Genomic DNA, 47,551 nt, shown 5'->3' with positions numbered 1-47,551 from the left:
TTCATCGATGACGGCCGCATCGAACTCGACAACAACACGGTCGAACGATCGATCCGCGGCATCAAGCTCAGCCGCAAAAACGCGCTGTTTGCTGGATCTGACGGTGGCGCGGAACATTGGGCTGTTATCGCGTCCTTGGTCGAGACCTGTAAGATCAACGACGTCGATCCGCTCGCCTATCTCACCGATGTCCTGACCAGGATCGTCAACGGGCATCCAAACCGCGACATCGACCAGCTACTGCCCTGGTCCTACCGCGCTCAAGCCCTCAAAGCCGTGGCTTGAAAACGACGCTTACTCTCCAGCTCTCGATGGGACGAAAAAGCAAAACCAAAGCCTGCCAGCCCGATTTGGCTCGTGGGCTTGATTTCGAACCTTCAGGCTCGTGGCGACATCGAGCGGCAACCGGCCGCTGCTGACGACCGTGTCAATCCGTGCATGCAAAACCGTTGCGTTGGGAAGTGAAAGGCCGGCTGAGCAAATGGAGGCAATTTCCTCATCCGTCAGGCGAGTGCAATGCCAGCCAATCATGGAGTGGGGCTGGAGGGCTTTGTTCACATCCAAAATAGATCGGTCGTAGTCGGCGCCGGAAGGTCGGTTCTGATCACTCTGCCATCTATAAAGAACGCCGTAGTTCGCGCTCAAGCAGTCGAGCAATTCGACAGGCCATTTCTCCACGTGCTCGATGTCGATGACCATAACTCGGTCCTTGAACCAAATACAAAACCCCAATACAAACGGCGTGGTCGGCGCGCAAAATATGCTAGGTTTATCAACGGGTAAACTGCGGAATTACGGTACCCACCCAACTGTACCAGCGGGATTAGACACTTCGCCCTAAATTAGGTTTAGCGAAGTACGCATAGCTACCACCGAGCTACCACGATACGTTGCGCCTTATTTTCTTGGCCGCACATAATTAATTATTGCGATGATGGTTTTGGTGGTCGTTTTGCGTTCGATGTGGAGAGCACAGTGGATGTTGCCAAGTGGAGCGCGGAGATCACGGTCTACGGGTATGCGAGAGTGAGCACTGAGGGCCAGACGCTGGCGGTCCAAGAGGTGCAGTTAGCGGCGGCCGGCGCGGTCAAGGTGTTCTCGGAGAAGATCAGTGGGGCCAGCGCGGCGAATCGAAAGGCGCTGGCGCGGGCATTAGCTGCGCTGAAGGAACGTGACGTATTGCGGGTGACCCGGCTGGACCGGCTGGCGCGCTCGACACGGAACCTTTTGAAGGTGCTGGACGCGATTGGCAAGGCCGGAGCTGGGTTCAAGAGCCCGGCTGATACCTGGGCCGATCCAACTACACCGCACGGGCGGTTGATGCTCACGGTCCTAGGCGGGCTAGCTGAATTCGAGCGTGAGTTGATAAAGGCTCGGACGGGCGAAGGGCGCGAGAGAGTGAAGGCACGCGGTGTGCATATGGGCAGACCTTCGACGCTAACGCCTTATCAGCAGCGCGAGGCCTTGGCACGGCGCTAGGCTCAGTCGGCTTCGCTGATCTCGATTGCTACTTCGAGCCATTGGTTTTCTGGCAGGGGTCCTTCGGCTTCTTGCAGTCGCATTCGCAGCCTCTGCAACAACCCTCGGGCTGTTGAATGAGCGCTTTGATGATTTCGGAATTCTCCTTAGACAAGTTTTCGTATCGTTGTAGCAGGAGAACCTGTTGCTGATCGTAGTAGTCAGATCGTGCTGCGACCCGTTTAACCTCATTTGCCAGGATTGTTTTGATCACCTCAGTGGCTTCTTTCAAAACATTTTCATGGCGCTGCAGCAACAGCCCGTGTTTTTCGTCAAAGCGATCTGAGCGCGTGGCCACCCGCACAATTTCGTCGGCTAATAGCTTCGAACGGTCAGCATCATGGTTATGCGGTTCATCTCTCGATACGCCAAGGCCAACACAGCCAGCGAAACCACAATTGGTAGGATCCACAGCGCATTCAATAACTTCCATACGAACGTCGGGCTGGAGAAGCGCGCGAGAGGTCCTGCCGACTCGGTATTGCTAGAAGGTGTTGGAGTTGGCGATGGGTTGTTGGGAGACGGGCCAGGCTGTGGCGTAGTGCTCGGGATGCTGATAGCGGGGATAGCGACCGACCATTGCATTCCAGGTATGCCCAACACCGCGTTTAAGGCATCCGGTGAAGTGGCCATCAATATTGCTGTTACAAGGTCGACAGTGAGGCCGAACGCACTAATTATCTGATCTAAGTTGTCTATGATCGTCTTTATTTCGATCGAGCCATACGAAATGTCTGCTACGTGCATTTCCATGCTTCGAAGTGCATCTTGCTGTCTACCGCTCAGTCGGCCGGTATATGATCGGTTGTGGTAGCCCTCCAAGAAATTGCGAAATCTGGTACTCAATTCGTAAGGAAACCTTTCTCTTACGTGCTCCTCAAATTCAGCGGGAGAAAGGTCCTGCCCAGCAATTCCGGGCTGGGAATGAGCATGACGCGCGATATCTCTAAACGAACTCCAGAAGCCACTACGTGAGCTCCCGGACTCAAACCCGTAGGGCCGAAGGCTAATCGTAACGGAAGATGCTGCTTTGGAACGGTCTGAATCCGGCCCCCAATCGACCTCAGCCATTCTTCAACTCCAAATCGATCGAGCAAATTAACTCGCCGCGCGAGGCGCAGGCAAAACAGCAGAATACCTAGCCTCTAGGATACGTCGCATTGTTGCTCAATTGCAACCACATTTGACGCGGCGCCTCAGCTCCCGACTTCAGTTGTCTCAATGGCTTGACGGCTCCGGATGGCCGAAACCTTTTCACTTCGCTCACGTGCAGCTTCTAGCCGCGCTGCAAAGCCCTCGGTGTTGACCACGGCTGTCACTGCTAGCTTCGGATGCTCAAAAGGCAGCGCAGCCACGGCAGCCCGCATCCGGCGATGCATCGGCTGGCAAGGATCGCGATAGACGGCTTGGAGGAAATCAAGCGAAGTATTGCCCGCCACCTCCGGTGCAGTGTCGTCCATCGCCTCCACCATTGGAGATAGCAGAACAAGTCGACGTTCGAACATGGTGAGCAGGGCCGTCAGTGCTCTGCCCACTTATATGGCGGCTTGCTGCCCGCACTGAAGGCGAGCCTCATCGTCCTTCAAGAGATCACCGCCTTGATCTGCGCCGTATCCGCAAACTCGATCAGCTCGACGATCTTGCCGTCTTGAAATCTGAACAGGTCCAGGATCTCGGTGCTGAAAGTCTTTCCGCTTGGATTGTATCGAACGAGAACCCGGGAATGGACTGCGACGCGATCCCCGTCGACCAGTTCAGCCAGGATCTCGCGGCTTTCGAAGCCGAAGGTGTCAGTGAACTGAGTGAAAGCCGCGCGCAGGGTCGGGTGCCCCTCCATGCGCCCCGTCAGTTCGAGCGCGCTCTTGTCGCCCATCAACGTGAAGTGGCCCTCGGGATGGAAAGCCGCCACCAAGCCCTCGATGTCGCCCTTGCCGCGCGCGGCGTAGGCGGTCCTGATCAATGCGAGCATCTCTTCGCGCTGTGCCATGTGCCCCTCCCTGCAATAGGTATCGGGGCAGCCTAGCGACCTTTGCGTGTAAAGGCAAAATGATCGGAGCCGTGCTGCGTTACCTCCCGCCACCACCCACACCACCACCGGCAACGTCGCCGCCGCCAGCAGCGTCCCCAGCGCCACCGCGCCCGAGACCGGGTTCACCAGCCGCTGATACTGCACGGCAGAGATGTACGCATTCCGCGCCGGTCGGCATCGCCGCGAACAGCACGATGACGCCGCCGGCGATCGGCGGCAGGTCGAGCAGTCTTGCCGACACGAACGCGGCGGCCGGCAGCGCCGCAAGCTTGAGCGTACGCATCACCAAAATGCTCAGCCTCTCGCTCTTCACCTGGCGCGAAACAAATAGGAGCCGAGCACGATCAGCGCCGTCGGCGAGCCCGAATGCGCAAAGGATGTGATGATTGTTCGGAGGCTGCCGTAATAGCAGGTCGTGCATCAGGTAAGGCATTCGATCTTACTCTTTGGGTCGCGGCCTCAAAGTCTTTTCGGTGAAAGCGAGGGCGGGTGTAAACTGTTTCACAGCAGCCGGCTTGCTGCGACCTTAAGATCGTTCTGCACTTCCACGTTCTTGCGCGGCCCGTCCGTACAAGATGTCGCTCTCTGTTGAAACAACGAGGAGCATGAAGATGAAGACGTTTCTTGCAACGAAATCGCCATTCCTGATCGTCGCTGCTCTTGCAGTTTGCATCGGCACTGCGCGTGCCGATGTCATTATGGATTGGAACGCGAAAGCAGATGCGATTGCCGCTGAAAAGAAGGTTCTGCCTGTGCCACAGGCCCGCACGATGTCGATGCTTCACGTTGCCATGTTCGAGGCCGTCAACGCGATCGACAGGCGATATACTCCATACAAGCTGGATCTCGTGGCAGACCGCTCCACGTCCAAGGAAGCCGCAGCGTCGACTGCAGCTTACAACATTCTTCTCACGATCTATCCGGACCAGAAACCCGCCCTTGATGCGGCATTGATTGCATCGCTTTCCGGCATTCCGGACACGGAGGGAAAGGCGAATGGAATCGAGCTTGGAAAGCTTGCCGCTTCCGGTGTGATAGCGTTGCGAAGGGATGACGGCAGTGACGTTCAGGAGACTTATCGTCCCTATACAGCCCCGGGGGCCTATGTGCCGACTGTGGTGCCGATCGGCACGACGGCTGGAAGAATGTCCCCTTGGGTCATGACATCAGCCTCACAATTCCGTCCAGCGCCACCACCGGCGCTTGATTCCGAGACCTGGACCAGAGACGTCAATGAAATTCGGGAGCTCGGCGCTCGCAACAGCACCACCCGAACGGCAGAGCAGACCGCGATCGGACGAGTCTGGTTTCTGGTCGGGCCGCCCAGCTTCAATCCAATCGTCCGGCAGGTCGCCTTGGCCAAGCACATGGACCTCGTTGACTGCGCGCGCCTTTTCGCCCTCACCGAGATTGCTGCGAACGACGCAATCGTTGCTGTCCTTGATGCGAAGTATCATTACAACTTCTGGCGGCCTGTAACGGCCATACGCAACGCGGACATCACGCACAACCCGATGACGCCACGCGAACCGTCCTGGTTGCCGCTGGGTGAAACGCCGTTGCATCCCGAATACCCCTGCGCCCACTGCATCATATCGGCGGCGGTTTCCACGGTTCTCCGGTCCATCGCCGGCGACGAGGTCGGAGAGCTAACGATGACCAGCCCCACTGCGCCAGGGGTGACTCGCAAATGGACCAAGCTCCAGGATTATAGCAACGAGGTCGCCAATTCGCGCATCTATGCCGGTTTCCATTACCGTTTCTCGACGGAGGTCGGAAAGGACATGGGCCGTAAGATCGGTGACTTGGTTGTCGGGACACAGCTTCGCGGGCTGGAAGCGCGAGCTGAACCGAAGCAGTAAGCCGGCGTGTAGGTAAACTGCGAACCGCACAGAGGTCGAGAAGCGCTCGACATCGAGGCATCAAGGCTTGAGATAGCAGAACAAGTCGACGTTCGAACATGGTGGGCAGGCCGGCCAGTGCTCTGCCCACTTGTATGCCGGCTTGCTGCCCGCCCGGAAGCAAACCGAACCTCATCGTCCTTCAGGAGATCATCGCCTTGACCTGCGCTGTATCCGCAAACTCATTCAGCTCGACGATCTTGCCATCCTGAAATCTGAATAGGTCCAAAAGCTCGGTGCTGAACGTCTTTCCAGTTGGATGGTAGCGGACGTCAACGCGGGAATGGACGGCAACGCGATCACCGTCGACCAGCTCAGCCAGAATTTTGCGGTTTTCGAAGCCGAAGTTCTTGATCAATTGACCGAAAACCCCTCGCAGGGCTGGGTGACCCTGCACGCTTCCTGTCAGTTCGAGCGTGCTCCTGTCGCCCATCAAAGTGAATGCGCCCTCGGGATGAAAGGTCGTCACCAAGCCCTCGACGTCATTGTCGCCGCGCGCGGCGTAGGCGTGCCGGATCGTTGCGAGCATGTCTTCGCGCTGTGCCATGTTACCCTCCCTGCAACGTATCAGGGCAGATTAGTGACCTTTGCGTGTAAAGGCAAAACTATCGAGGGTGGTGCGAAGGGCTCGAGCGCGCCGAAGCAGCATCGTTCGTTTTCGTTCCCCGACACCGCGAGAAAACAGCGGCGAGCACCGGCGAACCTTTTCAGGATCCTGTATCCAAGCCGCGCGAGCGAATTGTGGGCCTGCGTTCGGCTGGACAAATTCGCCATTGGGAGTAGTCTTTTCAGACACAGCAACATGTTAGCGGAGGTTCTCCGTGGAACATCGCGGCGTAAGCTTCTCGATCGTTAAGATGAGCTACCCGGCTGGTTGGAAGTGGACTGTCGGAAAGGGCCGAACAGTGTCGGTCGGTGTCTGTGCGACGAGGCGCGACGCGATCCGCCAGGCTCAGACCTTCATCGACGCGATCATGGACTGGGCTGCCTAGGCTGAGTTCAAATGCTCGGCTTCGATAGGTCATGCCGAGCACGGTAAACCCAGCAGCTGAGTTTCTGTCGGCCGCGCCCGAGACCGGGTTCACCAGCCGCTGATACTGCACGGCAAAAATGTATGCATTCGCGCCGGTCGCCATCGCCGCGATCAGCGCGAACACCGGGGCGACGATCAACTAGGTGGCCATGTGTCGCTACGACCCCAGCTCGATGATCCGGCGCGCCATCCGCACATTGGCATAGTCGATCATCTTGCCGTCCAGCGTCACTGCGCCCTGGCCGTTCGCCTCTGCGCTCTCCATCGCCTCGACCACCCGCCGCGCTTGGGTCAGCTCCTCGGCCGACGGCGTGAACGCGCGCAGCGTCGGCTCGATCTGGTCGGGATGGATCACCTGCTTGCCGTCAAAGCCCATCGCGGCGGCCTTTTGCGCGCTGGCCTCGGTCAGCTTGGCATCGCGGAACGCGCCGCAGGGGCCGTCGATCGCGCGCAGGCCGCGCGCGCGGGCGGCGACCAGAAGGCGCATCATGGGATAGGCGAACAGGTCGAGCGGCGCAGTGGCGTAGCCGCTTTGCGCCGAGCCGACGTGGCGATAGCCATCCGGCGAAATGCCGACGTCGGAGCTGCGGGCGCCGAGCGAGGCCGCGAGGTCGCCGACGCCGAGATGCAGCGCGGCGACGCTCTCGTGCGCGGCGGCAAGGGCATCGACGTTGACGAGGCCGAGCGCGGTCTCGATCAGCAGTTCGAGGGCGACAGGCGTAGCGCGATCCGGCGCGGCCGCGCGCAAGCGATCGGCGAGCGCGACGATGTCGCTCACCCGCTCCGCCTTCGGCACGATCAAGGCATCGAGCCGGGGCAGGGCGGCCAGGTGGCAGATCTCCTCCGCAATGAACGGGCTGTCGACGGCGTTGAGCCTGATGGCGACGTGCTTGTTGCCCCAATCGAGAGAGGACAGCGCGCGGGCGGCTTCCGCCAGCGCAACGCCCTTCTCGGCGGGCGGCACGGCGTCTTCGAGGTCCATGAACACCGCGTCCGCCACTGATGCCGCAGCCTTTGCGACGAGACGGGCGCGATGCGCGGGAACGGCGAAATAGGCGCGCGTCGGGCGCTGCGAGACCATTGTCACGTTCCCTTAACGAGGCCGAGTTCGCCGAGGATGGCTTCGTTATGCTCGCCGACGTCAGGCACCGGATCCATCCGCGGCGTCACGCCGGGAATCGTCAGCGCGGGCAGGAAGCTCATCACCGGCCCGCACGGCGATCCCACGCTTTGCACCCGCGCGCGGGCATGCAGCTGCTCATGCTGCAGGAAGGCCTCGACCGAGTTCAGATGCGCATTGGCGACCCCGGCTCCATCCAGCAGCCGCAGCACCTCTTCGCTGGTCATGGCTGCAAAGCGCTGCTCGATATGCGCCTGCAGCTCGTCGCGGTTCTGCATGCGCAGCGGATTGGTGCGGAAGCGCGGGTCGTCGGCAAAGCCGGCATCGCCGAGCACGATGCGGCAGAGCGACCGCCATTCCCGGTCGTTCTGGATGCCGAAGAAAATGGTGTTGCCGTCGCCGACACGGAACGGGCCGTAAGGCGCGATGGTCGCATGCCTGGCGCCGGTGCGCGGCAGTGGCCGGCCGGTACTCTCGGTGTAGAACGCGGGATAGCTCATCCAGTCCGTGATCGAATCGAACAGCGAGGCCTGGAACGCCGTGCCCTTGCCGGTCCGCTCGCGGGCGTACAGCGCCATCAAGACGCCGTTCAGGATGTACATGCCGGTGGCGATATCGACCACGGAGAGCCCCACTTTGGCGGGCTCCGCCTCGGTGCCGTTGATGGCGAGCACGCCGGCCTCGCACTGCACCAGCAGATCATAGGCCTTCTTGTCGCTGTAAGGGCCGCCGCTGCCATAGCCCGAGACGTCGCAGGCGATCAGGCGCGGATATTTGCGCAGCAGCGAAGCGGCATCGAGGCCGAGCCGCTCCGCCGCGCCGGGCGCGAGGTTCTGGATGAACACGTCGGCGCGCGGCAGCAGGGCGTCGAGCACCTTGCGCCCCTCAGGGCTCTTGATGTCAATCGCAAGGCTTTCCTTGGAACGGTTGGTCCACACGAACTGGCTCGATAGGCCGTTCATCACGTGATCGTAGTCGCGGCAGAAATCCCCCGTGCCGGGCCGCTCGATCTTGATCACCCGCGCGCCCCAATCGGCGAGGTGCCGGCTGGCCAGCGGCGCCGCGATCGCCTGCTCCAGCGAAACCACCGTCACACCCGACAGCGGCAGCTCCGCCTCATTTCCCGTCATGCGACTGTCCTCCTCACGTGCGCTTTTCGACCAGCGCAGGAGACAGGTCGGCCACCTCACGCGCATCTTCTTGAGGGTGACATGATGCCCCTGTTTTGCCCGACAAGTCAAACCGCGTTTCGCAAAATCCTAAGAGATGAAAGCGTAGCGATTGCCGGCACTTGGCTACTGTGCATGGGGTTGTTTTCGCAGTTTTGTGTTTGGGAGCGCAGACAGCGGCGTCTTCGTCGCGTTCCCCCGGAACTGCCGAGGCTCCTGACCCCACCCTGTTGCCGAGAGCGCACACGTGCCGGCTTTCGCAATCCCCCTCGGTTGCCAACGAACCGCCGTTCACCCACTATTCGCACCGACTCGTCATGTGGGGGGATCGATGCCGGCGTTTCGCTTCAAGTCCTTTGCAAAGCCCGTGGCCGTTGCAAGCCTCTCGCTTGCCTTGGCCATCCTGGCGCTGCCGCGCGCTGGTTTCGCCTACACCCAGGAGGAGCAGCAGGCCTGCACGCCGGATGCGATGCGGCTCTGCAGCGAGTTCATCCCGAACGTCGATGCCATCACCGCCTGCATGATCAAGAAGAAGGCGCAGCTCTCGCCGCAATGCGCGGTGTTCTTCCGCCGCGGGCCGGAGCCGCGCGCCGGCAAGCCGACCAGTATCGCTCCGAAGACTGCGAAGAAGAGCAGCAAGCCCGCGGCGAAGAAGAAGAAATCCAGCGAAGGCTGAGCGTCAGGCGAGGCGCGTTCCTGTCTTGAAACCGGGTCATGCCGAGGCGCGCGACCAGTTGCGCCGGTTGCGGCATCAGCTCGGCGACAGCCTTCGGACTCGTTTTGTTCACGCAACGCCGCGCAGGCTGAGTGGGATGGCGGGACCAGGCGGATAGGTCCAAGAGGATTTGCCCGGCGGGGTTGCATTCCGTTTTTTCCCGCGCGCTGCTCAAAAAACGCACGATCGCCGCCGCGGCACGCGTTCTGCTGCGATTTGTGCGTAACGTCACAGTATTCAGTGTGACTCAAAAGCCAACACGCCCTGTTATTTCGTGGCGTCGGCGCAACCTTCGATAAATTTATCTTTCACGAATCAGCGCGCTGATTCATTTTCGCGGCCTGGGGTCAATCTGGAGGCCGAAGGTATGAACGTTATTGTTTTTGCATCACGTAAAGGCGGTTCGGGCAAGAGTACCCTCGCCGCGCATCTTGCCGCTCAGATCAAGGCGAGCAAGCAGGTCATGCTGGTGGACGCGGATCCGCAAGGTTCGCTCACGCTGTGGCACAAGCTGCGCGGCACCAACGAGCCGCCGATCAAGGCTGCCGTCAACTCCGTCAGCGGCATCGTCTCGGCGGCCAAGCGCGACGGTTATGAATGGGTGTTGATCGACACGCCGCCGAACCTGTCGGCCGTCGTCGACGACGCGATCAAGAATGCCACCATGGTGGTCATTCCCGCCCGTCCCGGCGTGTTCGACGTCAACGCGGTGCAGGAAACCATTCAGATGTGCCGCGCGGCGCGCAAGCCCTACGCGGTCGTGCTCAACGGTGCGCCGGCCAAGCGCGACGAAGCCGAAAGCCCGATCGTCACCATCGCCCGCGAAGCACTGGCGAAATTCCGGGCTCCGGTGTGGGGCGGCCAGATCACCAATCGTTCGGATCTGCTGATGGCGCTCAGCCACGGCGAAGGCGCGCGCGAATATCAGGCCGAGAGCCGTGCGGCTCAGGAAATCGCAAGACTCTGGGCGGCGATCGAGCGCTCGGTCAAGGCTATTCGCGGCACCGCGTCGGCCTCCGGGGCAATGCACAAGCAGGCGGCTTAATTTTCATTGGTCATTTCGAGCGGCGAAAAACGCGCGGGAGGTCCGCGCGTTTTGCGTTTCTAAGCTTTCACGCCACCATCAGCATGTAGAACACGATGACCGGCGACAGGGTGAGGATCACCGACCAGATGCCAACGGCCCAAAGAATGTCCTCGGTGCTAAAGCCCTGCTGTTCGGCGTCGAAATGCGACGCCATCTCATTCTGACTATTCACAAACGCCCCCGCGATTTCTTCGCTAATGGGCGTCAGTGATAGCAGCGATGTTTTAAGATCCGGATCGCATCTGCCCGTGCATTTTGAACACAGGTGCTACCACGGATTAACCATCCCGCGCGCGCGTCAGCCGACCAGCCAGACGCGAAACAGCAGCACCGGCATCAGGCCGAGCATCACCGCCCAGAACCCGAACGACGAGACGACGAGAATTCCCTTCAAGAGATCGGCGGGCGCGAACTGGCTCGCGGCCGTAGGCCGGTTGCGATACCCCATGGTCATTCCCCCTTCGGTAACTTTGAACTGGACGATAGGCGCGGTCACGTAAACGAGACGTGGATGCACCTTGCGGCAGCTGCGAAGGCCGTTGAGGCGCGGTTAACCACGGTGGCGCTCTCTCGCTCCCTCTCCCCGTTCTTACGGGGAGAGGGTGGGGTGAGGGGCTGTCTCCGCAAATGCCTTGGAAGCTGGACTCGCGGAGGCTCCCCCTCACCCGGAATTTGCGCAGGCGCAAATTCCGGCCTCTCCGCGCAAGCGGGGAGAGGCGAAAGACGCGCTACGCCGCGACCTTGATCCGTCGCTCGATCTCGCGATCGATCGTCGCCGCGAGCTCGCTGCTCACTTCCACCATCGGCAAGCGCACCTCCGGGCTGTCGATCAGGCCGGATCGCCACAGCCAGTACTTCGCCGGCGCGGGGCTCGGCTCGGCGAACAACAGCCGCGTCAGCTCGGCGACCTCGTGCCAGCGCGCCAGCGCCGCATCGTGGTTGCCGCGCTTGAACTCGGCATGGACGGCTGCAAAGGTCGCGGTCTCGACATGGGCCGAGAGCACGATGCCGCCGTCGGCACCGTCACCGAGCGCCTCGAAATAATTGGCATCCTCGCCGGTGAGCACGCGGAAGTCCTTCGGCCGGTCGCGCAGCAGCGCGATCGATTGCTCGCGGCTCGCGCCGCAATCCTTCAGGCCGACGATGTTCTTGTGCTCGGCCAGCCGCAGCATGGTCTGGTTGGTGATATTGACCGCGCAGCGATAGGGAATGTTGTAGAGCGCGATCGGCCAGGCCGCATGGTCGGCGAGCGCCTCGAAATGCGCCAAGAGGCCGCGCTGCGACGGCCGCACATAATAGGGGCTGGCGATCAGGTAACCGTCGATCGGCCAGTCCGCGGTCTCGTCAAGGCGTTCTTGCAGGCGCGAAGTGTCCGCACCCGACAGTCCGAGGCAGATCGGAAGGTTGCAGCCGGCGGCCGCCATCTCCTCGCGCACCACGGCGACGAGGCGCTCGAGCTCGGCCGCGCGCAGCGTCATGCCTTCACCGGAGGTCGCGCCCAGGATGAATCCGTCGATGCCGTACGCGCCGTAGTGCCGTGTCAGCCGCCGCAGCGACCTCTCGTCCAGCGCGCCGTCCTGGAACGGCGTCACCAGCGGCAGCCAGAGGCCATGCAAGTGATCTCGTAGTCCGGTCATGTTTCCATCTCCTTCTCGGGAAAAGCCTGAGACGGAGGGCACATGAAAAAACCCCGTCCAGGCGGCGGGGTTTTCGAAGATTTGCAGCGATGACGAAGTCGGCTAGCGCGCGCAAAAATCCGAGGCCCCGGGATGGGGGCCTTTTTTCGAGACGATGGTCTCGAACGAGATTGCGCACAACTTCGTGATCATGGGCGAATGATGCGGGGTAGGCGTGGAACTGTCAATACACGTGGAGGGCGAAGCCACATTTTGACGAAAAAAAGCCGGACCCGAGGGCCCGGCTTAGGTATTGGCCACGTGAGGCCGACACAATCACCTTCCAAGAGGGATTACTGAACTCCCGCGCCACTGGAGGAGGGGGACAAATGCGCAACGCGAAGGCTCAGCGTGCAAACATTATGGGCTTGCCGAGTGCCTTGCAGCAACAGCCGAGGCCGCATGTCAGTCATGCGGAAATCAGGACGGCCAGCGTTGCGCCTTGCTCACCACGAAGTCCCGGAACACCTGCACGCGCGCGACCGTCTTCAACTCCTCGGGATAGACGAAGTAGGTGTCGAGCTGGATCGAATCCGACTCGCCGAACAACTGCACGAGCTTGCTCTGCTCCTCGACCAGGTAATCGGGAAGGGCGGCGATGCCGAGACCTTGCTGACAGGCGCGCACGAGACCGAGGATGTTGTTGACCTTGAAATAGGCTTCACGCGGACCCGAGCCGTTGCGGCCGGCTTCGACCAGCCAGTTGCGGTTCTGCAGATGCGGCGCGAAGTTGCCGTCGGCGAGCGTGATGATGCGGTGGGAGTCGAGCTCCTCCAGCGTGCGCGGCGTGCCGAAGCGCTTGATGTATTCCGGCGAGCAATAGGCGTGGAAGCCCATCGCGAACAGCTTGCGCTGGATGAGATCCGGCTGCGTCGGCTTGCGGGTGCGGATCGCGACATCCGCCTCGCGCATCGACAGATCGAGCTCTTCGTCGGTAACGATCAGCGAGATGCGGATCTCGGGATAGAGCGCTGTGAATTCGCCGAGCCGCGGGATCAGCCAGTTGATGCCGACGCCGGGCGTGGTGGTGATCTTGAGATCGCCGCTCGGCCGCTCGCGGCTGTCGGTCAGCTTGGCGCGCGCCGCCTGCAGCTGCATGAACACGTCATGCGCGGTGCGGAACAACAGGTCGCCCTGCTCGGTGAGGATCAGGCCGCGGGCATGGCGGTGGAACAGCGAGACCGAGAGCTCCTGCTCCAGTGCCGAGACCTGACGCGACACCGCCGATTGCGACAGGCCGAGCTGCTCGCCCGCATGCGTGAAGCTGCCCGCTTCCGCCGCGGCGTGAAACACCTTCAGCTTGTCCCAGTCCATATCCGTAAATCCGTCGCGTGTTCGGGGCATGATTCTATTCCGCTGCCGCGCGCTCGCTGGCGCGAAGGGCCAAGAAACGTTCGGCTTCGAGTGCGGCCATGCAGCCGAGGCCGGCGGCCGTCACGGCCTGGCGATAAGTTTCGTCGGCGACGTCGCCGGCGGCGAACAGGCCGGGCACCGAGGTCGCGGTCGAGTTCGGGGCGACCTCGATATAGCCCGAGGGTTTCAGCTTGACCTGATCCTTGACGAGCTCGGTCGCCGGCGCGTGCCCGATGGCGATGAAGACGCCGTCGGCCTTCACGTTCGTGAGCGCGCCGGTCTTGACGTTCTTGAGCCGGACATGGGTGACCTTGTTGGGGTTCTCGGTACCGCAGATCTCGTCGACGGCGGCGTCCCAGATCACCTTGATCTTCGGATGCTTGAACAGGCGCTCCTGCAGGATGCGCTCAGCGCGGAAGTGATCGCGACGATGCACGATCGTGACCTGCGAGGCATGGTTGGTGAGGTACAAGGCTTCCTCGACCGCGGTGTTGCCGCCGCCGACCACGATCACGTCCTTGCCACGGTAGAAGAAGCCGTCGCAGGTGGCGCAGGCCGACACGCCGCCGCCCTGGAACTTGGCTTCCGACGGCAGCCCGAGCCAGCGCGCTTGCGCGCCGGTGGCCAGGATCACGGTCTCGGCGAGATAGACGTCGCCGCTGTCGCAGGTGAGGCGGAACGGCCGCCGCGCCGTCTCCAGCTTGGTGACCAGATCGGAGACGATCTTGGTGCCGACATGGACAGCCTGCTTCTCCATCTGCTCCATCAGCCAGGGGCCCTGGATCACGTCGGCGAAGCCTGGATAGTTCTCCACGTCGGTCGTGATGGTGAGCTGGCCGCCTGGCTGGATGCCCTGGATCAGGATCGGCTCCAGCATCGCACGCGCGGCGTAGATCGCGGCGGTGTAGCCGGCCGGGCCGGAGCCGATGATAACGACCTTTGCATGAACAGGAGCGGACATTTCGATGGACGCCTTTCACGGGGGATTCGCAGCGCGGGCGCGGAATGTGCCGGGAGGCCTCGCGGAGGCGCTGAAATATCAGAGCTAATCTAAGCAATCTGGCGAGCCATGCAAGAATTGCATTCCCTATCGGCGGATTTTTCCAACAGGGAACAAAAGTCGATTGCGCCGCACGCGCAATAAAATTGCGCTAGCGGTGCGGGTTGGGCTATGAGGATTTCGACAAATCACCCAATACCGCCGCAAAGGCCAGGAGTTCCAATCACGTGTCGCGGAACCTAGACGAGATCGACCTGAAGATTCTCACCGAGATCCAGGCCGACGGTCGAATCACAAATGTCGAGCTGGCCAAGCGCGTCGGCATCTCGCCGCCCCCCTGTCTGCGCCGCGTCCGGGCGCTGGAGGAGGAGGGCTACATCCACGGCTATCGCGGCCTCTTGGACGCGCGCAAGCTGGGCTTCGACGTCACCGTTTTCGCCGCCGTGCACCTGTCCAGCCAAGCCGAGGCGGATTTGCGCGCGTTCGAGGAATTCGTCCGCGCCGAGCCCCTGGTGCGGGAATGCTGGATGCTATCCGGCGAGGTCGATTTCATCCTGAAGTGCGTCGCCCCCGACATGGCGACCTTCCAGGATTTCGTCACGCACCTGACGGCGGCGCCGCACGTGCGCAACGTGCGCACCTCATTGGTGCTGCACAATTCGAAATACGAGGCGGCCGTGCCGCTGGAGGTGAAGGGACGGAGGTGAGGGTCTTCTCCCTCTCCCGTTCTTACGGGGACAGGTGAAGACCTGTCCACGGTGCTCTCCGTCATTGCGAGCAGCGAAGCAATCCAGAGTCTTTCCGCAGAGGCAGTCTGGATTGCTTCGCTGCGCTCGCAATGACGTGTGGTGAGAGCGTGTGTCCGCCACAACCCAGCAACCCGCCGAAACAAAAAGGCCGCGGATCGCGCGGTCTTTTCAAACCATCATCAACGCAGCGGCAAATCCTTACCGCCACTCCACCTTGGTGATCTCGTAGGCCTTGGCGCCGCCCGGCGTGTTGACCTCGACCGTGGCACCCTTCTTCTTGCCGATCAAAGCGCGCGCGAGCGGCGAGGTGATCGAGATGCGGCCCTTCTTGGCGTCCGCTTCGACCTCGCCGACGATCTGCCACACCGTCTTCTTCTCGGTGTCCTCATCGACCAGCGTCACGGTGGCGCCGAACTTGATGGTGTCTCCGGAGAGCTTGGAGATGTCGATGATGTCGGCGCGCGCGAGCTTGTCCTCGAGCTCGGCGATGCGGCCCTCATTGTGCGACTGCTCTTCCTTCGCGGCATGATATTCCGCGTTCTCCGACAGGTCTCCGTGCGAGCGCGCCTCGGCGATATGCTCGATGATCCGCGGACGGTCCACGGACTGGCGCTGCTTCAATTCTTCCCCGAGCGCGACAAAGCCGGCCTGGGTCATCGGAACCTTTTCCATCGTCTCTCTCGTCCTTCGATCGTGCGCCCCAGATGCGGATGGGCGCCGCAACCTTGATTCGTCAGTCCTCCAGAGCCCAAAGAGGGGCTGCCGGACCTTGACAGATATGGGCTTTAGCGCCGGAACAGAACTGCCACCTGGCCGGACAGTTCCTCCGGCCATTGTGGCTTCATTGCCAATCACTTAGCGGAAGCTTCGCTGCCGCTAGCGATCAGGTTTCCGAAAAGTAGCTCTGCAGGGTACGAACCTCAAGGTCCCCACCCAGATAGGCGCGGATGCCCTGCGCGGCCGCCACGGCCCCGGAAAGAGTGGTGTAATATGGCACTTTATGCAAGAGGGCCGCGCGCCGCAGCGAGCGGCTGTCGGCCAGCGCCTGCGGGCCTTCGGTGGTGTTGAAGACGAGCTGGACGTCACCATTGGTGATGGCATCGACGATGTGCGGCCGCCCTTCCAGCACCTTGTTCACCTTCTCAGTCGGGATGCCCTGGTCGGTCAGGAAGCGCTGAGTGCCCGAGGTCGCCAGCACCTTGAAGCCGAGCGAATGCAATTCGCGCACGGCATCGGCGATGCGCGTCTTGTCGCTCTCGCGCACCGAGACGAACACAGTGCCCTTGCGGGGCACCCGCGTGCCGCCGCCGAGCTGACTTTTGGCGAAGGCCACCGCAAACGAGCGGTCGATGCCCATGACTTCGCCGGTCGAGCGCATCTCGGGGCCGAGCACGGTGTCGACGCCGGGGAAGCGCGCGAACGGGAAGACCGATTCCTTGACGCCGACGTGCTTGAGCGCTGCCTTCTTCAGCTTGAAATCGGCGAGCTTTTCGCCGGCCATGATGCGCGCGGCGATCTTGGCGACCGGCGTGCCGATCACCTTGGCGACGAACGGCACGGTGCGCGAGGCGCGCGGATTGACCTCGAGCACGTAGATCTCGCCGTCCTTGATCGCGTATTGCACGTTCATCAGGCCAATGACATCGAGGCCGAGCGCGAGCTCGCGGGTCTGCCGCTCCAGCTCCACGATCGTCTCAGGTTCGAGCGAGTGCGGCGGTAGCGAGCAGGCGCTGTCGCCGGAATGGATGCCGGCTTCTTCGATGTGCTCCATGATGCCGACGATGAAGGTGTCCTTGCCGTCGCTCAGGCAGTCGACGTCGATTTCCGTGGCGTCCGACAGATAGCGGTCGAACAGCAGCGGGTTCTTGCCGAGCACGGTGTTGATCTGCCCGGTCTTGTCGTTCGGATAGCGCGCCTTGACGTCGGCCGGCACCAGCTCCGGCAGCGTGCCGAGCAGATAATCGTTGAGCTGGTTCTCTTCGCGGATGATCTGCATCGCGCGGCCGCCGAGCACGTAGGACGGGCGCACCACCAGCGGCAGGCCGAGATCGGCCGAGACGAGCCGTGCCTGCTCGACCGAATAGGCGATGCCGTTCTTCGGCTGCTTGAGGCGCAGCTTGTCGAGCACGCGCTTGAAGCGGTCGCGGTCCTCGGCGAGATCGATCGCGTCGGGCGAGGTGCCGAGGATCGGCACTTCGGCGGCTTCCAGCGCGCGCGCCAGCTTCAGCGGCGTCTGGCCGCCGAACTGCACGATCACGCCGTGCAGCGTGCCCTTGCTGCGTTCCTTGGCGATGATCTCCAGCACGTCCTCGGCGGTGAGCGGCTCGAAATAGAGCCTATCGGCGGTGTCGTAGTCGGTCGACACCGTCTCCGGATTGCAGTTGACCATGATGGATTCGTAGCCGGCGTCATGCAGCGCGAAGCAGGCGTGACAGCAGCAATAGTCGAACTCGATGCCCTGGCCGATGCGATTGGGACCGCCGCCCAGAATGATGACCTTCTTCTTGTCGGACGGCGTGCTCTCGTCCGCGGGTGCGCCCGCGAACGGCGCCTCATAGGTCGAATACATGTAGGCGGTCGGCGAGGCGAACTCGGCCGCGCAGGTGTCGATGCGCTTGTACACCGGGTGAACGCCGAGCGCGTGGCGCTTCGCCTTGACCTCGGCCTCCGTCGTCTCGGCGAGCACGGCGAGCCGCGCGTCGGAGAAGCCCATGGCCTTCAGCGTGCGCATGCCGAAGGCGTTGCCAGGCAGGCCGTTCTTCCTGACCTTCTCCTCCATCTCGACGATGCCGCGCATCTCGGCGAGGAACCAGGGATCGATCTTGCAGGAGTTGAAGATGTCTTCGTTCGACCAGCCGAGCCGCATGGCCTGGGCGACCTGGAGAATGCGGCTCGGCGTCGGGGTGCCGAGCGCGGCGCGGATCGCGTTCTTGTCATCGTCGCGGCCGAGGCCCTCGATCTCGATCTCGTCGAGGCCGGTCAATCCGGTCTCGAGCCCGCGCAGGGCCTTTTGCAGGCTTTCCTGGAAGGTGCGGCCGATTGCCATGACTTCGCCGACCGACTTCATCGAGGTGGTCAGCGTGGTCGAGGCGCCCGGGAATTTCTCGAAGGCAAAACGCGGCACCTTGGTGACCACGTAATCGATGGTCGGCTCGAACGAGGCCGGCGTGGCACCGCCGGTGATGTCATTGGCGATCTCGTCGAGCGTGTAGCCGACCGCAAGCTTGGCGGCGACCTTGGCGATCGGAAAGCCGGTGGCTTTCGAGGCCAGCGCGGAGGAGCGCGACACGCGCGGATTCATCTCGATGACGACCATGCGGCCGTCGTCGGGATTGACGCCGAACTGCACGTTGGAGCCGCCGGTCTCGACCCCGATCTCGCGCAGCACCGCCAGCGAGGCGTCGCGCATGATCTGGTATTCCTTGTCGGTCAGCGTCAGCGCCGGCGCCACCGTGATAGAATCGCCGGTGTGCACGCCCATCGGATCGAGGTTCTCGATCGAGCAGACGATGATGCAATTGTCGTTCTTGTCGCGCACCACCTCCATCTCGTACTCCTTCCAGCCGAGCACGGATTCTTCGATCAGCACTTCGTTGGTGGGAGACGCGTCCAGGCCGCGCTCGATGATGTCGAGGAACTCTTCCTTGTTGTAGGCGATGCCGCCGCCGGTGCCGCCCATGGTGAAGGAGGGACGGATGATCGCAGGCAGGCCGATCTCGGACAGCGCCATCATCGCCTGGCCCAGCGCATATTCCTGGTAGCGCTTGCGGCGGTCGCCTTCGCCGAGGGTCCATTGCCGGTCGTGCTCTTCGAGTGCCGCGCCCGACAGCTTCTCGCGTTCGGCGAGATATTTGTCGCGGAATGACTTCTTCAGCTCGGAGGCGTTGGCAAGCCGCGACTTCGGCGTCTGCAGCCCGATCTTCTGCATGGCGTTGCGGAACAGCTGGCGGTCTTCGGCCTTGTCGATGGCATCGGCGGTGGCGCCGATCATCTCGACGTCGAACTTCTCCAGCGTGCCCTGCCGGCGCAGCGACAGCGCGCAGTTCAGCGCGGTCTGGCCGCCCATGGTCGGCAGCAGCGCGAAGCCGCCGGGAACGACGTGACGTTCCTTCTCGATGATCTTGGCGACGATCTCGGGCGTGATCGGCTCGATATAGGTGGCATCGGCCAATTCCGGGTCGGTCATGATGGTGGCCGGGTTGGAATTGACGAGGACGATGCGATAGCCCTCTTCCTTCAGCGTCTTCACCGCCTGCGTGCCCGAATAGTCGAACTCGCAAGCCTGGCCGATCACGATGGGGCCGGCGCCGATGATCAGGATGGTGGTGATGTCAGTACGTTTGGGCATCAACTCTCGCCGAAGTGGAATTTGGGCACAAAAAAAGGGCGCGCTTGTTGCGCGTCCCTGTGGCCGAGAGCGCGGTGGTCTCCCTCGCGCGCGGGTGGGTCTTAGACCAGTTTTCGGAGCGGCGAAACCCCGAAAAACGCCCATCAACCGGCAATTTTGACGGGTTTTGGCCGCCCCTGCCAGCCGCGGGCGAGGTGCACCAGAAGCGAGGCCGCAACGCTCGTTCCGCCGATCCAGCCGAGGTCGGTCGGCGAGAGGGTGGCCAGCACCGCGCCGCCGAGCGCTCCGCCAATGGCGAAGCCGAGATACATCGACGAGGCGTTGAGCGAGAGCGCGATCATCGAAGCCTGCGGCTCGATCCGGATGATGCTGGCGATCTGGGCCGGATAGAACGCCCAGCCCGACAGGCCCCAGAGGAAGATGGCGCCGAGCACAGCATAATGCGCCTGTGCAGGCATCAGCTTCAGGACCAGCGAATGCAGGATCAGGGCGCCCGCCATGCCGGCGAGCCCGAGGCCTGCGGTCGCAAGCGTGCCGAGCCGATCGGCCAGGACGCCGCCGAGCATGTTCCCGATCGCTGCCGCGCCGCCGAACACCAGCAGAGCAAGGCTGATCTGCGAGGCGTCGAAGCCGAGGCCGCGCAGCGGGACTGCGAAATAGGTGAAGACCGTGAAACCGCCCAGTGCCCACAACATCGTGATCAGCAATGCGACCACAACGTCGCGATGGCGCGCCACCGCCAGCCTCTCGCCGAGCGAGGCCGTATTGCGCGGCAGGCCGCGTGGCAGGCCGAGCAGCAGGCCAGCGAGCGCTACAGCCCCGATCAGGGCGACCATGGCGAAGGTTGCACGCCAGCCGAACAGGCTGCCGACGAGATTGCCGAAGGGAACGCCGATCACGGTCGCAACCGTGAGGCCCGCGGTGACGAGTGCCACCGCGCGGCCGCGCCGTTCGGGCGCGGCGACCGCCACGGACACGGCAAGCGCCGTCGGCATGCACAGCCCCGAGCCCAGCGCCATCAGCATCCGCGAGGCCAGCAGCAGGCCATAGTTGGATGCCACCATCGCGGCGAGGTTGCCGGCGATGAAGGTCGATAGCGCGAGGGCCAGCAGGGTGCGGCGGTCGATGTTGTTCAGCGCCACTGCGAGGATGGGCGAGCCCACCGCATAGGTGAGGGCGTAGGCCGTGACCAATTGGCCCGCGGCCGAGACGGAAATCGCAAGGTCGGTGGCGATCGCCGGTAAAAGCCCTGCGATCACAAAGCCTTCGGTGCCGATCGCAAAGGCCGCCAGGGCCAGCCAGAACACGCTCATTGGAAACGATCCATTTGTTCAAGATTGATTGAACTATCGAACGAAGCGATTTCTCTGTCAATTGGTTCAAGAACTATTGAACATTGCGGTCGCATCGCTATGATTGCCGGACCATGAGCCGCACGCCGCACCATCCCACCCGCGACCAGATCGAGCTGCCGATGGTCCTGGATTGCCTGAGCGATCCGATCCGTCTGGCGATCGTCTATCAGCTCGCCCAGCAGGAACGTGTCAGTAGCGAACTCCGCTGCAGCGATTTCAGCGCGCTGAGCGGAAAGTCGAACCTCGCCTATCATTTCGCCAAGCTGCGCGAATGCGGCTTGATGCAGACGCGCATCGCCGGCACCAACCGCTTCATGCGGCTGCGACGAGAGGATCTGGAGGCGCGCTTTCCGGGCCTGCTCGATGCGGTGATCAAATCAGCGGCCAAGGATGCGGACCGGCTTCCGCTCGTGTCCGGCTGCGACTTGATCGAGGTTGACCGAAAATAAGACGGTTGCGCGAGGTTTGGGCGCCCGCCGAAGCGTGCCCGTCTTGGCCCTTCGCGCTTCGCCGAGGCAGCCTTCGCTACGAAAGGGCTTGCCGAGCCGAAGGTGGCGGAGCCAGCGAAGCGTGGAGACCCGGCCTGGATTTGAACCAGGATGTAGAGCGTTGCACCGCCCTCGCGTAGACGCTTCCGCCACCGGGCCGTGGCGATCATTACCGATTGCAGTGCGACAAGCTACAACGGCTAATTGTTATGCTTAACGGACGAGAGGCGGCCTCGCGATGAAGGTCATGCGCCAGCTGTTGTGGCCGATATTGCTGTGGGCGCGCTGCACGGCGAAGCCCCCCGCCTTCAGCTTGGCCGTGATCTCGTCCTCGCTGTAGCGCTGCAGCCCGATGCGCGAGCGCAACTGGCGGTAATCCGATAGCGCGGTGCTGATCAGCCCGACCAGCGCGTCCTTCAGGAAACCGTGGCGCAGGCCGAAGCCGAGCAGCGCCATCACATCCCTGACCATGCCGACATTGGGCTGTAGAACGTCGCCAAGCACCAGCTTGCCGGAGGGTTTCAGGATTCGGCGGATGTTCAACAGCGCCGCATCGAGCTCGTCCGGCGTCATGTATTGCGCGACCGAGTTCATCACGACGAGATCGATCGACTGGTCCTGCATGTTGCGGACGTCCTCGAGCGAGCGGACGCGGATCTTGGTGTTTGGGGCAAACCGCGCGATCAGCCGGCCGCGTACGCCCGGCGCGGGCTCGGCCAGGATCAGCTTGCCGCAGGCGGCTGCCACCTGGCTCGCCGACAGCGCCTCGCCGCAGGCATAGTCCAGCACCGTCGCGTCGGGCGAGGGGATGTAGCCGATGATGTCCCGCGCAATGATCTGGAAGTGCAAGTCGCGATGCAGCTTGCTGACATAGATCGTATGCGTCGAGTCGTAATAATCGATCCAATCGTCCATGGTATGCGAAGGTCCCGGCCAACGGTTCCGATAGAGGAACCGGCGCTGCCCGCCTTGCGTTAGGGGTGCGACGGCGCGCCGTCAATGTCCGCGTCCTAACAGGAAGGTCTCCCGTGAGCAAAACCAACAACAAGGTCTCGCCCGAACTCGACACCCCCACCGATCTGTCGCCCGACGGGGTCAAGAAAGTATCCGAGGCGCTCAACGTGCTTCTGGCCGACGCGTTCGCGCTTTATCTCAAGACCAAGAATTTCCACTGGCACATCAGCGGGCGCCATTTCCGGGATTACCACCTGCTGCTCGACGAGCAGTCCGACCAGATCTTCGCCACCACCGACCAGCTCGCCGAGCGCGTCCGCAAGATCGGCGGCACCACGCTGAAGTCGATCGGCCAGGTCGCAAAGCTCCAGACCATCAAGGACAACAACGAGGACTATGTCCCGCCGCGCGAGATGCTGCGCGAACTGATGCAGGACAACAAGCATGTCGCAGCCGCGATGCGCAAGGCGCACGATGTCTGCGACGAGGCCGGCGACGTCGCCAGCGCCAGCATTCTGGAGAACTTCATCGACGAGACCGAGCGCCGGACTTGGTTCCTGTTCGAAGCGACCCGGCAGGAAGGCGCCAACGAGGCTTAACGGGATGCGTAGGGTGGGTTAGCCTTGCAGAAGCGCGAAGCGCATCTGCAAGGCGTAACCCACCACTGTCCGCGGAAACAGAAGAGGTGGGTTACGCCTTCGGCTAACCCACCCTAGGGCACCGCCTTTATGGCTGCCGCCACAGCCTCATCATTGCGCCGTCCTTCCCCGTTACGGGATCAGCCGGCGGTAGCGCGACGTGCGGAATCGTCTTCAGCGCTTTCGCATGGTTCTCCGGCGTTGCGCGCGTGATCTCCATCTTGGCGCCTGGCGGATAGGCGCCGATCACGCAGAAATCGTCGCTCGCCTTGATGCATTGATGTCCGGTGCCGGCGGGCAGGATAGCAACGTCGCCGGCCTTGATGTCCAGCTCCTGGCCATGATCGCCGCCAAAACGGACGCGGGCGCTGCCGCGCGCGACGCCGAGCACCTCGTGCACCGTCGCGTGATAATGCAGATAATCGTAGACGCCGTTGCGCCACGTCCCGCCCCAGCCGTTCGCTTCGAACAGATTCTCGATGGTCTCTTCCGGGCGCCTCGGATCGAGCTGCACCACGCCCTGGTAGACCAGGAACGGAAGGATGTTGTTCGGCACGAGCCCGTCATCCTCGAAAACAATGGCGAGCGGCTCGGCCTTGTCGCGGACGACGGACATGGCGGGACACCTGCATCAGGGTAGCAGGAATCAACGAGAGGCGTGAGACGGCGTTCCTCGTTCCACCGTCATTCCGGGGCGACGCGTAGCGTCGAGCCCGGAATCCATCGCGCTGCAGAGTCTGTTGCCAGATGGATTCCGGGCTCGTGCTACGCACGCCCCGGAATGACGAAAAAGCCCGGGCGAGCCCGGGCTTTTGTCGTGAAGTATTCGGGGAGAACGCGTCTTACGCGCTCTTCCTCTGCCGCATCAGGTCGGCAAAGCGCTGGAACAGATAATGCGAGTCGCGCGGGCCGGGTGAGGCCTCGGGATGGTATTGCACCGAGAACACCGGCTTGCCGTCGAGCTGGATGCCGCAGTTGGACCCATCAAACAAGGAAACGTGGGTCTGCGTCGCGCCCTTCGGCAGTGTCGTCTCGTCCACGGCGAAGCCGTGGTTCATCGAGGTGATCTCGACCTTGCCGGTGGTCTCGTCCTTCACCGGGTGATTGGCCCCGTGATGGCCCTGATGCATTTTCTTCGTCTTGGCGCCGACGGCAAGGCCCAGCATCTGGTGGCCGAGGCAGATGCCAAAGGTCGGCGTGCCCGACTTGATCACGTCGCGGATCACGGGCACCGCATATTTGCCGGTCGCAGCCGGATCGCCCGGACCGTTGGACAGGAACACGCCGTCCGGCTTCAACGCCAGGATGTCTTCGGCTGAGGTCGTCGCCGGCACAACCGTCACCTTGCAGCCGACGCCGGCGAGCAGGCGCAGGATGTTGCGTTTGATGCCGTAGTCGATGGCGACGACGTTGAACTCGGGCTTGTCCTGGCGGCCGAAGCCCTTGTCCCAGGCCCACGGCGTCTCGTCCCAGGTGAAGCGCTGGCCGCTGGTGACCATGGGCACGAGGTCCATGCCTTCGAGCCCCGGCCACTCGCGCGCTTCTTCCTTGAGGCCATGCAGGTCGAACTCGCCGGTCCTGGAATGCGCGATCACGGCGTTGGGCATGCCCTTGCTGCGGATCAGCGCGGTCAGCGCGCGGGTGTCGATGCCGGAGAGACCGATGATGCCGCGCGCCTTGAGCCAGGCGTCGAGATGCTTGGTGGCGCGGTAGTTCGAGGGATTGGTGATCGCGGTGCGCAGGATCACGCCGCGCGCGCCGGGCGTCGCGGCCATGTTCACCGTCTCGATGTCGTCCTCGTTGGTGCCGACATTGCCGATATGCGGGAAGGTGAAGGTGATGAGCTGGCCGGCATAGGAGGGATCGGTCAGGATCTCCTCATAGCCCGTCATCGCGGTGTTGAAGCAGACCTCGCCGACGGCGTGGCCCTCGGCGCCGAGACCAAAGCCCTCCAGCACCGTGCCGTCGGCAAGCACGAGGAGCGCGGTCGGTTTGTGGTCCGGCCAGGCGGGATCGTTGTCATGTTGTGTCATGAGCCCGCTTCATAAGCCCCCCGCGTGTGCACGTCAAAGCGAGAGAGGGACGATTCACATGCGTTTTTGCATATTTGACAGGCCTCCTCCCGCCCTTAAGCTTGGCCGCACAATTTCCGGCAATTTCCTGGGCTTGCGAGGCAATAATGGACCAGACCATCCCCATTGTGCTGGTTCCGGGGCTGGCGTCCTCGGCCCGGATCTATGCGCCCATGATCCCCGCGCTCTGGCGTTTCGGGCCGGTGACGGTTGCCAACCACATCCGCGACGACAGCATGGCTGCGATCGCCGGCCGCATCCTCGCCGAGGCGCCGCCGCGCTTCGCGCTCGCTGGTCATTCCATGGGCGGCTACATCGCCTTCGAGATGATGCGCCAGGCCAGCGAGCGCGTGACCCAGCTCGCGCTGATCAACACGCAGGCGCGACCCGACACGCCGGAGGCAACCGCACGCCGTCTTGGCCTGATGGAGCGCGCCAGACGCGGCGAGCTGCGTGCCCTGCGCGAGGAGAGCTTTCCGGAGCTCGTGCATCCGTCGCGGCGCGATGACGCCGAGATTCTCGAGCTCGTGCATGCGCAGGACGAGGACGTCGGCGTCGAAGGCTACCTGCGGCAGCAGACCGCGATCATCGCACGGGTGGATTCGCGGCCGACCCTGGCGACGATCACATGCCCGACGCTGGTGCTGACGGGTGATGCCGACAACACCATCCCTAGCGCCTTCTCGAAGGAAATGGCCGAGGGGATCGCCGGCGCCAGGCTCGTAATCCTCGAACGCTGTGGGCACCTGCCGCAAGCCGAACAGCCGCAGGCGACTGTGCGGGCGCTCACCGAATGGCTGGAGAGCTAGGTTGTGCGACGGCCGCAAAGGGCCTAGATCAGGCGTCTATATCGAAGGGATCACGATCATGCTGCGCGACGACATCAACAATGCGGTCAAGGAGGCCATGAAGGCCAAGGACGAGCGCAAGCTGTCCACGCTGCGCATGGTCAACTCGACCATCAAGAACGCCGACATCGACGCGCGCGGCAGCGGCAAGCCCCCGCTGTCGGACGCCGACATCCTCGCCGTGCTGCAGAAGATGATCAAGCAGCGCCAGGAGGCGGTCGAGCTCTACGACAAGGGCGGCCGCGCCGAGCTTGCCGCGCAGGAGCGCGAGGAGATCGCGGTGATCTCGGCGTATCTGCCGAAGCAAATGTCCGAGGACGACGCGAGGAAGGCGATCGCGGATGCGATCGCCGAGACGGGCGCGAGCGGCATGAAGGACATGGGCAAGGTGATCGCCGTGCTGCGCGCGAAATACGCGGGGCAGATGGATTTCGGCAAGGCGTCTGGTCTCGTGAAGGCTGCGCTGTCGGGCTAGCTCTGTCTTAACCCTCCCCTGGAGGGGTCCGGGACGAGCGTAGCTCGCCCGTGGTCGATCGCGCGCAGCGCGAGCGGGGTGGGGTGATCTCTCCACTCGGGCAGCGCATCCGCGGAAAGACTGTCACCCCACCTCGGTTCGCATGCCGCTTCGCTTTATGCGAACCGATCCTCCCCCTCCAGGGGAGGATGGGCAGCCTTGATGCGGCATCAGTTCGGTCTACTCTCCCAACAAGAAGAAGCGGGGAGGCACGATGACCGCCATCAATCCATTTCGCATCGCCATCAGCGACGACGTCCTCACGGATCTCAAGTCACGCCTTGCCCGCACGCGCTGGCCGGACGCCGAGCTGGTTGAAGACTGGAGCCAGGGCGCGCCGCTGAAATGGATCCAGGAGATTTGCACCTACTGGGCCAACGAGTATGACTGGCGCTCGCGCGAGGCAAAGCTCAACCGCTTCGCGCAGTTCACCACCGAGATCGATGGGCTTGACATCCACTTCATCCATACCCGCTCGAAGGAGCCGTCGGCGCTTCCGTTGATCATCACCCACGGCTGGCCCGGCTCCATCGTCGAGTTCCAGAAGGTGATCGCGCCGCTCACCGATCCCGCCGCACATGGCGGCAATCCCGCCGATGTCTTTCACGTGATCTGCCCCTCGCTGCCTGGGTTCGGCTTCTCGGGCAAGCCAAGGACCACTGGCTGGGGCGTCGATCGCATCGCCGCAACCTGGGCCAAGCTGATGGACCGTCTCGGCTACGCACGTTATGGCGCGCAAGGCGGCGACTGGGGTTCGGCGGTGACGACCTCGCTCGGCGCGCAGGACCCCACGCATTGCGCCGGCATCCACATCACGCTGGCCTTCAACGCGGCGCCGAAGCTCGAGGGCGAGCCGACGCCAGAGGAGAAGCGCGCGCTCGCCGGCCTCAAGCATTATGTCGATCTCGATTCCGGCTATTCAAAGCAGCAATCGACGCGGCCGCAGACGCTCGGCTATGGCCTGACGGATTCGCCAAGCGGGCAAGCGGCCTGGATCCTGGAAAAATTCTGGGCCTGGACCGACTGCAATGGCCACCCCGAGAACATCTTCAGCAAGGACGAACTGCTCGACAACGTGATGCTCTATTGGGCGACGCAGACCGCGACCTCGTCGGCGCGGCTCTATTGGGAGAGCTTTGGCAAGCGTCGCACCACGCCGGTGGTGAAGGTGCCGACGGGCGTCGCGGTGTTTCCGAAGGAGATCATCACGCCGGTGCGCCGCTGGATGGAGCCGAACTTCCATGCCATCACGCATTGGAGCGAGATGGAGAAGGGCGGTCACTTCGCTGCCTTCGAGCAGCCGGAGCTGTTCGTGCGCGATGTCCGGAAGTTCTTCGCGACGGTGCGGTAACTCTCTCGCTGTCATTCCGGGGCGGCGCGCCAGCGTCGAGCCCGGAATCTCGAGATTCCGGGTTCGGTCCTGCGGACCGCCCAGGAATGACGCTGCATCGTCATGCCCGGGCTTGTCCCGGGCATCCACGTCTCTAAACTGGCGGTGAAGTAAGAAGAACGTGGATGGCCGGAACAAGTCCGGCCATGACTCCGATACTGGGAAACGCCAGGCCCATGCTGACCGAAGCCGCAACTTACGACGAGCTTGTGCGCAATTTCCGCTGGGACATCCCCGCGCGCTTCAACATGGCGGAGGCGTGCTGCGATCGCCATGCCGACGGCACCGGCCGGCTCGCGCTGATCTATGTGGACGAGACCGGCGCCACCAGCCGCACGACCTTTGACGAGGTCGCGGAGATGTCGCGCCGCTTCGCCAATGTGCTGAAGGCGGACGGGCTTGTCCGCGGCGACCGCGTCGCGGTGTTCCTGTCGCAGTCGCTGGAATTGCCGATCGCGCATATGGCGGCGTTTCGCTCCGGCATGATCTCGGTCCCGCTGTTCGCCCTGTTCGGCGAGGACGCGCTGGAATTCCGCCTGTCGAATTCGCAAGCAAGAGCCATCATTACCGATGAGGCTGGCTGGGAGAAGCTGACGAATATCCGCGATCGGCTGCCCTATCTGCAGGATATCTATGTCACAAGCGGCGCCGTCCACGCCGGCGCAAAGCCATTCTGGCCAGCGATCGAAACCGCGTCCGAGGATTTTGCAAACGTCGACACCTCGGCCGACGATCCCGCGCTGATCATCTACACCTCGGGCACGACGGGCAATCCCAAGGGCGCGCTGCATGCGCATCGTGTCGTCCTCGGCCATCTGCCGAATGTGGAGATGTGCCACAACTTCTTGCCCAGACCCGGCGATCTCATGTGGACGCCGGCCGACTGGGCCTGGATCGGCGGGCTCATCAACGGCCTGCTCGCGTTCTGGTACCACGGCATTCCCCTGGTCGGCCATCGCGCGCGAAAATTCGAGCCGCAGGAGGCGATGCAGATGATGGCCGATCTTTCCGTTCGCAACGTCTTCCTGCCGCCGACGGCCCTCAAGCTGATGCGGCAGGCCGGCGTCAAGCATTCCGGCGTGAAGCTGCGCAGCATCTTCACCGGTGGCGAATCGCTCGGCGGTGAATTGCTCGGCTGGGTGCGCGAGACGTTTGGCATCGACGCGCATGAGGTGTTCGGCCAGACCGAGTGCAACCTCGTGATCGGCAGCAACGCGAATCTGTTTCCGATCCGTCCCGGTGCGATGGGCAAGGCGACGCCGGGCTTCGATGTCCGCATCGTCAACGACAAGGGCGAGGAATTGCCGCGTGGTCAGCGCGGCATCATCGGCGTGCGCCAGCCGTGCCCCGTCACCATGCTCGAATATTGGCGCAACCCGGAGGCGACCGCGAAGAAATATGCCGGCGACTTCCTGCTCACGGGCGATCTTGGCGTGCAGGACGAGGACGGCTATTTCTGGTACGTCAGTCGCGAGGACGACGTCATCACCACCGCCGGCTATCGCGTCGGCCCCTCCGAGATCGAGCACACGCTGATGAAACACCCGTCGGTGGCAATGGCTGCGGTGGTCGGCATTCCCGATCCGATCCGCACCGAATCGATCAAGGCCTGGATCGTGCTGCGTCCAGGCTTTACCGGCAACGACGCGCTCGCGCGCGAGATCCAGGAGTTCGTCAAGGTGCAGCTCGCCGCGCACGAATATCCGCGCTTCGTCGAATTCGCCGAGACGCTGCCGATGACGGCGACCGGCAAGGTGCTGCGCCGCGAACTGCGGGCGAGAGGCTAGCTTCTGACCATGGCAAAGACGTCTCAAGCCGCGGGGCTTCACCGCGCCTCGCTTGTAAAGCTGCACGAACTCGATACGGCGCTGGAGCTCATGTACTACGGCTGGCGCGGCATGACGCTGCAGGCGGACGCATATCTGGCCAAGCAGGGCCTGTCGCGTCCGCACCATCGCATCCTCTACGTTGTGGCGCGCCGGCCCGACATCGCCATCGGCGCGCTGATCGAGATTCTCGGCGTTTCGAAGCAGGCCCTCAACCGGCCGCTCAATCTGCTCCTGGAGCGCAAGCTCCTGACCTCGAAGCGCTCGCCGGAGCAGCACCGCTCGAAATTGCTGCGCCTTACGGAAGCGGGGCGGCGCATCGAGCAGCGGGCCTCGGACCACGAGCGTGAGGTCCTGCGCGAGGCGTTCGAGCGCGTCGGGGCGAGCGGTGCGGCGGGATGGATGGGCGTGATGGAGGCGATCGCCGATAACAATTGATGGAAATCTCAAGTCAATATGGTTGACATGAGGCGCGCGCTTTGCCACCTTCCCGGTCACAAGCCGAGGGGAGGATCCGTGTCGTGAGCGGAGAGGCAATGGACCGCGCGGCCGCTGCAAGCTTCGTCGCGGCATGGTGCGCGAATTGGTGCAAAGTGGACATCGACGCGGTCGTCGCCCATTTCGCCGACGATGCGCAAATGCGAAGCCCTCTCGCTCTCACCCTGACGGGGTCTCCGACCGTTACCGGCGCCGAGAACATCCGCGCCTACTGGCGGAAGGCCTATGGCCACATCGAAAGTGCCGACCTGAAGATCCTGGACTGGAGCTGGGACGAGGCGATCGCGCGACTGACGGTGTGGTGGCAATTGGGCGACACGCGCGCCAGCGAATTCATGGACTTCGACGATGCGGGCCGTGTGGTGCGCAGCGAAGCCTTTTATGGGAAATAGCGATGCGATTTTCGAATATCGTCCTGCTCCTCAACACGCTCTGGTTCGTCGGCGCGTTCATCCAGTTCAGCATCGCGCAAACCAACACATTGAAGATCCTGCTGCCGCGGGAGGAGCGCAGCAATCCGATCGCGCCGACCCTTGCGGCGAGCGTCGCCTTCCTCGGCGGCATGAATCTGCCGATCGGGCTTTTGTCGCTCTATCTTCTCGCCGCCCGTCCGTCCTTCTTCCAGCCGGTCGAAGCGCAGCTCGCGCTCTTCCTGTTCTTTGCTGCCTGCCATTTCAGCCAGTTCGCCTATAACGTCCCGGTGCTGATGCGCGGCGGCCGCGTCGGGGTGGCCTATTGGCCGGTGTTGAAGGGCCCGATGCTCCGGATCTTCGTCATCGATGCGGCGCTGTTCGCGGCCAATCTCGCAGTGGCGCTGCAGCTCACGATCGCGCCCTGATCTAAGGCGGCGGCTCCGAGAGGGCCGCGCGCAGCATCGCGGCGAGATCCTTGCGCCGGAACGGCTTGGTCAGAATGCGCGCGTCGATCCCGTCGGGCGTCTTGACCGGATCCTGGCTGTAGCCGGACGTGAAGAGCACCTTGAGGCCAGACCGCAGTTGAAGGGCCTGCCCCGCCAGCTCCGGTCCGAACATGCCGCCGGGCATCACGACGTCGGTGAACAGCAGCTGGATGTCCCCGGACCGCCGCAGCACGTCCAGCGCCGCGGGTCCGTTCGATGTCGTGATGACGCGGTAGCCGAGCGCCTTCAGCTCGTTCTCGACGTAGGCGCGCACCATGTCATCGTCCTCGACGACGAGAATCGTCTCGCGTCCCTCCGGTGCGGCGACCCGCTCTGCCGCCGCCGGCTCCGCGTTCGGCGACGTCGCGAGGCGAGGAAAGAACAGCCTGACCACGCTGCCTTGACCCGGTTCGGACTGCATCTGCACAAATCCGCCGGATTGTTGCGCAAACCCGTAGACCATGCTGAGGCCAAGGCCGGTCCCCTTGCCGACCTCCTTGGTGGTGAAGAACGGCTCGAATGCGCGCGCCAACACCTCGCTGCTCATGCCGGACCCGGTATCCTTCACAGCCAGCATGACGTAGTCGCCTTGCCGCGGCTCGCCGTTGACGTCGAGGTCGGATTCGCCGAGCGATGCATTGCGCACCTCGACCGTCAGCTTGCCGCCGTTAGGCATCGCATCGCGCGCGTTGAGCACGAGGTTGAGCACGGCCGTCGCCAATTGACCTGGATCGACGCTGGCGAGCCAGAGATCCGGCGCGAGAGTGAAGCTGGATTCGATATGCTCGCCCAGGGTCCGCTGCAGAAGCTGCGTCATGCCGGTTACCTGCTCGGCGATGTTGATCTCGCGCGGCCGCAGCGGCTGCTTGCGCGCGAAGGCGAGCAGGCTCCGCGTCAGATCGGAACCGCGCTCGGCGGCGGTCGCAATGTCGTCGGCGATCCGGTGCAATTCCTCGTTGCCCGCAAGCCTGTCGGCGAGGTGCTCGGAATTGCCGAGAATGACGGTCAGGAGATTGTTGAAATCGTGCGCTACGCCGCCCGTGAGCTGGCCCATGGCTTCCATCTTCTGCGACTGGCTGAGCTTGTGGCTGAGATCCGCGATGGCGGCGCGCTGCTGCTCGAGCGATTCGGCTGTGCTGTTGAGCAGGGTCATCAATCCGCCGAGCTCGCCGCCCGGGTGAGGCTCCGGAATGCGCGCGCTGAGATCGCCGCGCCCGAGGCTCTTCGCCATGGCGGCGAGCCGTCCGACCTGCCGTCCGATACTCACGCTCGTGAGGATCCAGAGGCCGGCGAGGAGCAGCAGCGAGGCCACCGCCAGGATCGCCATGTCCTCGTAAAGCCGGCGATTCGCTGCTGCGATCAGCCCGTCCTTGGACCGCCCCACCAAAATGTAGAGTCCGGCCTTGCGGATCGAGGGCGAGCGGGCAACGCCCCAAATCTGCGTGCGGCCTCCGCCATCGGCGATCTCCCGGAATGGCTCGCCATCGGGCGCTGCCGCGAAGCGGAACAGGTCGGAGCCCGCAATGGAGCCGCCGATGGGTACGCTCCAGCCGCCGCCCTTGGGGGCCGTCAGGACCGTGCCCTTGGCGTCGACCAGCAGGATGTCCTTCTCGGCGAGCAGCCGCTTGTCGTGAAACTCCGCGAATTTGTTCAGGTTGAAGGACGCCAGCAGAACGAACTTCAGCGCGCCCGCCTCCGATCGCACGGGATAGGCGATCTGCAGCACCGACAGTCCGGTGAGGCGGCCGAACACCGGCTCCACGGCGACAACGCCGTGAAGATCCTTGACCTCTTTGAAATAGCCGCGGTCGTTCAGGTCGAGCGTGCGGTTGGTCCGCAGCGAGTCGCAGAACAGCCTTCCGTCGGGATCGATGGTCAGGATACCCGTGAACTGCGGATATGCCTCGCGGACATCCGACAGAAACGCCGAGCATGCCGCCTTGTCGCGCGTGTCGAGGTCGCGGGCACGGGCGAGCCCGTAATGAAGCTGGGCAGTTCCCTGGATCTTCTCGCCGAGATCGCTCGCAATGTCATCGGCGGATGCGGCGAGATTAGCCAGCGCCGCGTCGATCTCGCTGGCCCGGTTCTGCACGAAGCGCAGCCCGACCAGAAGCGCCGGGACGAGCATGGCTGTGAGGACGAGGATCAGTAACCGGGTACGCAGGCTCATCGGTGGGCGATATCCGCTCTCGGGCGAGGGGGCTCGGAGGTACAATTTGAGGCACGATCATCTGCCCCGTCCATAGCGATCGGCGCGAAAAGCGCACGAAAGGCTAACGATTTCGGAGCGCGAGCAGTGTTGCGTCGCTGTTCCTCTTCCGGCCGACATCGAGTTGCGCCGCCACGCAGCAGCGCTAATATCGCGGCATGCGCGCGACGAAGATCGCGCCGATGTGCGGAGGAAGCTGATGTCCATCTCGGGCAAGGTCGATCCGATGGTGCGTCCGGTGGCGGCGGTCGACATCGCCGAGGCGCTGGTCGAAGGCCTGCGCGATTTCCAGGCGCTGCCGCTCTACGGTCTCTGCTTCGGCGCGCTCTACGCCGTCGGCGGCATCGCCATCATGCTCTGCCTCACCGCCTTCGGCATGGTCTATCTGGTCTATCCCCTGGCTGCCGGCTTCGCGCTCATCGGACCGTTCGTTGCGATCGGCCTCTACGAAGTCAGCCGGCGCCGCGAATGCGGCGAGCCGGTCTCGTTCGGTGCGATCTGGTCGACGATCCGCTCGCGCAGCGAGATCGGCTGGATGGCCTTCGTGACGTTGTTCGTGTTCGTGGTCTGGATGTACCAGGTGCGACTCCTGATCGCGCTGCTGCTCGGCCTCAATGCCTCGTTCTCGAGCCTGCAGGAGTTCATGACGGTGGTGCTGACGACCAGCGAGGGCCTGCTGTTCCTGGCTATCGGCAATGCGGTCGGGGCCGTGCTGTCGCTGATCCTGTTCTCGCTGACCGTGGTGTCGTTCCCGCTGCTGCTCGATCGCGAGGTCGATTTCGTCACGGCCATGGTGACGAGCGTGCGTGCCGTCGTCACAAGCCCGCTGCCGATGATCTCATGGGCCGCCGTGATCGTGATGCTGCTGATCGTCTCGGCGCTGCCCTATTTTCTCGGGCTGGTGGTCACGCTGCCCGTGCTGGGGCATGCGACCTGGCATCTGTACCGGCGGCTGGTGGCGCCGGTGCCGTAGTTTCTGCTGCCTTCCTTCTCCCCCTGTGGGAGAAGGTGGCGCGAAGCGCCGGATGAGGGTTGCTGCAGCGGATTCGATCGCACGAGATTCACGCGCGGAGAGATACCCCTCACCCGTCTCGCCGCTTTGCGGCGAGCCACCCTCTCCCACAAGGGGAGAGGGTAAGTGGCCGCCGCTTGTCTCTCGTCTACGGCGTCTTGATCCCCATCGCCTTCAGCGCATCGAGCATCCGCTGCGGCGGGCCCATCTTCACCACCAGCGGCTTTCCGGTCTCAAGCACGCTCTTGAGACCGGAAAGGATCGCCGGCCAGCCCTGCCGTCCCCCTTCAAGGATATCGTCGCTGAGCGGCCGATCGTGGCCTTCGCTCATGGTGAGGCGGACCGCATCGCCGACGTGTTCGATCTCGTAGGTCACGAGTGTCGGCCCTAACTTCTCGATCAGCTCGGGCCAGTTGACGTTGAACGTGACCGACAGCTTTCGCGGCGGATCGTAGGCGAGAACCTCGCCGCTGATGTGCAGCGCGCCATCGGGCGTGCGCACGATGAATGCGCCGCCGAGGCGTGGCTCGACCTCGACGGTGTTGCCGAAGAAGTACTGCTTGCTGAACTCAGCGGACGTGAGTGCCTCCCACACCTTCTCCGGTGACGAGGCGATGTAGATAGTGTAGACGGTCAGCGGCTTGAATTGATCGAGGTTCATTTCGCGTCGAATCCCTTGTTGAGCGCCGTGCGCGGGATGGAAAGGACCTGTCCTCTCTCCAACAGGGTCTTCAGCCCGGACAGGATCGCCGGCCAGCCGTTGGAGACGGCGCCGAGATATTTGCCGCCCTCGACGAAACCATCGTGCAGTACGGTCAAACGCACGAGCGAGCCGAAGGGTTCGAGCGTGAAGACGACGCGCGAGGTCGGCTCGCCGCGCAGCTCTTCGAACTTATGGTGCTTGAAGCTGTAGGACAGACGCTTCGGCGGATCGGATTCCAGGATCTCGCCGGAATCGGTGACCTCGCCGTCGAGCGTGAGCGCGAAGGGCGAGCCGACCTTCCAGTCGGACCTGACCTCGGCGCCGAACCAATATTGCCTGGTGAACTCGCTCGACGTCAGCGCCTGCCACAGCTTCTCGGGCGTGGTCTCGATGTAGGTCACGTAGACGAACTCCGGCTTACTCATCGCGTTTCTCCAACTGACGTTTCAACTCGCTGAGCGCAGCTAACTTGCTGCGCTCGAACTTCTTGATCCAGCGTTCGCCGATCTGATGGATCGGCACCGGGTTGAGATAGTGCAGCTTCTCGCGGCCCTGCCTGATGGTCGTCACCAGGTTGGCCTCTTCGAGAATGACGAGGTGTTTTGTGACGGCCTGCCGCGTCATGGCGAGGCCCTCGCAAAGTTCGTTCAACGTCTGGCCGTTCCTGGCGTGAAGCCTGTCGAGCAGCGACCGTCGTGATGCATCGGCGAGCGCTTTGAAGACTTCATCCATGGCCGTCATGATAGGCAACCAAATGGTTGCATGTCAAGTCGCGAAAGTAAAGCGAGGGAACGTCTTCCGTTCCAGCCCTCGCCATGCATTAATGCGGCAAAACCGCTGTCAGCGAGTCCCTTCCATGATGTCCATGCAAGCCTATCTCGCCTTCGTCGCTGCCTGCATTGCGCTGGCGCTGCTGCCGGGGCCGATCGTCACCCTCGTCATCGCCAATGGCTTGCGCCACGGCACGCGTGCGGCGCTCGTCAACGTGGCCGGCGCGCAGGCCGGGCTTGCCATCGTCATCGGTATCGTCGCGATCGGCCTGACCTCGCTGATGGCGACCATGGGCTATTGGTTCGACTGGGTGCGCTTTGCCGGCGCCGCCTATCTCGTCTGGCTCGGCATCAGGCTGATCTGGACGCCGGTCGAAGGCGTCGATATCGATGCGCCGCCACCGCCGCCGCGCGGCGGCTTTTTCCTGCAGGGATTCCTGGTGCTGCTGTCGAATCCGAAGGTGCTGGTGTTCTTCGGCGCTTTCATCCCGCAGTTCATGGACATGAACCAGCCGCATTTCCCGCAGGTCGCGCTGCTGGGCGCCACCTTCATGGTGACGGCCGTGATGACCGATGCGCTTTACGCGATCGCCGCCGGGCGCGCCCGAAAATTCTTCTCGGCGCGGCGCACGCGGATGATGTCGCGCATCTCGGGCGGCTTCATGATCGGCGGTGGCATCTGGCTGGCGCTGACGCGAGCGAAGTGACCGCTTACGCCATTCCCTGCTGGCGCAGCGTGACCTCGATCTCGCGCAGGATCCGCGCCAGCCGCTCGGCCCATTGCTGCTGGCCGCTCTCGTCGGCGATCAGGTCCTGGCGGATCTCGATGCCGGTGTTGACCAGCCCGCGCGCCTCGCCGTGGACGGGGATGGTGTAGTCGGTGATGTCGCTGACCGCATAAGGTTGGTTGTCGCCGACGACGAGCGCGCTCTCGGCCTGCAAATGCTGCAGCATCAGCCGCGGCAGCACGGTGTCGCGGTGATAGAGCGTGCCGATGTGCCAGGGCCGCGGATCGCCGTAATAGACCGGCGTGAAGCTGTGCAACGCCACCAGCACCGTCGGCCTGCCGGCCCGGACGCGCGCCTCGATCGCCGCGCCAATCCGGCGGTGATAGGGATCGAAGATCTCGCGTCGGCGCATCTCCTTGGCCGCGGCCGAGAGATCCTCATTGCCGGGGATGGCGGTCGCCTCGGAGATCACGGGGATCGAGCTTGCGACGCCGGGCGGGCGGTTGCAATCGATCACCAGCCGCGAATAGCGCTGCGCGATCAGATGCGCATCGAGCATCTCGGCGAGCCGCTCGGCGACGCCGGCGATGCCGATGTCCCAGGCGATGTGCCTGACGAGATCGCTGTCCGCGACGCCGAGATCGCCGAGCGCGCGCGGCAGAGCCCGTCCGTAATGGTCCGCGGTGAGCAGGAATGCCGATGCGCCTGCCGTATTCACCTCATGCACGGGTGGAATATCGCCCTTTCCGAGCAGTTGATCGGTTGCGTCGGCTATATCCAAATCCATCCTGATTTGCCTATGGAATGACAAACTGTGTAAACGGAGTAGCGGTATCGCACCGACGCCGCAACGTTGGAACAGCATGAGCTCCGATCGACTCTTCGTTTACGGCACCCTGATGCGCGGCTTCGACCACCCGATGGCGCGGCTGCTCGCCGGCCATGCGGAATTTCTCGGCGAAGCCACCTGCCGCGGCCGGCTCGTTCTGGTGAAGCACTATCCGGGATTACTGCTCTCCGAGGCGCCGTCCGACGTCGTCCATGGCGAACTGTTTCAGCTGCGTGTGCCGGACGAGCTCTTGCGCGAGCTCGACATGTACGAGGCCTGCGGCGAGGGCTTTCCGGAGCCGACCGAATATCTGCGGCAGATGATCGACGTGACGTTGCCCGACGGCACCACCGAGAAGGCATGGACCTATGTCTATAACTGGCCTGCCACCGATCTGCCGACCATCGAATCCGGGCGCTTCCTGGAGCACTGACAGCGAATGCTTGCTTCACCTCTCCCCGCTTGCGGGGAGAGGTCGGATTGCATCGAAGATGCAATCCGGGTGAGGGGGTACAGGTCTCTCGACGACCTCACGTGCGGAGAGAAGCCCCTCACCCCAACCCTCTCCCCGTAAGAACGGGGCGAGGGGGCGCACCGCCATCGCGGCTGCAACTAAGCCGACAGCACTTCCTTCACCACGCGCACGTCGACCTCTCGCTCGACATAGGTCCACTCCTCGGTCCGCCGCAGCATCGCCACCAGCTCCTCGAACAGCGAGGCGTGCACGGGGGCGAATTCGAACCAGGTCAGGAAATCGAAGGGGCCGCCGAGGTCGCGGCAATGATAGAGCTGGCGCGCGATCGCGGGCAGAAAACGAAGACTGCTGGCGATGTGGTGCGACTTGTCCTCAAAAATCTTGCGGCGCTCTTCCTGGGTCAGCTCCCACCAGGCCTGCGACTTGCGGATCGGGATCAGCGCCGCGCTGGTTGCCTCGAGCCGGCCGAGGCCGGCCTGCACGGCGACGAGCTGCTGCTTCTCGGCCCGCTCGGTGTAACGCAGGCTGCTCGCGACGCCGACCAGCCGCCAGGCATTGCGCGAGGGCACCAGCGGCAACGAGACGGCCTCGCTGTCGGTCACCGACAGCGCCGGCACGAAGGGCAGGGGCTCGCCCGTCACAGGCGAAATCGAGGTTACCCGCCAGCCCCCGCTCTGGCCGCCTCGAAAGGTCCTGAACATGGGAGGTATGGAAGCGTGGAACCGGGCGCGGTTCAAGGCCCCTCTTCGCCGTCATTCCGGGGCGCCCCGAAGGGGCGAACCCGGAATCCATTGCGCCGCCGGAATGCTGAGAGCAATGGATTCCGGGCTCGCGCTCCGCGCGCCCCGGAATGACGCGGGCTGTGAACAGCGCGCATAAGCCCGACAAACCTGACTTTTGGGGCCGCCGTCCCTATATCCCTGATCCTTCGCCCGACTCAAACGCTCGGCTAAACTCGCCCATGCGCTTCACACCCCAGTTCCTCGACGAGCTTCGTGCCCGGCTTTCGGTCTCCGAGGTCGTGGGCAAGCGCGTCAAGCTGAAGAAGGCGGGGCGGGAGTGGAAGGGGCTGTCGCCGTTCCAGCAGGAGAAGACGCCGTCCTTCTACGTCAACGACCAGAAGGGTTTTTACCACGACTTCTCCTCGGGCAAGCACGGCGACATCATCACCTTCGTGATGGAGACCGAGGGCCTGCCGTTCGCCGAGGCGGTGGAGCGGCTTGCCAACATGGCGGGCCTGCCGCTGCCGGCGGTGACGCCCAACGCGGCGCGGGAGGAGCAGCGGCGGCGCTCGCTGCACGACGTGATGGATCTCGCGGCGAAATTCTTCGCCGAAACGCTGGCCTCGCGCGTGGGCGCGAAAGCGCGCGGCTATCTTGCCGATCGCGCCATCTCGCCGGCGACGCAATTGCAGTTCCGTCTCGGCTATGCGCCGCCGCCGCCCGATCGCTTCGCGCTGAAGGAGCATCTCGGCAAGCTCGGTGTCTCCGTCGAGGACATGATCGAGACCGGGCTGCTCGTGGCCGGCAACGACATTCCTGTGCCTTACGACCGCTTCCGCGATCGCGTGATGTTTCCGATCACGGATCTGCGCGGCCGCGTCATCGCCTTCGGCGGGCGTGCGCTGGAGAAGGACGTTCCGGCCAAATACCTGAATTCGCCGGAGACGCCGCTCTTCCACAAGGGCGACAATCTCTACAACCACCAGACCGCGCGCAAAGCCACCCATGACGGCAGCCCGCTGATCGTGGTCGAAGGCTATGTCGACGTCATCGCCATGGTCACCGCAGGCTTTGCCGGCAGCGTCGCGCCGCTCGGCACCGCGCTCACCGAGAGCCAGCTCGCGCTGCTCTGGAAGATGGCGGACGAGCCGATCCTCTGCTTCGACGGCGACCGCGCCGGACAGAAGGCGGCCTATCGCGCCGCCGATCTCGCGCTGCCATTCCTTGCACCCGGCAAGAGTCTTCGGTTTGCGCTGCTGCCGGAAGGGCAGGACCCCGACGATCTCGTGCGCTCGGGCGGGCGCGGCGCGATCGAGGAGGTGATCACAGCTGCCCGTCCGCTCGCCGACATGATCTGGTCGCGCGAGTTAGAGGGCGGCAATTTCGCCACGCCCGAGCGGCGCGCCGCGCTCGAGGCCCGCATCAGGGAGCTCACGAACGGCATTCGTGACGAGGTGGTGCGGCGCTATTATCGCGACGACTTCGTCGAGCGGCTGCAGCGCACCTTCGCGCCCGAAGGCGGGCGCGGCGGCTTTGGCGGCCGGGGCAATTTCCGCGCAGGTGGCGGCCGGCCGTTCCAGCCGCGGGGCGGGCCGAATCGATTCGGCGGACAAGGGTTCGGCGGCGGCCGCCGTGGCACCCCGGGGCCGACTCCGCTGCCCTCCGGCCCCTACCAGGCGGCGAGCCCGCAGCTGGCGGCAAGCCCGATCCTGCGGGGCCAGCGCAGCGCCATCTCCCGCCGGGAGGCCCTGATCCTGCAATGCCTGATCAACCACCCTTGGCTGCTGCACGAGCATTTGGAGGAGGTCGCCGCCCTGGAGCTGGCCCATCCCGAGGCCCACAAGCTCCGGGCCGCCATCATCGCCGCCTTTGCCAATGACCATCACCACTCGCCAGACCCTGGCGAACTGGCCGAAAAGATGCGCGGCGACCTCGAAAAAGGCGGATTTTCTCAAACTCTTCAAAGGGTTGAGAATGTCATCACGACCCAGGCGGTGTGGGCGGCCCGCGAGGGCGCGGCCCGGGACGACGTTCTTGCCACCTGGCACCAGCTGGTTGCCTTGCATCGGCAATGGCATTCACTACTTAGAGAGCTGAAAGACGCCGAGCTGGCCTTGGGGGAGGATCCCAGCGAGGCCAATTTGGCATGGCTGCGTGACGTCAAGGCTCGGATAGGGGAAGTCGACGGTACCGAGGCCCTGATCGAGGGTTTTGGCGAGCTGTCGGGCCGGCTCCAGAAGAGCATGTGATGAAAGAATCATGCGGACGACCGCAGCTGGTACCGCTAAAAGACTCGCCAAATCCTGGGTTTGGCGGCAAAAACAGGGTTAATCGAGGCTTAACGGTCTTGTAGCACTTTGGCCCCAAGGCGGCCGCAGGCATAACAGACGCGTCAGGAATGAATCCGCGCAATCGCTGTTGGCACTACACCTGCATCCGCCGCGACAAAGAGGCTGACGAAGCGTTAGGCAATTCCGGCGAGAGAAAGTTGGGGGTGGCGAGAGGTTTGTGCGCCGCCCTTTCCGTGTCGAGAGCTGCCGAAGCGAGAGCGTCGAGCAACAGGTTCATGTGAATTCACGCAAGGCGCGGCGGGCGCCTCGCATGAAGCGCGTTTAGGAGCAATGGATGGCCACCAAGGCAAAGACGCTGCAGGCGAAGGACAAGGAAAAAGACGACAAGGCAGCGGATGCGCCGGAGAAGGATTCCCAGGACGCGCCCTCGCCCTTGCTCGACCTGTCCGACGCCGCCGTGAAGAAGATGATCAAGCAGGCCAAGAAGCGCGGCTTCGTGACCTTCGATCAGCTCAACGAAGTCTTGCCGTCCGACCAGACCTCGCCCGAACAGATCGAGGACATCATGTCGATGCTCTCGGACATGGGCATCAACGTCACCGAAGCCGACGACACCGAAGGCGAGGAGGAGAAGGACGAGGGCGACGACGAGACCGATAACGAGCTCGTCGAGGTCACCCAGAAGGCCGTCACCGAGGTCAAGAAGAGCGAGCCGGGCGAACGCACCGACGATCCCGTGCGCATGTATCTGCGCGAGATGGGCACGGTCGAGCTGCTTTCCCGCGAAGGCGAAATCGCGATCGCCAAGCGCATCGAGGCCGGCCGCGAGGCGATGATCGCGGGCCTGTGCGAAAGCCCGCTGACCTTCCAGGCCATCATCATCTGGCGCGACGAGCTCAACGAGGGCAAGATCTTCCTCCGCGACATCATCGATCTCGAAGCGACCTATGCCGGCCCGGACGCCAAGGGCGGCATGAACGCTGCGATGATCGCGGGTCCCAGTGGCGAGAACGGCGAAGCGTCCGCCGAGGGCGGCGAAGCCGCGGCCGCCGCTACGCCCGCGCATGTCGCGCCGCCTGCCGCGCCGCCGGCGCCGACCCCGTTCCGCGCCGCGCCTGCGGCCGCGCCCGAGGGCGAGGAGAAGGATCCGGGCGAGGCCGCGGCCGAAGCCGACATGGACGACGACGAGTTCGAGAACCAGATGTCGCTCGCGGCGATCGAGGCCGAGCTCAAGCCGAAGGTGGTCGAGATCTTCGATCGCATCGCCGACAGCTACAAGAAGCTGCGCAAGCTTCAGGAGCAGGACATCCAGAACCAGCTCCAGAACGAGTCGCTCTCGCCGCACCAGGAGCGCAAGTACAAGAAGCTGAAGGACGAGATCATCGTCGAGGTGAAGTCGCTGCGTCTCAACCAGGCCCGCATCGACTCGCTCGTCGAGCAGCTCTACGACATCAACAAGCGCCTCGTCTCGCATGAGGGCCGCCTGATGCGCCTTGCCGACAGCCACGGCGTCGCGCGCGAGGATTTCCTGCGCAACTACACCGGCTCGGAGCTCGATCCGCGCTGGCTCAACCGCGTCTCGAAGCTGTCGGCCAAAGGCTGGAAGAACTTCGTCCATCACGAGAAGGACCGCATCAAGGACCTCCGCCACGAGGTGCATCAGCTCGCCGCGCTGACCGGCCTCGAGATCGTCGAGTTCCGCAAGATCGTGCACTCCGTGCAGAAGGGCGAGCGCGAGGCACGCCAGGCCAAGAAGGAGATGGTGGAAGCCAACCTCCGCCTCGTGATCTCGATCGCCAAGAAGTACACCAACCGCGGCCTGCAGTTCCTCGACCTGATCCAGGAAGGCAACATCGGCCTGATGAAGGCGGTCGACAAATTCGAGTACCGCCGCGGCTACAAGTTCTCGACCTACGCCACCTGGTGGATCCGGCAGGCGATCACGCGCAGCATTGCGGACCAGGCCCGCACCATCCGCATCCCCGTGCACATGATCGAGACGATCAACAAGATCGTGCGCACGTCCCGGCAGATGCTCAACGAGATCGGCCGCGAGCCGACCCCGGAGGAGCTCGCGGAAAAGCTCGGCATGCCCTTGGAGAAAGTGCGGAAAGTCCTCAAGATCGCCAAGGAGCCGCTCTCGCTGGAGACGCCGGTCGGTGACGAGGAGGATTCACATCTCGGCGATTTCATCGAGGACAAGAACGCGATCCTGCCCATCGACGCCGCGATCCAGTCCAACCTGCGCGAGACCACCACGCGCGTCCTCGCCTCGCTCACCCCGCGCGAAGAGCGCGTCCTGCGCATGCGCTTCGGCATCGGCATGAACACCGACCACACGCTGGAAGAGGTCGGCCAGCAGTTCAGTGTGACGCGCGAGCGTATTCGCCAGATCGAGGCGAAGGCGCTGCGGAAGCTGAAGCATCCGAGCCGGTCGCGGAAGCTGCGGAGCTTCTTGGATAATTGATCGGGGATTGGTTCGGCCGGCGAAGATCGGTCTCAACCTTAACAAACGGCGGGCTGAAAGCCCGCCGTTTTATTTTGATCTTCGGCACCGAATGAAGCAATTTAAGATAGAGTAATCGAATTAGGACGCCTGGGGCGCAGTGATGCATTCAGGTCAGAGAGTTGGGGGACGCTATGTTAGAGCTGGGGACGGTAAAAGCAGTTCCGTTGAGGGAGCTTTGGTCGGGGGAAGCTACACACTTCACGCCGTGGCTTTCGCAAAATCTAGGCATTCTGGCTGAAAAGCTTGGGATGGATTTAGAGCTTGAGATGATTGAGGCGGCTGCTGGAGACTTCGCTGCCGATATTATCGCAAGAGATCTTTCGACCAATCGTCGTGTTGTTATCGAAAATCAATTTGGAAATACAGATCACCGACATCTCGGCCAGCTTATCACTTACGCTTCCGTTCTTGATGCCGGCGCCGTGGTTTGGATTCCTGAGACGATTCGTTCTGAGCACAAATCTGCGATCGATTTTCTCAATCAGAATCTAAAGGAGAGTCTGCGGCTATACGCTATCGAAGCATCAGCCATTCGAATCGACCAATCTAAGCCCGCGTTTGTGCTGAACGTAATTTCGCAGCCAACCGAACCCGCAATTAGAGCGGACGAGCGGGGTGAAACGATTTCCGAAACTCGCGAGAAATATCGAGCCTACTTCCAATCGCTTATCGATGAGCTTCGCACGAAGTATAGTTTCACGAATGCTCGGGTGGGGCAGCCACAAAACTGGTATTTCTTTGCTTCCGAAAATTCGCGGATCTACAAGTACGGTATGAGCTTTGCGATTGGTGGGCGCGTTCGCGCAGAGATCTACCTTGATTGTGGTGAGAAAGCGAAGAATGAGCTATTGTTCGATTGCTTGCATCAACAGGCGTTCGCTATTCACCAGGAATTCGGCTCAGAACTGACTTGGGAGCGGCTTGACGAGAGGCGCGGCTGTCGAATTGTGAGCTATCACGATGGCAGTATAGACGCCGATACCGAACAGTTAGTGCAGATCAAAGATTGGGCTATTGCCAGCTTGCTCAAATTGAAGTCGATCTTCCCGAAAAGGATCGAGCAATGTCTCAGCAAGATCAGTGCGTCAGGCGCATCTGAACAGGACGCGGAGATAGCGAGCTAGTTGATCGGTCCCCTCCTCACGGTGTGGTGCAACACCCGCGGCCCCATCTGCGACGCCGGCATCGACTGGCAGCGCAACAAGCTGCTGGCGCTGGTGCGCGCGGGCACGGTCGAATTCAAGGACATCAACGAGCAGCCTGATGCACCGGCGCACTTTGGCGCTTCGCTCGACGACATCAGGCGCCGACTTCATGCGACCGACGAGGCCGGCTCGTCGTCGGCGCGGATGTCGCGATTGCGCTCTGGCGGCTGACGCCGGGGGAGCGGTGGCTTGCGGCGCTGTTCGGCGATCGTGCGGCGCTGCCGGTCACGCGGTTTGTCTATGACCGGTTTGCCGATCTGCTGTTTGCCTGGAATAGATGGAGCGGGCGCTGGTGAGCGCCTGCCTGTCGCCGCCTACTTCTTCTTCGCCCCGACCCGCTCGATCCGCTTGATCTCCAGCGCCGGCTTGCCGCTCTTCTCTGCGATCTCGCGGTCCTGCGCCATGATGAAGGCGCGGGCGGGTTCGTCGCCGTCGAGGCCGCCGAGCAGCTCGGCGGGCACGCGGCGGTTGGAGCGTTGGGAATCGTCCTCGTAGACGACGTTGAAGAAGGCGAATTCGCCTTTGGGGTTGGTTCCGGGTTTTTTGGCCATGGCGGCTTGTCCTCGATCAGGACGCCGCAGTCAAATGACTTTCGGGGATCGTCGCCAATCCCTTCAATACACGTCCTTCAATAAACGGCGGGCCGAAGCCCGCCGTTTATCTCTTCAGCGTCGCCCGGGGCTGGCAGGGCGACAACCTAAAATAGAACGCTACAGAAGACGCGCCGCGATGGCAAGGCAAATCGTGGCGTGACGATGTCGCAGCAGGCGCATCCGATATGCAGCTGATGCTCATCATGAATTTTCAAAAATTTCGAAAAGCAGATGTTTTGGATCATCGAAGTACTTTGTTCATCTTGATGCGCTCTCGCAACGCAGCGAGAGCGCATGGGCGTCAACGTCTGGAGCTTGCGATGCTGACACAATACCACTGTTTTGCCCGACGGTCAACGTTGATTCGGAAAAACAGCAAACGTTATCGCGGGTCTTCTACTGTGCATGGGGTTGTTTTGCGGTTTTTGTTTCGGCGCCGACGGTCGCCGGCACCGCTATGATCGATCTGGTCGCTTTGACGCGAATCCCGTTCCCGGGCATGATCCTCAGCGCTGCTTCGCGCTGGGATTCTTGGGGATTGCTCCACATGCTGAGACCGCTTCTTGCTGCCGCCTTCGTCGTGTCTCTGGCCGGCGGGGCGGCGCAGGCCGCCCGCTGTGGCGGCGACTTCAACAGCTTCATCGCCAGCATGGCGCAGGAGGCGCAGGCCGCCGGCGTCTCCGCGAGCGTGACCCATGCGGCGCTCGGCGGCGTGACGCCCGACCCTGCGGTTCTCGCCTTCGACCGGCGCCAGCGTTACACCTTCAACAAGACCTTCGAGCAGTACGTCTCGACCCGGGTCGGGCCGGGCCGCATTAATGGCGGGCGCGCCTTGCTGCAACGGCATGCCGCGCTGCTGTCACGCATCGAGCAGAAGTTCGGCGTGCCCCGCTATATCCTGGTCGCGATCTGGGGGCTGGAGAGCGATTTCGGCAAGGGCGACATGGGCAAGCTGCCGGTGGTCCGCACGCTGGCGACGCTCGCGCATGATTGCCGCCGCACCGATCTGTTCCAGGGCGAGCTGCTCGCCGCGCTCAAGATCGTGCAGCGCGGCGACCTGCCGCTGCGCGACCTCATCGGCGCCTATGCCGGCGAGATCGGCCAGACCCAGTTCCTGCCGTCGTCCTACATCAAGTACGGCGTCGATTTTGACGGCGACGGTCATGTCGATCTCCGCCACAGCATCCCCGACGTGCTCGCCTCGACCGCGAACCTCCTGCACACGAGCGGCTTCAAGATGGGCCAGCCCTACGGCGAGGGAACGCCGAATTTCGAGGCGATGCGCGAATGGAACAGGGCGGTGGTCTATCGCAAGACCATTGGCTATTTCGCGGACCGGCTGATGGGGCAGTGAGGAGCGACCGCCGGCAGCCACGCTCGTCATTGCGAGCGCAGCGAAGCAATCCAGATCTGTCCGCAGCGGCAGTCTGGATTGCTTCGTCGCAAGGGCTCCTCGCAATGACGGCGGAGGGACTCTCCCAGCCTACGTCCCCTTCGCCATCTTCTCCAGCCGCCGCTGCAGCGGTGCCCAATAGGTCCCCGGGCGGAAGCGCTGCAAGAGGTCCATGAAGCGGGCGTCGTTGCCGATCAGGATGCGCGGCTCGTTCCGCTCGATGCCCCTGATGATGCGCAGTGCCGCGTCCTTCGGCGAGGTCTTTGCCGCGTTCTCGAACCGTTCGATCGATTGCGCCCGGCGGGCATTGTCGGTGACACCGACGCCGGTGCGTGCGTTGCGCGCGATCGCGGTGGCGATGCCGCCGGGATGCACGACCGACAGCTTCACCGGGCTGCCCGCGACGCTGAGCTCGTGCCGCACGCTCTCCGAGAAGCCGCGCACTGCGAACTTTGCCGCCGCATAAGCCGATTGGCCCGGCGGCGCGATGATGCCGAAGATCGAGGAGAGGTTGACGATGTGCGCCTCGCCCATCGTCTTCAGGTGCGGCAGGAAGGCGCGCGTGCCGTGCACCACGCCCCAGAAATTGATGTCGAACAGCCAGTCCATCTGCACCTGGTCGATCTCCTCGAACGTGCCCATCAGCGCAACGCCCGCGTTGTTGACGACGATGCCGAGGGCAGGATGTGCGGCGATGGCCTCGCTTGCGAACTGCGCGATATCGCCGGCCTCGCCGACGTCGACGCGATGCAGGCTGACCTTGCGCGTTGTTCCGATCTCCGCCACGAGCGCCTTCAATCCGCCCTCGTCGCGATCCGCCAGCGCAAGGTCGCAGCCGCGCTGCGCGAGCTCGATCGCCAGCGCCCGGCCGATGCCGCTCGCGGCTCCCGTGATGGCGGCGGCGCCTCGAATCGTCGTCATGAACTCCCCCCG

The 47,551-nt window shown here is 63.2% G+C and carries 50 protein-coding genes, 1 tRNA gene and 1 pseudogene; 23 read left to right on the top strand and 29 right to left on the bottom strand.

From position 1 onward, the window contains the following. On the top strand, nt 1-285 hold a 285-nt coding region (locus HZZ16_RS29625), incomplete at its 5' end, for a transposase domain-containing protein (RefSeq protein ID WP_197953422.1). 9 nt (nt 286-294) lie between these two features. Here HZZ16_RS29625 and HZZ16_RS29620 read toward each other — a convergent pair. Further along, nucleotides 295-699, bottom strand: a complete 405-nt coding sequence (locus HZZ16_RS29620) for a hypothetical protein (protein ID WP_197953420.1) — start codon at nt 697-699, stop codon at nt 295-297. 276 nt (nt 700-975) lie between these two features. Here HZZ16_RS29620 and HZZ16_RS29615 point away from each other — a divergent pair, with 276 nt between their 5' ends. Continuing rightward, nucleotides 976-1,479: a recombinase family protein gene (locus HZZ16_RS29615; RefSeq protein ID WP_311974288.1), complete on the top strand. Its 504-nt coding sequence runs from the start codon at nt 976-978 to the stop codon at nt 1,477-1,479. A gap of 28 nt (nt 1,480-1,507) precedes the next feature. On the opposite strand, the gene HZZ16_RS29610 is transcribed toward HZZ16_RS29615, so the two are convergent. The 4 genes from HZZ16_RS29610 to HZZ16_RS29595 all read right to left on the bottom strand — a co-directional run bounded on the left by HZZ16_RS29610 (nt 1,508) and on the right by HZZ16_RS29595 (nt 3,980). Beyond that, nucleotides 1,508-1,951, bottom strand: coding sequence for a hypothetical protein (locus HZZ16_RS29610; RefSeq protein ID WP_197953418.1), 444 nt, complete (start codon nt 1,949-1,951; stop codon nt 1,508-1,510). Between the two features lie 763 nt (nt 1,952-2,714). Beyond that, nucleotides 2,715-2,978 (bottom strand): hypothetical protein, encoded by a 264-nt coding sequence (locus HZZ16_RS29605; RefSeq protein ID WP_197953416.1) that lies wholly within the window; start codon nt 2,976-2,978, stop codon nt 2,715-2,717. 122 nt (nt 2,979-3,100) lie between these two features. Then, nucleotides 3,101-3,673 carry a nuclear transport factor 2 family protein gene (locus tag HZZ16_RS29600; RefSeq protein ID WP_311974286.1) on the bottom strand — a complete coding sequence of 191 codons (573 nt, stop codon included), beginning with the start codon at nt 3,671-3,673 and terminating at the stop codon, nt 3,101-3,103. After that, the gene (locus HZZ16_RS29595) at nt 3,585-3,980 is read right to left on the bottom strand and encodes a hypothetical protein (protein ID WP_246510514.1); all 396 of its coding nucleotides are present in this window, start codon (nt 3,978-3,980) and stop codon (nt 3,585-3,587) included. The genes HZZ16_RS29600 and HZZ16_RS29595 overlap by 89 nt, the downstream gene beginning before the upstream one ends. A 178-nt stretch (nt 3,981-4,158) precedes the next feature. Between HZZ16_RS29595 and HZZ16_RS29590 the strand changes: the two genes are divergently transcribed. After that, on the top strand, nt 4,159-5,409 hold the full coding sequence (locus HZZ16_RS29590) for a vanadium-dependent haloperoxidase (protein WP_246510512.1): 1,251 nt from the start codon (nt 4,159-4,161) through the stop codon (nt 5,407-5,409). Nucleotides 5,410-5,590: 181 nt separating this feature from the next. Here the strand turns inward: HZZ16_RS29590 and HZZ16_RS29585 are convergent, their stop codons facing one another. From HZZ16_RS29585 to HZZ16_RS29570, 4 genes are all read right to left on the bottom strand, one after another. Further along, nucleotides 5,591-5,995, bottom strand: coding sequence for a nuclear transport factor 2 family protein (locus HZZ16_RS29585; protein WP_197953412.1), 405 nt, complete (start codon nt 5,993-5,995; stop codon nt 5,591-5,593). A 241-nt stretch (nt 5,996-6,236) separates the two neighbouring features. Next, on the bottom strand, nt 6,237-6,620 hold the full coding sequence (locus HZZ16_RS29580) for a hypothetical protein (RefSeq protein ID WP_197953430.1): 384 nt from the start codon (nt 6,618-6,620) through the stop codon (nt 6,237-6,239). An 18-nt stretch (nt 6,621-6,638) separates the two neighbouring features. After that, nucleotides 6,639-7,562 carry an HpcH/HpaI aldolase/citrate lyase family protein gene (locus HZZ16_RS29575; protein WP_197953410.1) on the bottom strand — a complete coding sequence of 308 codons (924 nt, stop codon included), beginning with the start codon at nt 7,560-7,562 and terminating at the stop codon, nt 6,639-6,641. A gap of 2 nt (nt 7,563-7,564) precedes the next feature. After that, a complete protein-coding gene (locus HZZ16_RS29570) occupies nt 7,565-8,731 on the bottom strand; it encodes a CaiB/BaiF CoA transferase family protein (RefSeq protein ID WP_197953408.1) in 1,167 nt (388 codons plus the stop codon). Between the two features lie 370 nt (nt 8,732-9,101). Between HZZ16_RS29570 and HZZ16_RS29565 the strand changes: the two genes are divergently transcribed. Both HZZ16_RS29565 and HZZ16_RS29560 read left to right on the top strand, forming a co-directional pair. Beyond that, a complete protein-coding gene (locus HZZ16_RS29565; protein WP_197953407.1) occupies nt 9,102-9,446 on the top strand; it encodes a hypothetical protein in 345 nt (114 codons plus the stop codon). A gap of 406 nt (nt 9,447-9,852) precedes the next feature. After that, nucleotides 9,853-10,530, top strand: coding sequence for an AAA family ATPase (locus tag HZZ16_RS29560; RefSeq protein WP_025032179.1), 678 nt, complete (start codon nt 9,853-9,855; stop codon nt 10,528-10,530). Between the two features lie 67 nt (nt 10,531-10,597). Here the strand turns inward: HZZ16_RS29560 and HZZ16_RS29555 are convergent, their stop codons facing one another. From HZZ16_RS29555 to trxB, 5 genes are all read right to left on the bottom strand, one after another. Next, nucleotides 10,598-10,744, bottom strand: coding sequence for a hypothetical protein (locus HZZ16_RS29555; protein WP_197424417.1), 147 nt, complete (start codon nt 10,742-10,744; stop codon nt 10,598-10,600). A gap of 126 nt (nt 10,745-10,870) precedes the next feature. Next, a complete protein-coding gene (locus HZZ16_RS29550; protein WP_197953429.1) occupies nt 10,871-11,026 on the bottom strand; it encodes a hypothetical protein in 156 nt (51 codons plus the stop codon). Between the two features lie 274 nt (nt 11,027-11,300). Further along, nucleotides 11,301-12,209 carry a 4-hydroxy-tetrahydrodipicolinate synthase family protein gene (locus tag HZZ16_RS29545; protein WP_197953406.1) on the bottom strand — a complete coding sequence of 303 codons (909 nt, stop codon included), beginning with the start codon at nt 12,207-12,209 and terminating at the stop codon, nt 11,301-11,303. Nucleotides 12,210-12,668: 459 nt separating this feature from the next. Next, complete coding sequence (locus HZZ16_RS29540; RefSeq protein WP_027575284.1) at nt 12,669-13,592, bottom strand: LysR family transcriptional regulator; 924 nt, start codon at nt 13,590-13,592, stop codon at nt 12,669-12,671. A gap of 4 nt (nt 13,593-13,596) precedes the next feature. Next, complete coding sequence (gene trxB / locus HZZ16_RS29535; protein WP_197953405.1) at nt 13,597-14,562, bottom strand: thioredoxin-disulfide reductase; 966 nt, start codon at nt 14,560-14,562, stop codon at nt 13,597-13,599. A gap of 266 nt (nt 14,563-14,828) precedes the next feature. On the opposite strand from trxB, the gene HZZ16_RS29530 reads away from it, so the two are divergent. Then, complete coding sequence (locus tag HZZ16_RS29530) at nt 14,829-15,308, top strand: Lrp/AsnC family transcriptional regulator (RefSeq protein ID WP_008135853.1); 480 nt, start codon at nt 14,829-14,831, stop codon at nt 15,306-15,308. Nucleotides 15,309-15,548: 240 nt separating this feature from the next. Here the strand turns inward: HZZ16_RS29530 and greA are convergent, their stop codons facing one another. From greA to HZZ16_RS29515, 3 genes are all read right to left on the bottom strand, one after another. Then, the gene (gene greA / locus HZZ16_RS29525) at nt 15,549-16,022 is read right to left on the bottom strand and encodes a transcription elongation factor GreA (RefSeq protein ID WP_036009537.1); all 474 of its coding nucleotides are present in this window, start codon (nt 16,020-16,022) and stop codon (nt 15,549-15,551) included. A 211-nt stretch (nt 16,023-16,233) separates the two neighbouring features. Further along, entirely contained in the window at nt 16,234-19,698 is a 3,465-nt protein-coding gene (gene carB / locus HZZ16_RS29520; RefSeq protein WP_197953404.1) for a carbamoyl-phosphate synthase large subunit, read from the bottom strand. 143 nt (nt 19,699-19,841) lie between these two features. Continuing rightward, nucleotides 19,842-21,011 carry an MFS transporter gene (locus HZZ16_RS29515; protein WP_197953403.1) on the bottom strand — a complete coding sequence of 390 codons (1,170 nt, stop codon included), beginning with the start codon at nt 21,009-21,011 and terminating at the stop codon, nt 19,842-19,844. Nucleotides 21,012-21,124: 113 nt separating this feature from the next. Here HZZ16_RS29515 and HZZ16_RS29510 point away from each other — a divergent pair, with 113 nt between their 5' ends. Then, nucleotides 21,125-21,502, top strand: a complete 378-nt coding sequence (locus HZZ16_RS29510) for an ArsR/SmtB family transcription factor (protein WP_197953402.1) — start codon at nt 21,125-21,127, stop codon at nt 21,500-21,502. Between the two features lie 122 nt (nt 21,503-21,624). Here the strand turns inward: HZZ16_RS29510 and HZZ16_RS29505 are convergent. Continuing rightward, nucleotides 21,625-21,700: transfer RNA gene (locus HZZ16_RS29505), tRNA-OTHER, on the bottom strand. Nucleotides 21,701-21,754: 54 nt separating this feature from the next. Beyond that, nucleotides 21,755-22,456, bottom strand: coding sequence for a class I SAM-dependent methyltransferase (locus HZZ16_RS29500; protein WP_197953400.1), 702 nt, complete (start codon nt 22,454-22,456; stop codon nt 21,755-21,757). A 113-nt stretch (nt 22,457-22,569) separates the two neighbouring features. On the opposite strand from HZZ16_RS29500, the gene HZZ16_RS29495 reads away from it, so the two are divergent. Continuing rightward, nucleotides 22,570-23,094, top strand: a complete 525-nt coding sequence (locus HZZ16_RS29495; RefSeq protein ID WP_197953398.1) for a Dps family protein — start codon at nt 22,570-22,572, stop codon at nt 23,092-23,094. Between the two features lie 127 nt (nt 23,095-23,221). Here the strand turns inward: HZZ16_RS29495 and HZZ16_RS29490 are convergent, their stop codons facing one another. Then, complete coding sequence (locus HZZ16_RS29490) at nt 23,222-23,749, bottom strand: cupin domain-containing protein (protein ID WP_197953396.1); 528 nt, start codon at nt 23,747-23,749, stop codon at nt 23,222-23,224. Nucleotides 23,750-23,975: 226 nt separating this feature from the next. Further along, the gene (gene carA / locus HZZ16_RS29485; protein ID WP_197953395.1) at nt 23,976-25,166 is read right to left on the bottom strand and encodes a glutamine-hydrolyzing carbamoyl-phosphate synthase small subunit; all 1,191 of its coding nucleotides are present in this window, start codon (nt 25,164-25,166) and stop codon (nt 23,976-23,978) included. Between the two features lie 146 nt (nt 25,167-25,312). Here carA and HZZ16_RS29480 point away from each other — a divergent pair, with 146 nt between their 5' ends. The 7 genes from HZZ16_RS29480 to HZZ16_RS29450 all read left to right on the top strand — a co-directional run bounded on the left by HZZ16_RS29480 (nt 25,313) and on the right by HZZ16_RS29450 (nt 31,119). Next, nucleotides 25,313-26,014: an alpha/beta fold hydrolase gene (locus tag HZZ16_RS29480; protein ID WP_197953394.1), complete on the top strand. Its 702-nt coding sequence runs from the start codon at nt 25,313-25,315 to the stop codon at nt 26,012-26,014. A 58-nt stretch (nt 26,015-26,072) separates the two neighbouring features. Continuing rightward, nucleotides 26,073-26,528, top strand: coding sequence for a GatB/YqeY domain-containing protein (locus tag HZZ16_RS29475; protein WP_197953393.1), 456 nt, complete (start codon nt 26,073-26,075; stop codon nt 26,526-26,528). Between the two features lie 253 nt (nt 26,529-26,781). Continuing rightward, nucleotides 26,782-27,918, top strand: a complete 1,137-nt coding sequence (locus HZZ16_RS29470) for an epoxide hydrolase family protein (RefSeq protein ID WP_197953392.1) — start codon at nt 26,782-26,784, stop codon at nt 27,916-27,918. Between the two features lie 215 nt (nt 27,919-28,133). Further along, the gene (locus tag HZZ16_RS29465) at nt 28,134-29,744 is read left to right on the top strand and encodes an acyl-CoA synthetase (RefSeq protein WP_197953391.1); all 1,611 of its coding nucleotides are present in this window, start codon (nt 28,134-28,136) and stop codon (nt 29,742-29,744) included. A 9-nt stretch (nt 29,745-29,753) separates the two neighbouring features. Continuing rightward, on the top strand, nt 29,754-30,221 hold the full coding sequence (locus HZZ16_RS29460; protein WP_197953390.1) for a MarR family winged helix-turn-helix transcriptional regulator: 468 nt from the start codon (nt 29,754-29,756) through the stop codon (nt 30,219-30,221). A gap of 98 nt (nt 30,222-30,319) precedes the next feature. Beyond that, complete coding sequence (locus HZZ16_RS29455; RefSeq protein ID WP_036009556.1) at nt 30,320-30,673, top strand: nuclear transport factor 2 family protein; 354 nt, start codon at nt 30,320-30,322, stop codon at nt 30,671-30,673. A 2-nt stretch (nt 30,674-30,675) separates the two neighbouring features. Continuing rightward, nucleotides 30,676-31,119, top strand: coding sequence for a hypothetical protein (locus tag HZZ16_RS29450; RefSeq protein ID WP_197953388.1), 444 nt, complete (start codon nt 30,676-30,678; stop codon nt 31,117-31,119). A gap of 1 nt (nt 31,120) precedes the next feature. On the opposite strand, the gene HZZ16_RS29445 is transcribed toward HZZ16_RS29450, so the two are convergent. Continuing rightward, a complete protein-coding gene (locus HZZ16_RS29445; protein ID WP_197953386.1) occupies nt 31,121-33,349 on the bottom strand; it encodes an ATP-binding protein in 2,229 nt (742 codons plus the stop codon). A gap of 238 nt (nt 33,350-33,587) precedes the next feature. On the opposite strand from HZZ16_RS29445, the gene HZZ16_RS29440 reads away from it, so the two are divergent. Continuing rightward, a complete protein-coding gene (locus HZZ16_RS29440) occupies nt 33,588-34,361 on the top strand; it encodes a DUF2189 domain-containing protein (protein WP_197953384.1) in 774 nt (257 codons plus the stop codon). A gap of 187 nt (nt 34,362-34,548) precedes the next feature. On the opposite strand, the gene HZZ16_RS29435 is transcribed toward HZZ16_RS29440, so the two are convergent. The 3 genes from HZZ16_RS29435 to HZZ16_RS29425 are packed head-to-tail and all read right to left on the bottom strand — an operon-like array spanning nt 34,549 to nt 35,835. Then, nucleotides 34,549-35,061 (bottom strand): SRPBCC family protein, encoded by a 513-nt coding sequence (locus HZZ16_RS29435; protein ID WP_197953382.1) that lies wholly within the window; start codon nt 35,059-35,061, stop codon nt 34,549-34,551. Further along, nucleotides 35,058-35,528: an SRPBCC family protein gene (locus HZZ16_RS29430; protein WP_197953380.1), complete on the bottom strand. Its 471-nt coding sequence runs from the start codon at nt 35,526-35,528 to the stop codon at nt 35,058-35,060. Before HZZ16_RS29430 ends, HZZ16_RS29435 begins: the two co-directional genes overlap by 4 nt. Continuing rightward, on the bottom strand, nt 35,521-35,835 hold the full coding sequence (locus HZZ16_RS29425) for an ArsR/SmtB family transcription factor (RefSeq protein WP_124160593.1): 315 nt from the start codon (nt 35,833-35,835) through the stop codon (nt 35,521-35,523). The genes HZZ16_RS29430 and HZZ16_RS29425 overlap by 8 nt, the downstream gene beginning before the upstream one ends. 124 nt (nt 35,836-35,959) lie before the next feature. Between HZZ16_RS29425 and HZZ16_RS29420 the strand changes: the two genes are divergently transcribed. Further along, nucleotides 35,960-36,580 (top strand): LysE family translocator, encoded by a 621-nt coding sequence (locus HZZ16_RS29420; protein ID WP_197953377.1) that lies wholly within the window; start codon nt 35,960-35,962, stop codon nt 36,578-36,580. Nucleotides 36,581-36,584: 4 nt separating this feature from the next. Here the strand turns inward: HZZ16_RS29420 and HZZ16_RS29415 are convergent, their stop codons facing one another. Continuing rightward, nucleotides 36,585-37,388 (bottom strand): N-formylglutamate amidohydrolase, encoded by an 804-nt coding sequence (locus HZZ16_RS29415; protein ID WP_197953375.1) that lies wholly within the window; start codon nt 37,386-37,388, stop codon nt 36,585-36,587. Nucleotides 37,389-37,464: 76 nt separating this feature from the next. Here HZZ16_RS29415 and HZZ16_RS29410 point away from each other — a divergent pair, with 76 nt between their 5' ends. Then, complete coding sequence (locus HZZ16_RS29410) at nt 37,465-37,863, top strand: gamma-glutamylcyclotransferase family protein (RefSeq protein WP_197953374.1); 399 nt, start codon at nt 37,465-37,467, stop codon at nt 37,861-37,863. 179 nt (nt 37,864-38,042) lie between these two features. Here HZZ16_RS29410 and HZZ16_RS29405 read toward each other — a convergent pair whose 3' ends face one another. Next, nucleotides 38,043-38,606, bottom strand: a complete 564-nt coding sequence (locus tag HZZ16_RS29405) for a chlorite dismutase family protein (RefSeq protein ID WP_197953373.1) — start codon at nt 38,604-38,606, stop codon at nt 38,043-38,045. 260 nt (nt 38,607-38,866) lie between these two features. On the opposite strand from HZZ16_RS29405, the gene dnaG reads away from it, so the two are divergent. The 4 genes and pseudogenes from dnaG to HZZ16_RS29385 all read left to right on the top strand — a co-directional run bounded on the left by dnaG (nt 38,867) and on the right by HZZ16_RS29385 (nt 44,928). Continuing rightward, nucleotides 38,867-40,876 (top strand): DNA primase, encoded by a 2,010-nt coding sequence (gene dnaG, locus HZZ16_RS29400; RefSeq protein WP_197953372.1) that lies wholly within the window; start codon nt 38,867-38,869, stop codon nt 40,874-40,876. A 376-nt stretch (nt 40,877-41,252) separates the two neighbouring features. After that, nucleotides 41,253-43,385 carry an RNA polymerase sigma factor RpoD gene (rpoD, locus tag HZZ16_RS29395; RefSeq protein ID WP_197953371.1) on the top strand — a complete coding sequence of 711 codons (2,133 nt, stop codon included), beginning with the start codon at nt 41,253-41,255 and terminating at the stop codon, nt 43,383-43,385. A gap of 173 nt (nt 43,386-43,558) precedes the next feature. Continuing rightward, nucleotides 43,559-44,551 carry a DUF4268 domain-containing protein gene (locus tag HZZ16_RS29390; RefSeq protein ID WP_197953370.1) on the top strand — a complete coding sequence of 331 codons (993 nt, stop codon included), beginning with the start codon at nt 43,559-43,561 and terminating at the stop codon, nt 44,549-44,551. 3 nt (nt 44,552-44,554) lie between these two features. Beyond that, nucleotides 44,555-44,928 (top strand): annotated as a pseudogene (locus HZZ16_RS29385) (thiol-disulfide oxidoreductase DCC family protein). Between the two features lie 18 nt (nt 44,929-44,946). Here HZZ16_RS29385 and HZZ16_RS29380 read toward each other — a convergent pair. Further along, complete coding sequence (locus HZZ16_RS29380; RefSeq protein ID WP_197953369.1) at nt 44,947-45,183, bottom strand: hypothetical protein; 237 nt, start codon at nt 45,181-45,183, stop codon at nt 44,947-44,949. A gap of 589 nt (nt 45,184-45,772) precedes the next feature. Here HZZ16_RS29380 and HZZ16_RS29375 point away from each other — a divergent pair. Next, nucleotides 45,773-46,579: a lytic murein transglycosylase gene (locus HZZ16_RS29375; protein WP_197953368.1), complete on the top strand. Its 807-nt coding sequence runs from the start codon at nt 45,773-45,775 to the stop codon at nt 46,577-46,579. Between the two features lie 129 nt (nt 46,580-46,708). Here the strand turns inward: HZZ16_RS29375 and HZZ16_RS29370 are convergent, their stop codons facing one another. Next, nucleotides 46,709-47,539, bottom strand: coding sequence for an SDR family NAD(P)-dependent oxidoreductase (locus HZZ16_RS29370; RefSeq protein WP_197953366.1), 831 nt, complete (start codon nt 47,537-47,539; stop codon nt 46,709-46,711). Nucleotides 47,540-47,551 lie beyond the last annotated feature (12 nt).

Source organism: Bradyrhizobium glycinis, from assembly GCF_016031655.1.
Classification (GTDB): Bacteria; Pseudomonadota; Alphaproteobacteria; order Rhizobiales; family Xanthobacteraceae; genus Bradyrhizobium; species Bradyrhizobium glycinis.
Note: the sequence above shows the minus strand (reverse complement) of the source record. Positions and strands in the feature narration are given on the sequence as shown.

Coding starts and splice junctions, on each gene's coding strand:
- HZZ16_RS29585 (WP_197953412.1), bottom strand. CDS start 5,995: ATGGCACAGCGCGAAGACATGCTCGCAACGATCCGGCACGCCTACGCC.
- HZZ16_RS29490 (WP_197953396.1), bottom strand. CDS start 23,749: ATGTCCGTCGTCCGCGACAAGGCCGAGCCGCTCGCCATTGTTTTCGAG.
- HZZ16_RS29595 (WP_246510514.1), bottom strand. CDS start 3,980: ATGCCTTACCTGATGCACGACCTGCTATTACGGCAGCCTCCGAACAAT.
- HZZ16_RS29440 (WP_197953384.1), top strand. CDS start 33,588: ATGTCCATCTCGGGCAAGGTCGATCCGATGGTGCGTCCGGTGGCGGCG.
- HZZ16_RS29430 (WP_197953380.1), bottom strand. CDS start 35,528: ATGAGTAAGCCGGAGTTCGTCTACGTGACCTACATCGAGACCACGCCC.
- HZZ16_RS29480 (WP_197953394.1), top strand. CDS start 25,313: ATGGACCAGACCATCCCCATTGTGCTGGTTCCGGGGCTGGCGTCCTCG.
- HZZ16_RS29415 (WP_197953375.1), bottom strand. CDS start 37,388: ATGGATTTGGATATAGCCGACGCAACCGATCAACTGCTCGGAAAGGGC.
- HZZ16_RS29570 (WP_197953408.1), bottom strand. CDS start 8,731: ATGACGGGAAATGAGGCGGAGCTGCCGCTGTCGGGTGTGACGGTGGTT.
- HZZ16_RS29620 (WP_197953420.1), bottom strand. CDS start 699: ATGGTCATCGACATCGAGCACGTGGAGAAATGGCCTGTCGAATTGCTC.
- HZZ16_RS29475 (WP_197953393.1), top strand. CDS start 26,073: ATGCTGCGCGACGACATCAACAATGCGGTCAAGGAGGCCATGAAGGCC.
- HZZ16_RS29605 (WP_197953416.1), bottom strand. CDS start 2,978: ATGGACGACACTGCACCGGAGGTGGCGGGCAATACTTCGCTTGATTTC.
- HZZ16_RS29545 (WP_197953406.1), bottom strand. CDS start 12,209: ATGACCGGACTACGAGATCACTTGCATGGCCTCTGGCTGCCGCTGGTG.
- HZZ16_RS29410 (WP_197953374.1), top strand. CDS start 37,465: ATGAGCTCCGATCGACTCTTCGTTTACGGCACCCTGATGCGCGGCTTC.
- HZZ16_RS29560 (WP_025032179.1), top strand. CDS start 9,853: ATGAACGTTATTGTTTTTGCATCACGTAAAGGCGGTTCGGGCAAGAGT.
- greA (WP_036009537.1), bottom strand. CDS start 16,022: ATGGAAAAGGTTCCGATGACCCAGGCCGGCTTTGTCGCGCTCGGGGAA.
- rpoD (WP_197953371.1), top strand. CDS start 41,253: ATGGCCACCAAGGCAAAGACGCTGCAGGCGAAGGACAAGGAAAAAGAC.
- HZZ16_RS29470 (WP_197953392.1), top strand. CDS start 26,782: ATGACCGCCATCAATCCATTTCGCATCGCCATCAGCGACGACGTCCTC.
- trxB (WP_197953405.1), bottom strand. CDS start 14,562: ATGTCCGCTCCTGTTCATGCAAAGGTCGTTATCATCGGCTCCGGCCCG.
- HZZ16_RS29445 (WP_197953386.1), bottom strand. CDS start 33,349: ATGAGCCTGCGTACCCGGTTACTGATCCTCGTCCTCACAGCCATGCTC.
- HZZ16_RS29425 (WP_124160593.1), bottom strand. CDS start 35,835: ATGGATGAAGTCTTCAAAGCGCTCGCCGATGCATCACGACGGTCGCTG.
- HZZ16_RS29500 (WP_197953400.1), bottom strand. CDS start 22,456: ATGGACGATTGGATCGATTATTACGACTCGACGCATACGATCTATGTC.
- dnaG (WP_197953372.1), top strand. CDS start 38,867: ATGCGCTTCACACCCCAGTTCCTCGACGAGCTTCGTGCCCGGCTTTCG.
- HZZ16_RS29375 (WP_197953368.1), top strand. CDS start 45,773: ATGCTGAGACCGCTTCTTGCTGCCGCCTTCGTCGTGTCTCTGGCCGGC.
- HZZ16_RS29420 (WP_197953377.1), top strand. CDS start 35,960: ATGATGTCCATGCAAGCCTATCTCGCCTTCGTCGCTGCCTGCATTGCG.
- HZZ16_RS29575 (WP_197953410.1), bottom strand. CDS start 7,562: ATGGTCTCGCAGCGCCCGACGCGCGCCTATTTCGCCGTTCCCGCGCAT.
- HZZ16_RS29460 (WP_197953390.1), top strand. CDS start 29,754: ATGGCAAAGACGTCTCAAGCCGCGGGGCTTCACCGCGCCTCGCTTGTA.
- HZZ16_RS29370 (WP_197953366.1), bottom strand. CDS start 47,539: ATGACGACGATTCGAGGCGCCGCCGCCATCACGGGAGCCGCGAGCGGC.
- HZZ16_RS29405 (WP_197953373.1), bottom strand. CDS start 38,606: ATGTTCAGGACCTTTCGAGGCGGCCAGAGCGGGGGCTGGCGGGTAACC.
- HZZ16_RS29510 (WP_197953402.1), top strand. CDS start 21,125: ATGAGCCGCACGCCGCACCATCCCACCCGCGACCAGATCGAGCTGCCG.
- HZZ16_RS29435 (WP_197953382.1), bottom strand. CDS start 35,061: ATGAACCTCGATCAATTCAAGCCGCTGACCGTCTACACTATCTACATC.
- carA (WP_197953395.1), bottom strand. CDS start 25,166: ATGACACAACATGACAACGATCCCGCCTGGCCGGACCACAAACCGACC.
- HZZ16_RS29540 (WP_027575284.1), bottom strand. CDS start 13,592: ATGCCCCGAACACGCGACGGATTTACGGATATGGACTGGGACAAGCTG.
- HZZ16_RS29465 (WP_197953391.1), top strand. CDS start 28,134: ATGCTGACCGAAGCCGCAACTTACGACGAGCTTGTGCGCAATTTCCGC.
- HZZ16_RS29380 (WP_197953369.1), bottom strand. CDS start 45,183: ATGGCCAAAAAACCCGGAACCAACCCCAAAGGCGAATTCGCCTTCTTC.
- HZZ16_RS29565 (WP_197953407.1), top strand. CDS start 9,102: ATGCCGGCGTTTCGCTTCAAGTCCTTTGCAAAGCCCGTGGCCGTTGCA.
- HZZ16_RS29550 (WP_197953429.1), bottom strand. CDS start 11,026: ATGACCATGGGGTATCGCAACCGGCCTACGGCCGCGAGCCAGTTCGCG.
- carB (WP_197953404.1), bottom strand. CDS start 19,698: ATGCCCAAACGTACTGACATCACCACCATCCTGATCATCGGCGCCGGC.
- HZZ16_RS29610 (WP_197953418.1), bottom strand. CDS start 1,951: ATGGAAGTTATTGAATGCGCTGTGGATCCTACCAATTGTGGTTTCGCT.
- HZZ16_RS29390 (WP_197953370.1), top strand. CDS start 43,559: ATGTTAGAGCTGGGGACGGTAAAAGCAGTTCCGTTGAGGGAGCTTTGG.
- HZZ16_RS29590 (WP_246510512.1), top strand. CDS start 4,159: ATGAAGACGTTTCTTGCAACGAAATCGCCATTCCTGATCGTCGCTGCT.
- HZZ16_RS29455 (WP_036009556.1), top strand. CDS start 30,320: ATGGACCGCGCGGCCGCTGCAAGCTTCGTCGCGGCATGGTGCGCGAAT.
- HZZ16_RS29450 (WP_197953388.1), top strand. CDS start 30,676: ATGCGATTTTCGAATATCGTCCTGCTCCTCAACACGCTCTGGTTCGTC.
- HZZ16_RS29515 (WP_197953403.1), bottom strand. CDS start 21,011: ATGAGCGTGTTCTGGCTGGCCCTGGCGGCCTTTGCGATCGGCACCGAA.